Annotated in this window: 62 protein-coding genes, 1 tRNA gene and 2 pseudogenes (2 of these 65 cut by a window edge); 22 read left to right on the forward strand and 43 right to left on the reverse strand. The window is 31.4% G+C overall.

Features of this window, described 5'->3' with window-relative positions; translation table 11 throughout:
• A protein-coding gene (hcp, locus tag KTC94_RS05770) for a hydroxylamine reductase (RefSeq protein WP_216303519.1) crosses the window boundary here: on the reverse strand, positions 1-928 show its 5' portion. 719 nt of this gene lie to the left of the window's left edge; only the first 928 of its 1647 coding nucleotides appear in the window; the start codon lies at positions 926-928; the stop codon falls past the left edge of the window.
• A gap of 344 nt (positions 929-1272) precedes the next feature.
• Here hcp (KTC94_RS05770) and KTC94_RS05775 point away from each other — a divergent pair, with 344 nt between their 5' ends.
• The 3 genes from KTC94_RS05775 (at position 1273) to hcp (KTC94_RS05785) (ending at position 4678) form a co-directional block, all read left to right on the forward strand.
• Positions 1273-1983, forward strand: coding sequence for a Crp/Fnr family transcriptional regulator (locus KTC94_RS05775; protein ID WP_220320246.1), 711 nt, complete (start codon positions 1273-1275; stop codon positions 1981-1983).
• 225 nt (positions 1984-2208) lie between these two features.
• Positions 2209-2766: a hemerythrin domain-containing protein gene (locus KTC94_RS05780; RefSeq protein WP_220286612.1), complete on the forward strand. Its 558-nt coding sequence runs from the start codon at positions 2209-2211 to the stop codon at positions 2764-2766.
• A 193-nt stretch (positions 2767-2959) separates the two neighbouring features.
• Complete coding sequence (gene hcp, locus KTC94_RS05785; RefSeq protein ID WP_220320247.1) at positions 2960-4678, forward strand: hydroxylamine reductase; 1719 nt, start codon at positions 2960-2962, stop codon at positions 4676-4678.
• A 106-nt stretch (positions 4679-4784) separates the two neighbouring features.
• Here the strand turns inward: hcp (KTC94_RS05785) and KTC94_RS05790 are convergent, their stop codons facing one another.
• Positions 4785-5636 (reverse strand): polysaccharide deacetylase family protein, encoded by an 852-nt coding sequence (locus KTC94_RS05790; protein ID WP_220320248.1) that lies wholly within the window; start codon positions 5634-5636, stop codon positions 4785-4787.
• Positions 5637-5950: 314 nt separating this feature from the next.
• On the opposite strand from KTC94_RS05790, the gene KTC94_RS05795 reads away from it, so the two are divergent.
• The 3 genes from KTC94_RS05795 (at position 5951) to KTC94_RS05805 (ending at position 9224) form a co-directional block, all read left to right on the forward strand.
• Positions 5951-7135, forward strand: coding sequence for a MalY/PatB family protein (locus KTC94_RS05795; protein ID WP_220320249.1), 1185 nt, complete (start codon positions 5951-5953; stop codon positions 7133-7135).
• Positions 7136-7157: 22 nt separating this feature from the next.
• The gene (locus KTC94_RS05800) at positions 7158-8414 is read left to right on the forward strand and encodes a dicarboxylate/amino acid:cation symporter (RefSeq protein WP_216303525.1); all 1257 of its coding nucleotides are present in this window, start codon (positions 7158-7160) and stop codon (positions 8412-8414) included.
• Between the two features lie 135 nt (positions 8415-8549).
• A complete protein-coding gene (locus KTC94_RS05805; RefSeq protein ID WP_216303526.1) occupies positions 8550-9224 on the forward strand; it encodes a transcriptional regulator in 675 nt (224 codons plus the stop codon).
• Positions 9225-9535: 311 nt separating this feature from the next.
• Here KTC94_RS05805 and KTC94_RS05815 read toward each other — a convergent pair whose 3' ends face one another.
• The 5 genes from KTC94_RS05815 to KTC94_RS05835 form a co-directional block, all read right to left on the reverse strand.
• A complete protein-coding gene (locus tag KTC94_RS05815; protein ID WP_304518701.1) occupies positions 9536-10444 on the reverse strand; it encodes a polysaccharide deacetylase family protein in 909 nt (302 codons plus the stop codon).
• Positions 10445-10495: 51 nt separating this feature from the next.
• Positions 10496-11224: an N-acetylmuramoyl-L-alanine amidase gene (locus KTC94_RS05820; RefSeq protein ID WP_304518702.1), complete on the reverse strand. Its 729-nt coding sequence runs from the start codon at positions 11222-11224 to the stop codon at positions 10496-10498.
• A 294-nt stretch (positions 11225-11518) separates the two neighbouring features.
• Entirely contained in the window at positions 11519-12274 is a 756-nt protein-coding gene (locus KTC94_RS05825) for a hypothetical protein (RefSeq protein WP_220286606.1), read from the reverse strand.
• Complete coding sequence (locus tag KTC94_RS05830; RefSeq protein WP_216303530.1) at positions 12264-13712, reverse strand: HAMP domain-containing sensor histidine kinase; 1449 nt, start codon at positions 13710-13712, stop codon at positions 12264-12266. The genes KTC94_RS05825 and KTC94_RS05830 overlap by 11 nt, the downstream gene beginning before the upstream one ends.
• Positions 13713-13715: 3 nt before the next feature.
• Positions 13716-14372, reverse strand: a complete 657-nt coding sequence (locus KTC94_RS05835; RefSeq protein ID WP_220286605.1) for a response regulator transcription factor — start codon at positions 14370-14372, stop codon at positions 13716-13718.
• Positions 14373-14646: 274 nt separating this feature from the next.
• On the opposite strand from KTC94_RS05835, the gene KTC94_RS05840 reads away from it, so the two are divergent.
• Positions 14647-14952, forward strand: coding sequence for a helix-turn-helix domain-containing protein (locus tag KTC94_RS05840; protein WP_216303532.1), 306 nt, complete (start codon positions 14647-14649; stop codon positions 14950-14952).
• A gap of 539 nt (positions 14953-15491) precedes the next feature.
• Here the strand turns inward: KTC94_RS05840 and KTC94_RS05845 are convergent.
• The 12 genes and pseudogenes from KTC94_RS05845 to KTC94_RS05900 form a co-directional block, all read right to left on the reverse strand.
• Positions 15492-15695: pseudogene (locus tag KTC94_RS05845) on the reverse strand (cell wall hydrolase); the annotation flags it as partial.
• Positions 15696-15723: 28 nt separating this feature from the next.
• Positions 15724-16632 (reverse strand): polysaccharide deacetylase family protein, encoded by a 909-nt coding sequence (locus KTC94_RS05850; protein WP_304518703.1) that lies wholly within the window; start codon positions 16630-16632, stop codon positions 15724-15726.
• Between the two features lie 51 nt (positions 16633-16683).
• Positions 16684-17388 (reverse strand): N-acetylmuramoyl-L-alanine amidase, encoded by a 705-nt coding sequence (locus KTC94_RS05855; RefSeq protein ID WP_216303534.1) that lies wholly within the window; start codon positions 17386-17388, stop codon positions 16684-16686.
• Between the two features lie 149 nt (positions 17389-17537).
• Positions 17538-17825, reverse strand: a complete 288-nt coding sequence (locus tag KTC94_RS05860; protein ID WP_216303535.1) for a DHHW family protein — start codon at positions 17823-17825, stop codon at positions 17538-17540.
• A 14-nt stretch (positions 17826-17839) separates the two neighbouring features.
• Complete coding sequence (locus tag KTC94_RS05865) at positions 17840-19246, reverse strand: MBOAT family protein (protein ID WP_216303536.1); 1407 nt, start codon at positions 19244-19246, stop codon at positions 17840-17842.
• A 12-nt stretch (positions 19247-19258) separates the two neighbouring features.
• Positions 19259-19864, reverse strand: coding sequence for a GDSL-type esterase/lipase family protein (locus KTC94_RS05870; RefSeq protein WP_220320563.1), 606 nt, complete (start codon positions 19862-19864; stop codon positions 19259-19261).
• A 222-nt stretch (positions 19865-20086) separates the two neighbouring features.
• On the reverse strand, positions 20087-20275 hold the full coding sequence (locus KTC94_RS05875) for a sensor histidine kinase KdpD (protein WP_304518719.1): 189 nt from the start codon (positions 20273-20275) through the stop codon (positions 20087-20089).
• Positions 20276-20290: 15 nt separating this feature from the next.
• On the reverse strand, positions 20291-20890 hold the full coding sequence (locus KTC94_RS05880) for a HAMP domain-containing sensor histidine kinase (RefSeq protein WP_258876477.1): 600 nt from the start codon (positions 20888-20890) through the stop codon (positions 20291-20293).
• A gap of 5 nt (positions 20891-20895) precedes the next feature.
• Positions 20896-21210 carry a response regulator transcription factor gene (locus KTC94_RS05885; protein ID WP_258876476.1) on the reverse strand — a complete coding sequence of 105 codons (315 nt, stop codon included), beginning with the start codon at positions 21208-21210 and terminating at the stop codon, positions 20896-20898.
• A 325-nt stretch (positions 21211-21535) separates the two neighbouring features.
• Positions 21536-21847 carry a hypothetical protein gene (locus KTC94_RS05890; RefSeq protein WP_220320562.1) on the reverse strand — a complete coding sequence of 104 codons (312 nt, stop codon included), beginning with the start codon at positions 21845-21847 and terminating at the stop codon, positions 21536-21538.
• A 153-nt stretch (positions 21848-22000) separates the two neighbouring features.
• A complete protein-coding gene (locus KTC94_RS05895; protein ID WP_220320561.1) occupies positions 22001-22261 on the reverse strand; it encodes a phospholipase A2 family protein in 261 nt (86 codons plus the stop codon).
• A gap of 8 nt (positions 22262-22269) precedes the next feature.
• Complete coding sequence (locus tag KTC94_RS05900) at positions 22270-22866, reverse strand: hypothetical protein (protein WP_220320560.1); 597 nt, start codon at positions 22864-22866, stop codon at positions 22270-22272.
• Between the two features lie 212 nt (positions 22867-23078).
• Here KTC94_RS05900 and KTC94_RS05905 point away from each other — a divergent pair, with 212 nt between their 5' ends.
• The 3 genes and pseudogenes from KTC94_RS05905 (at position 23079) to KTC94_RS05915 (ending at position 24078) form a co-directional block, all read left to right on the forward strand.
• Positions 23079-23375 (forward strand): transcriptional regulator, encoded by a 297-nt coding sequence (locus KTC94_RS05905; RefSeq protein WP_220320559.1) that lies wholly within the window; start codon positions 23079-23081, stop codon positions 23373-23375.
• Between the two features lie 52 nt (positions 23376-23427).
• Positions 23428-23631, forward strand: a pseudogene (locus tag KTC94_RS05910) (VOC family protein); the annotation flags it as partial.
• 264 nt (positions 23632-23895) lie between these two features.
• Positions 23896-24078 (forward strand): hypothetical protein, encoded by a 183-nt coding sequence (locus KTC94_RS05915; protein ID WP_216304601.1) that lies wholly within the window; start codon positions 23896-23898, stop codon positions 24076-24078.
• A gap of 318 nt (positions 24079-24396) precedes the next feature.
• Here the strand turns inward: KTC94_RS05915 and KTC94_RS05920 are convergent, their stop codons facing one another.
• Positions 24397-24972 carry a recombinase family protein gene (locus KTC94_RS05920; protein WP_216304602.1) on the reverse strand — a complete coding sequence of 192 codons (576 nt, stop codon included), beginning with the start codon at positions 24970-24972 and terminating at the stop codon, positions 24397-24399.
• 491 nt (positions 24973-25463) lie between these two features.
• Between KTC94_RS05920 and KTC94_RS05925 the strand changes: the two genes are divergently transcribed.
• A complete protein-coding gene (locus KTC94_RS05925) occupies positions 25464-25598 on the forward strand; it encodes a hypothetical protein (protein WP_258280728.1) in 135 nt (44 codons plus the stop codon).
• Between the two features lie 187 nt (positions 25599-25785).
• On the forward strand, positions 25786-27246 hold the full coding sequence (locus tag KTC94_RS05930) for an IS1182 family transposase (RefSeq protein ID WP_220287894.1): 1461 nt from the start codon (positions 25786-25788) through the stop codon (positions 27244-27246).
• A 383-nt stretch (positions 27247-27629) separates the two neighbouring features.
• Here KTC94_RS05930 and KTC94_RS05935 read toward each other — a convergent pair whose 3' ends face one another.
• The 3 genes from KTC94_RS05935 to KTC94_RS05945 all read right to left on the reverse strand — a co-directional run bounded on the left by KTC94_RS05935 (position 27630) and on the right by KTC94_RS05945 (position 28940).
• A complete protein-coding gene (locus KTC94_RS05935) occupies positions 27630-28067 on the reverse strand; it encodes a hypothetical protein (protein ID WP_216304633.1) in 438 nt (145 codons plus the stop codon).
• Positions 28048-28269, reverse strand: a complete 222-nt coding sequence (locus tag KTC94_RS05940; protein ID WP_216304634.1) for a helix-turn-helix transcriptional regulator — start codon at positions 28267-28269, stop codon at positions 28048-28050. The genes KTC94_RS05935 and KTC94_RS05940 overlap by 20 nt, the downstream gene beginning before the upstream one ends.
• A 230-nt stretch (positions 28270-28499) precedes the next feature.
• Positions 28500-28940 (reverse strand): hypothetical protein, encoded by a 441-nt coding sequence (locus tag KTC94_RS05945; RefSeq protein ID WP_220320575.1) that lies wholly within the window; start codon positions 28938-28940, stop codon positions 28500-28502.
• A gap of 12 nt (positions 28941-28952) precedes the next feature.
• Here KTC94_RS05945 and KTC94_RS05950 point away from each other — a divergent pair, with 12 nt between their 5' ends.
• Entirely contained in the window at positions 28953-29291 is a 339-nt protein-coding gene (locus KTC94_RS05950; protein WP_304518720.1) for an HNH endonuclease, read from the forward strand.
• A 359-nt stretch (positions 29292-29650) separates the two neighbouring features.
• On the opposite strand, the gene KTC94_RS05955 is transcribed toward KTC94_RS05950, so the two are convergent.
• From KTC94_RS05955 to KTC94_RS05965, 3 genes are all read right to left on the reverse strand, one after another.
• A complete protein-coding gene (locus tag KTC94_RS05955) occupies positions 29651-30778 on the reverse strand; it encodes an IS256 family transposase (RefSeq protein WP_258280770.1) in 1128 nt (375 codons plus the stop codon).
• 241 nt (positions 30779-31019) lie between these two features.
• The gene (locus tag KTC94_RS05960; protein ID WP_220287645.1) at positions 31020-32102 is read right to left on the reverse strand and encodes an XdhC/CoxI family protein; all 1083 of its coding nucleotides are present in this window, start codon (positions 32100-32102) and stop codon (positions 31020-31022) included.
• Between the two features lie 268 nt (positions 32103-32370).
• Positions 32371-33516 carry a DnaD domain-containing protein gene (locus KTC94_RS05965; protein WP_304518704.1) on the reverse strand — a complete coding sequence of 382 codons (1146 nt, stop codon included), beginning with the start codon at positions 33514-33516 and terminating at the stop codon, positions 32371-32373.
• Positions 33517-33821: 305 nt separating this feature from the next.
• Here KTC94_RS05965 and KTC94_RS05970 point away from each other — a divergent pair.
• The 3 genes from KTC94_RS05970 (at position 33822) to KTC94_RS05980 (ending at position 34940) form a co-directional block, all read left to right on the forward strand.
• Positions 33822-33906 (forward strand) — tRNA-Leu (locus KTC94_RS05970).
• A gap of 16 nt (positions 33907-33922) precedes the next feature.
• Entirely contained in the window at positions 33923-34216 is a 294-nt protein-coding gene (locus KTC94_RS05975; protein WP_220287649.1) for a hypothetical protein, read from the forward strand.
• Between the two features lie 112 nt (positions 34217-34328).
• On the forward strand, positions 34329-34940 hold the full coding sequence (locus KTC94_RS05980) for a hypothetical protein (RefSeq protein ID WP_220287652.1): 612 nt from the start codon (positions 34329-34331) through the stop codon (positions 34938-34940).
• 92 nt (positions 34941-35032) lie between these two features.
• Here KTC94_RS05980 and KTC94_RS05985 read toward each other — a convergent pair whose 3' ends face one another.
• Together KTC94_RS05985 and KTC94_RS05990 are read right to left on the reverse strand one after the other, a co-directional pair.
• Complete coding sequence (locus KTC94_RS05985; protein WP_216304646.1) at positions 35033-35986, reverse strand: IS3 family transposase; 954 nt, start codon at positions 35984-35986, stop codon at positions 35033-35035.
• A complete protein-coding gene (locus KTC94_RS05990) occupies positions 35926-36609 on the reverse strand; it encodes a helix-turn-helix domain-containing protein (RefSeq protein WP_258280733.1) in 684 nt (227 codons plus the stop codon). The genes KTC94_RS05985 and KTC94_RS05990 overlap by 61 nt, the downstream gene beginning before the upstream one ends.
• Before the next feature lie 356 nt (positions 36610-36965).
• On the opposite strand from KTC94_RS05990, the gene KTC94_RS05995 reads away from it, so the two are divergent.
• Positions 36966-37463: a GNAT family N-acetyltransferase gene (locus KTC94_RS05995; protein ID WP_220320581.1), complete on the forward strand. Its 498-nt coding sequence runs from the start codon at positions 36966-36968 to the stop codon at positions 37461-37463.
• A gap of 225 nt (positions 37464-37688) precedes the next feature.
• Here KTC94_RS05995 and KTC94_RS06000 read toward each other — a convergent pair whose 3' ends face one another.
• From KTC94_RS06000 to KTC94_RS06020, 5 genes are all read right to left on the reverse strand, one after another.
• A complete protein-coding gene (locus tag KTC94_RS06000) occupies positions 37689-38423 on the reverse strand; it encodes a MerR family transcriptional regulator (protein WP_220287623.1) in 735 nt (244 codons plus the stop codon).
• Complete coding sequence (locus tag KTC94_RS06005; RefSeq protein WP_220320582.1) at positions 38420-39328, reverse strand: DUF2268 domain-containing protein; 909 nt, start codon at positions 39326-39328, stop codon at positions 38420-38422. Before KTC94_RS06005 ends, KTC94_RS06000 begins: the two co-directional genes overlap by 4 nt.
• Before the next feature lie 388 nt (positions 39329-39716).
• Positions 39717-41177 (reverse strand): IS1182 family transposase, encoded by a 1461-nt coding sequence (locus tag KTC94_RS06010; RefSeq protein WP_220287894.1) that lies wholly within the window; start codon positions 41175-41177, stop codon positions 39717-39719.
• Positions 41178-41361: 184 nt separating this feature from the next.
• Entirely contained in the window at positions 41362-42105 is a 744-nt protein-coding gene (locus KTC94_RS06015; RefSeq protein WP_220287621.1) for an acetoacetate decarboxylase, read from the reverse strand.
• Positions 42106-42304: 199 nt separating this feature from the next.
• Complete coding sequence (locus KTC94_RS06020) at positions 42305-43735, reverse strand: aldehyde dehydrogenase family protein (protein WP_220287620.1); 1431 nt, start codon at positions 43733-43735, stop codon at positions 42305-42307.
• A 463-nt stretch (positions 43736-44198) separates the two neighbouring features.
• Here KTC94_RS06020 and KTC94_RS06025 point away from each other — a divergent pair, with 463 nt between their 5' ends.
• Complete coding sequence (locus KTC94_RS06025) at positions 44199-44402, forward strand: recombinase family protein (protein WP_216304650.1); 204 nt, start codon at positions 44199-44201, stop codon at positions 44400-44402.
• A gap of 432 nt (positions 44403-44834) precedes the next feature.
• Here KTC94_RS06025 and KTC94_RS06030 read toward each other — a convergent pair whose 3' ends face one another.
• Genes KTC94_RS06030 through KTC94_RS06045 form a run of 4 tightly spaced genes read right to left on the reverse strand, consistent with a single transcriptional unit; the run spans position 44835 to position 47867 of the window.
• A complete protein-coding gene (locus tag KTC94_RS06030; RefSeq protein ID WP_220320530.1) occupies positions 44835-45590 on the reverse strand; it encodes an ABC transporter permease in 756 nt (251 codons plus the stop codon).
• Positions 45581-46537, reverse strand: coding sequence for an ABC transporter ATP-binding protein (locus KTC94_RS06035; RefSeq protein WP_220320531.1), 957 nt, complete (start codon positions 46535-46537; stop codon positions 45581-45583). Before KTC94_RS06035 ends, KTC94_RS06030 begins: the two co-directional genes overlap by 10 nt.
• Before the next feature lies 1 nt (position 46538).
• Positions 46539-46997, reverse strand: coding sequence for a GyrI-like domain-containing protein (locus KTC94_RS06040; protein WP_220320532.1), 459 nt, complete (start codon positions 46995-46997; stop codon positions 46539-46541).
• A complete protein-coding gene (locus tag KTC94_RS06045) occupies positions 46998-47867 on the reverse strand; it encodes an AraC family transcriptional regulator (protein ID WP_220320533.1) in 870 nt (289 codons plus the stop codon).
• A gap of 530 nt (positions 47868-48397) precedes the next feature.
• Between KTC94_RS06045 and KTC94_RS06050 the strand changes: the two genes are divergently transcribed.
• The gene (locus KTC94_RS06050; protein WP_220320534.1) at positions 48398-50635 is read left to right on the forward strand and encodes an excinuclease ABC subunit UvrA; all 2238 of its coding nucleotides are present in this window, start codon (positions 48398-48400) and stop codon (positions 50633-50635) included.
• A 289-nt stretch (positions 50636-50924) separates the two neighbouring features.
• Here KTC94_RS06050 and KTC94_RS06055 read toward each other — a convergent pair whose 3' ends face one another.
• The 3 genes from KTC94_RS06055 to KTC94_RS06065 all read right to left on the reverse strand — a co-directional run bounded on the left by KTC94_RS06055 (position 50925) and on the right by KTC94_RS06065 (position 53461).
• The gene (locus KTC94_RS06055; RefSeq protein WP_165414767.1) at positions 50925-51917 is read right to left on the reverse strand and encodes an alpha/beta fold hydrolase; all 993 of its coding nucleotides are present in this window, start codon (positions 51915-51917) and stop codon (positions 50925-50927) included.
• Positions 51918-52130: 213 nt separating this feature from the next.
• Positions 52131-52712: a flavin reductase gene (locus KTC94_RS06060; RefSeq protein WP_220287611.1), complete on the reverse strand. Its 582-nt coding sequence runs from the start codon at positions 52710-52712 to the stop codon at positions 52131-52133.
• Between the two features lie 263 nt (positions 52713-52975).
• Positions 52976-53461: a MarR family transcriptional regulator gene (locus KTC94_RS06065; protein WP_220287609.1), complete on the reverse strand. Its 486-nt coding sequence runs from the start codon at positions 53459-53461 to the stop codon at positions 52976-52978.
• A 152-nt stretch (positions 53462-53613) separates the two neighbouring features.
• Between KTC94_RS06065 and KTC94_RS06070 the strand changes: the two genes are divergently transcribed.
• Together KTC94_RS06070 and KTC94_RS06075 are read left to right on the forward strand one after the other, a co-directional pair.
• Positions 53614-53802 (forward strand): hypothetical protein, encoded by a 189-nt coding sequence (locus tag KTC94_RS06070; protein WP_220287608.1) that lies wholly within the window; start codon positions 53614-53616, stop codon positions 53800-53802.
• A gap of 248 nt (positions 53803-54050) precedes the next feature.
• Positions 54051-54290 carry a hypothetical protein gene (locus KTC94_RS06075; RefSeq protein WP_220320535.1) on the forward strand — a complete coding sequence of 80 codons (240 nt, stop codon included), beginning with the start codon at positions 54051-54053 and terminating at the stop codon, positions 54288-54290.
• Between the two features lie 178 nt (positions 54291-54468).
• On the opposite strand, the gene KTC94_RS06080 is transcribed toward KTC94_RS06075, so the two are convergent.
• Together KTC94_RS06080 and KTC94_RS06085 are read right to left on the reverse strand one after the other, a co-directional pair.
• Positions 54469-54627 (reverse strand): hypothetical protein, encoded by a 159-nt coding sequence (locus tag KTC94_RS06080; protein ID WP_220320536.1) that lies wholly within the window; start codon positions 54625-54627, stop codon positions 54469-54471.
• 158 nt (positions 54628-54785) lie between these two features.
• Positions 54786-55946 (reverse strand): MerR family transcriptional regulator, encoded by a 1161-nt coding sequence (locus KTC94_RS06085; protein WP_220320537.1) that lies wholly within the window; start codon positions 55944-55946, stop codon positions 54786-54788.
• Between the two features lie 380 nt (positions 55947-56326).
• On the opposite strand from KTC94_RS06085, the gene KTC94_RS06090 reads away from it, so the two are divergent.
• A complete protein-coding gene (locus KTC94_RS06090; RefSeq protein WP_216304528.1) occupies positions 56327-56467 on the forward strand; it encodes a hypothetical protein in 141 nt (46 codons plus the stop codon).
• A gap of 322 nt (positions 56468-56789) precedes the next feature.
• Here the strand turns inward: KTC94_RS06090 and KTC94_RS06095 are convergent, their stop codons facing one another.
• Positions 56790-57671, reverse strand: the 3' portion of a protein-coding gene (locus KTC94_RS06095) for a sugar porter family MFS transporter (protein WP_220320538.1). It continues 528 nt past the right edge of the window; the window shows 882 of its 1410 coding nt (coding positions 529-1410); its start codon lies beyond the right edge, outside the window; it ends in the stop codon at positions 56790-56792.

The raw sequence follows: 57671 nt of genomic DNA on the forward strand, positions 1-57671 counted from the left end.
TTGTCATTAAAATACAACCAGGTATACCATCAAATTCTTTTTGTTGATCTTGCCATGCTCCTCCAAAATTACCTACTAAATGTTTGTATTTATTGAGCTTTGGGTATCCATGCGATGGTAACATTTCACCATGTGTATAAATATTTATTCCCTTGCCTTCTGTTTGCTCAAGTAACATTTCAAGATCCCTTAAATCATGACCAGAAACCACAATGAATGGACCCTTTTTAATGTTTACATTAACCTTTGTAGGTGTTGGAGAATTGTATTTCTCATTATTGGCTTTATCTAATACCTCCATAACCTTAACACACATATCTCCAGTTTTAACTAAATACTTGATAAGATCTTGTAGATTTAAACTATCATCAGTCATTACTGCTAAACCTATAAAATAAAAATCATCTACTTCATCGCTATTATATTTAATACATCTAGCTTGGTGTGCATAAGCTGCAATTCCTTTTAATCCATATTTTATAGTTTCGCGAACTGAACGGATATCAGCATCTAAGTCTTCATTATACATAACGCCAGCTTTTTTAGCATCTTCAAGTATCTGCTGCTTAGTATCACTTAAATTATATAAAGCTTCCTCAGAATTTACTTCTTCCCCTGCTGCTTTTTTCCTGGCATCCTCTTTTATTACTTGAGATCTTTTAAGCATATCCATATGAGATTCAGGATCAAAATTTACATTAGTTAATGTCATAAACAATGAATTTTCAATAAATGAAACCCATGACTTATCAATTTTTTCGCCTTTGGCTAAAAGTTTAGTAGCATAACAGCTTATTCCTTTTAACTGATAAATGAGCAAATCCTGCATTGCTGCAATTTCAGGCGTTTTTCCACAGACTCCTACTTTGGTACAACCTTTTCCGCCGAAAGTTTGTTCACATTGAAAACAAAACATTTTTCCTTGCATATGTAACCCTCCTAATTTTTAAAACTTCTATATAATATTTTGCACATTACTGGCATGATTATACACGATATTAATGAGAATATTCATATACCTCTTCCGAAGCATTGAAATCTCTGGTTATCTTCTCTAATTCTTTAATTATATTTCCAGCAGCATCATGCTCATCCTCTGTATCCTTTATAACCTGATGTATTTTTGATAAGACACTATCATCCTTTGTTATTTCAAAGTTTCAATAAGGGGAAACAGAAAATCAAAATCTTTAAGTACTAAAAAAGTATATTGATTATTATTTGACTGGGCTAAATTAAAGATGTTATTATACTAAATGGTAGGTGATATATATGAAAGAGTGTAGTTGTGGAAATTGTAATCATAGCCTATGTGCTAAGAAGGTACCTATATTTTCATTCCTCTCTGACGATGAACTTATAAAAATTGTTGATATGACAGGGCATAAATTCTATAAAAAAGGAGATATGCTGTGTAGCCAAGGACAAAAATCAGATACATTATTTATTATTAATGAAGGTCAAGTAAAAATATCTAAGTTAACAAAAGAGGGTAAAGAGCAAATAGTTCATATCTTCACTAGTGGAGATTTCTTTGGAGAACTAAGCCTGTTCAGTAGTGATGAAATATATAATTTTAATGTTTACGCCATATCAGATGTTAAAATATGTACATTAACCAAACAAGATATGGATAAAATTATCATGAGCAACCCAGGAATATCAATAAAGCTATTACAAGTTATTTCAAAGCGTCTAACTCAGACTGAAAATCTTGCCCAAAATCTGGCTACTAATGATGCAGAAATAAGAGTTGCGTTTATGCTTTTAGAGTTTGGTGAAAAGTATGGAGTTGCTACAAATCAGGGTTTGCAAATCAACTTACCTATAAATAGGGAAGAGATGGCAAATTATGTTGGGGTAACGAGAGAAACCATAAGCAGGAAGCTCAGTATATTTGAAGAGTCGGGTATTATCATCCTTAAGGGTAATAAAGTGCTAATTATAAAACAATTAGATATATTAAAATCATATGTAGAATAGTAATTTTCAAGCAACCTAAGGCCTATTACATAAGCCTTAGGTTGTTTTTTTATAATTTTGATTTAAATCATATTTTTTCAAATTAAAGTTAAGTAGAATTATAACATAGGAGTATGAAATCTACTGTTCTACACTATAAGAACTAGTATTATATTATTAAACAAGTTAATAATATAATTATAACTTGAAATAAGTATTGAATTGAAAAAATTAGGAGGATTAATTATGGATGCAATAGATTTAATGATGGACGAACATAAATATATTTTACGTGGATTAAAATTATTTAAGATATTAAGCGTAGAAATATTAAATAGTAATACTGTTGATTTTGTATCTTTTGAAAAGATGATTCTATTTGTTAGAAACTATGGTGATAAGCATCATCACAATAAGGAAGAGGTTGTCCTTTTTAAGAAGATGGAAACTCAACTAGGTCAAAATATGGTAAAAGGACCCTTATCTGGAATGTATATAGAACACGATTTAGGAAGGCAACATATAACGCTTTTAGAAGAAGCTCTTTTAAGAGTTAAAAATGGTGACTTAGATTCACGAGTGGATATAATCGCAAATTCTGTATGCTATGCTGATCTGTTAACAAGACATATTGATAAAGAAGATAAATTGATATATACCTTTGCTAGAAGAGCATTAAGCCAAGTGGACATGGAGGGCGTAAATGTAAGTTGTGAAAATATTGAATTAGAGGCAACTAAAAATCAATTACAAAAAGAATATATAAGTGTTTTAGAAGAATTAGAGAAGAAGTATTTAGATTGATTTTAAACATACATAAAAGAGGCAAGTGTTGTACACAGAAAATTAGAAGAAACAAAAATACACTAGACATCGTATAGTAATAAAATAAGTTAGTAACATATGTTACCGACAACATGATTATATATCAGTATAATAATCACATAGAACAGGCACAACCAGTGCTTACAAAAGAGAAAAATGGAGGTTTATTAATATGGCTATGTTTTGTTATCAATGTCAAGAAGCAGCTAATTGCAAAGGTTGTACGGTAAAGGGAGTTTGTGGTAAGACTGAAAGTCTCGCAAAAGCTCAGGACCTGCTAATTTATATAACTAAAGGAATATCTATATACAGTGTACGTGCTAGAGAGAATGGTATCGTTAATAAAGAAGTAGATGATTTTATAATGGAAAGTTTATTTGCAACTATAACTAATGCAAATTTTGATAGAAATGTATTTATTAAAAGAATAAGAGAAGGTTTAAGATTAAGGGAAGAAGTAAAAGGTCAGATTCTTAAAGCTGGAATTAAGTTAAGTGATAAAGGCGAAAATGCTAGTTGGCTTACAAGGATATTTAATACGTTTGGATTTGGCAAAGAGGAGGAATTAAACTTACCCGATGCAGCAGTTTGGTTTTCTAATGACTTAAAAGCATTTGATGAAAAAGCAGGAAAAGTTGGAGTACTCTCAACAGAGAATGAGGATGTAAGATCTTTAAGAGAATTGCTTATTTACGGACTGAAGGGAATGGCTGCGTATGCTAAGCATGCGAGTAGTCTTGGATACAACGATGATGGGCTTCATGCATTCACTCAAAAGGGGTTAGCATCAACGCTTAACGATAATTTAAGCGTTGATGAACTTGTGGCCTTAGTACTTGAATGTGGTAAGTATGGTGTTGATGCAATGGCTTTACTTGATAAGGCGAACACTACGAGTTACGGGAATCCTGAAATAACAAAAGTTAATATAGGAGTTAAAAATAATCCCGCTATATTAATTAGTGGACATGACTTAAAAGATATGGAAGAGTTATTAAAACAAACGGAGGGCACGGGAGTAGATATATATACTCACAGTGAAATGCTTCCAGCTAACTATTATCCTTCATTTAAAAAGTACAAGCACTTAGTTGGAAATTATGGCAATGCATGGTGGAAACAGAACCAGGAATTTGAAAGCTTCAATGGACCAATACTTATGACTACAAACTGTATTGTAACTCCAAAAGCATCTTATAAAGATAGAATATACACTACAGGATTAACAGGTTTTGAAGGCGTTAAGCATATAGCAGATGGAATAAATGGAAATTCAAAAGATTTTTCTAAAATAATTAAACAGGCTAAAAAATGTGCGGCACCTAAAGAAATTGAAAAAGGTGAAATAGTAGGAGGATTTGCTCATAATCAAGTGATAGCTCTTGCGGACAAAATTGTGGACGCTGTTAAATCTGGAGCAATAAAGAGATTCTTTGTAATGGCAGGCTGCGATGGACGAATGAAAAGCCGTGATTACTACACAGAATTTGCTGAAAAGCTACCAAAGGATGCAGTTATACTTACAGCCGGTTGCGCAAAATATAAATATAACAAGTTAAATTTAGGTGATATTGGTGGAATTCCAAGAGTATTGGATGCAGGACAATGTAATGATTCATACTCATTAGTAGTAATTGCACTTAAACTAAAAGAAGTATTTGAATTAGATGATATAAATGAACTTCCGATTTCTTATAATATTGCATGGTACGAGCAAAAGGCAGTTATAGTATTACTTGCATTACTGCATTTAGGAGTTAAAAATATTCATTTAGGACCAACACTACCAGCATTCCTATCACCAAACGTAGTAAAGGTATTGGTTGACAGCTTTGGTATTGGTGGAATAAGTAATGTAGATGATGATATAAAAATGTTTATGGGAGCATAATTTTAGAATTACCTTTGTTCTTAATATCAGTAATAAAAAGCACTCATTTATGGGTGCTTTTTTTATTAAATTTATAATTTTCGTATTTTCCTACAATTAGGCAACACTATTTTATAATTTTAAATTCATATCCATTTATTTTTAGATAGTCTATAATTTCAGGTAATGCTTTTGCAGTTTCTTCCTTACCATAGGTATCGTGCATTAATACTACTACTTTTTCTTGTGTACTTACAGATTTTTTAAATGCCTCTACTAATTCGGGTGCAGTTTTCTTTTTACCCTCAGCATCGAAAATGTATGCATTCCAATCTATACTATACAGATCTTTTTCTTTTAACTTAGCGTTCAATTCAATCAACTTAGGATCTTTATAGTACACTCTAGACATATAACCACCTGGCATCCTTATTGCTCGCTCATTAAAATCCTGTCCTAAAATATCTTTTAAGATATTGTTAGTTTTCTCAATTTCAGCCATATAAGTACTTACATCAAGTCTGTTATGGGGATATAAGGTTTTCAATGAGTGACTATAACTATGATTTCCTATAGCATGTCCCTCTTTGAAAATTCTTTTTATAATCTCTTTACTCGAATTATTAGATTCTATAAATTTTCCAACTGTAAAGAAGGTCGCTTTTATGTTATTATTTTTTAATACATCTAGTACTTGAGGTGTTACCGTAGTAGACGGCCCATCATCAAAAGTAAGAAATGCCATTTTTTTGCCATCCTTCTCCCCTTTGCAGCTAGCTATGGCCGATATTTTTTGTATATCATAATCAGCTGCAACATTTGCAGCATTAGTGGCATTAGTGGCATTAGCGGCATTAGCGGCTTTCGCCCCTTTAGAAAACCATGTATAGCTTGTATAAAATAAACTGCATAATACAATAAAAAACACTATATTTACAGTGCTACTTGTTGTATTAAAATCATTACTTTTTCTTCTCATAATTCTTTTCTCCCCCTGTTATATCTAACCATTAATTCTAGTACAAAAACTAAATAATCTTCAGCCAATATTTCATCTTTCACATAACCATATGCTTCGAATCCATAAATTATTCTAAAATAAATTATCTTAATTTTAATAAAAATTTATCAAGATTAAGATAATTTATTATGTTGACGTTTTTTTACAGCTATGATAATATATTGTTATAATAAATTAATGGCTATTTAGTTTATATAATATTGTAAACGTATAAAAAGTATTAGTCGAAGTTTACGCAATAGCTAATTTATAAAAAAAAAGGAGCTTTCATAATGAATATCAAAGAATTTTGTGAAAAGTATTCAATAGATAGGTTAGGGACAAACTCCTTAAAATGGGATGCACTAGATAAGCGTTATGGTGATAAAGATTTAATTGCTATGTGGGTTGCAGACATGGAATTTAAAACTCCTGAAGTTGTAGTTGATGCACTGAAGAAAAGAATTGAACACGGAATATTTGGATATTCTTATGTACCTGAATCCTATTATGATGCCTTCATTAAGTGGGAAAAGAATGAACATAATTATGAGATAAATAAAGAATGGATGCGTTTTTCAACTGGTGTTGTTCTTGCCTTATACTGGTTTGTTAATGCTTTTACAAAACCCAATGACTCAGTAATGATTATTACTCCAGTTTATTATCCCTTCCACAATGCGGTAAACGATAATGGAAGAAAATTGATTACATCGGAATTAATTAATACTAACGGAGTATATACTATTGATTTCGAGAATTTTGAAAAGAATATTGTTGAAAACGACGTCAAATTATTTATCCAATGCTCTCCTCATAATCCAGTTGGTAGAGTTTGGACAGAAGAAGAATTGGATAAAGTTTTGTCTATATGTAAAAAACACAATGTACTTGTTGTTTCAGATGAGATTCATCAGGATATTATAGTTGGAAAAAATGTTCAAATTCCAGCAGCGATTGTAAGTTGCGGAAAGTATGCAGATAATCTAATAACAGTTACAGCACCGTCAAAAACTTTCAATCTAGCTGGGTTATTAAATTCCCATATAATCATATCCAATGAAGAAATAAGAGCTAAATATGACGCTTATGCAAAAACTGTTAATCAAACAGAAGTAAATATCATGGGACTCACTGCAGCAGAAGCTGCTTATAGTCATGGAAAAGAGTGGTTAGATTCTTTGCTAGATGTAATACGATATAATTATAACTATGTTAAAACCAGACTAAATGAAAAAGCACCAAAAATAATTATTACGCCATTAGAAGGAACCTATCTTGCTTGGTTAGATTTACGAGAATATATAGATCCTAAGGACACAAAAACCTTTATACAGGACAAATGTAGACTTGCTGTTGATTTAGGTGAATTGTTTAGTAAAGATTGCAAAGGTTTTGTTAGACTCAATATGGCTACTGATCCCAAATATGTTGAAATGGCTGTAGACAACATCATAAAGAATATCAATTCTTTGTAAAAATAGAAGGCGAGGAACACTAATGAAGTTTTTAAAGAATTATAAATTTTCTTTTATCCTCCTTGGGGGAATGTTAGTAGGGTCCATTGTAGGATGGATACTTGGACCAAAAGCTGTACTTCTTACTCCTATAGCAGATGTTTTTCTAAATTTATTATATTGTTGTGTAGTCCCTATGATTTTCGTATCTTTAGTATCTTCCATTGCTAATATGGAGAATTTGCACAAACTTGGTAAAGTGTTATCTATCATGATGGTATTGTTTATTGTAACAGAAATCATAGCCAGCGTTTATATGGCTGTCATCTGTGGAGTGTTTGATCCAGCTCATGGAGCAAATATCGTTATGAATGAAACAGTAAAGGATATGACGAGCAGTAGTAATTTTTTATCGATGTTTACAGTAAATGACTTTTCACTGTTATGGTCAAGAAAAAATTTGATGGCTTTAATTGTTTTTTCTATGTTTTTTGGAGTATCTACTGTTGCTATAGGAGAAAAAGGAAAACCTGTAATGCAATTATTTGACTCACTATCTAGTGTTATTATGAAAATGGTTGGATATGTCATGCTTTTAGCCCCAATAGGACTAGGTGCATTCTTCGCTACTTTGATTGGGCAGTATGGTGATGAAATTGCAGGACCACTATCAAGAGCATTAATAATATATTTTATAGCGGCTCTAATATATTTCTTTTTAGCAAATACTATTTTCGCTTTCATTGGTGATGGGAATAGAGGAATTAGAAATTTTTGGAAACACATTGTTCCGCCAGCTTTAACATCTTTAGGTACGTGCTCTAGTGCTGCAAGTATTCCGAGTAATCTTATTGCCTCAAAAAACATTGGCATTCCAGAAGATATTAAGAATATTACTATTCCTATGGGTTGTAATCTTCATAAAGATGGAGCGTGTTTAATTTCAATTTTAAAAATTGCATTTATGTGTTCTATTTTTAACATTAACTTTCTGGATCCTAAAAACTTATTGACTGCTATTGTAGTATCTGTAGTAGCCTCATCAGTAATGGGTGCAATACCGGCAGGTGGCTATGTTGGAGAAATATTTATTGTAGCTGCTTTTGGATTTCCGGCTGTTTCAATTCCAATTATGGTTTTAATTGGAACAATAACAGACGCACCAGCAACAGCAATTAACGCTACTGGTGATACTGGGGTTGCAATGATTATTTCTCGCATTATTGAAGGTAAAAACTGGGCTGATAAAAAAATTGCCACTAATAAAATATCTCATATAGAAACAGAATCATTTATGTAAGTTAGGAGATAGTACTATAATTCCAGTGAAAATATAACACTTACTGGAATTATATCTCTTCAGTTAAAATTCTATAAAGACAACACTTTGCAATATGCACAAGGCTAAATATAAAGATATTTATGAGGTGAAAAAATGTCATCTAAACTTATACAGAATAAATTAAATAAATATATTCCGTTGGTAGATTTTATTGCTGCGATTTTGGGTAAAAATAGTGAAGTGGCTTTACACGACTTAACAGATTTAGACCATTCTATTATTAGTATAAAAAATAACTATATTTCCAAAAGAGAAGTTGGTGCTCCTGCAACAGATTTAATTTTAAAAATACTAAAAGAAAATTCAAATGAAAAAAATGATTTTATTACTAATTATAACGGAGATAATAAAATAAATAACTCCCTACGTTCATCAACTTTTTTTATAAGAGATGATGATATGAATTTAATTGGTCTTATATCTGTGAACACTGATGAAACAGCACTTAATACTTTGATGGAAACTGTTTCAAAGGTATATTCTCTTTATAAAAAAGAACCTGAATTAGAACGTAAAGATGATAGTGAATCAGAAAATCTCTCTTCAATCATTGAAGAATTAGCTCAATGTTCAATTAATAAAATAACCTCTTCTAAAGGTATTACTATTGAATATTTAAAACAAGAAGATAAGATTCATATAGTCGAGGAACTTCATCAAAAAGGAATCTTTCTATTAAAAGGTGCCGTTAAACAACTTGCTAAAACATTAGGCTCATCAGAAGCCACCATTTATAGATATGTTCAGAAAATAAAAAACCAAGAATAAGATTAAGACTTATAGCTTTTGTAATTATTTTAATTGTAACCTTTAGATATGGACAAGTATATTTTATTTAACTAAAAATAAATGCAACCGTACTCGTGATGTTTAAAAAGACTCTATTATTACCTCCATGATTCCTCCACATACCATCCCTTCATCTTCAGCGATGGCGCCTGTCATATCTACGCTTTGAATTTAATACCCACCATTTCCGAGTAAGTTACGGGCATCATTAATTATCGCGCCTTCGCTACACTAATTAGGCAACACTTATAAGTTGTTTTATACCATTATATTACAAATACTGCCTTAAGTTATTTTATAATCTTAAATTCATATCCATTTATTTTTAGATAGTCTATAATTTCAGGTAATGCCTTTGCAGTTTCTTCCTTACCATAGGTATCATGCATTAATACTACTATTTTTTCTTGTGTACCTACATCCTTTTTAAAGGCCTCTACTAATTCGGGTGCAGTTTTGTTTTTACCCTCAGCATCGAAAATATATGCATTCCAATCTATACTATACATATCTTTTTCCTTTAACTTGGCATTCAATTCAGTCAAATTAGGATCATCGTAGTACACTCTAGACATATATCCACCTGGCATTCTCATTGCTCGTGCATTAAAATCTTGTCCTAAAATATCTTTTAAGATATTGTTAGTTTTCTCAAGTTCAGCCATATAAATACTTACATCAAGTCTGTTATGAGGATATAATGTTTTCATTGAATGACTATAGCTATGATTTCCTATAGAATGTCCTTCTTTGGAAATTCTTTTTATAAGCTCTTTACTTGAATTATTAGATTCTATAAGGTTTCCAACAGTAAAGAAGGTTGCTTTTATTTTATTATCTTTTAATACATCTAGTACTTGTGGTGTTACAGTAGTAGATGGGCCATCATCAAAAGTAAGAAATGCCATTTTTTTGCCATCTTTCACGCCTCTACCGCTAGATATATCTGATACTTTTTGTATATCATAATCAGCTGCAGCATTGGCGGCTTTAGTATTTAAATCTTTAGCTTTCTTATCCGCTTCGTCTTTTTCCTTTATTTCCTGTGCCTTAGCCTGTAATACCTGATTTCCCTTGGCTTGAACATTCACTTCTGAAACCCATGTATACCCTGTATAAAATAAAGCACATAATATAATAGAAAATACTATAATTACAGTGTTTCTTATTGTCTTAAATTTATTGCTTTTTATTCTCATAATTTTTTTCTCCTTTGTTATATCTAAACATTAATTTTAGTGTAAAACTAATTACTTTTTAACTGATGACTTATAATTTAAAATTCCTTTTGCTATACTATTAGCACATACTTCTTGTCCACTTTCAGATGTTATAAAATTAGCATCTGAAGAATTACTTAAAAAACCTATTTCAATTAATGCGGAAACAGAATTATTAAGCTTTAATACAGCCAATGAGTATCCATTAGATTCATATTTTAAACCTCTATCGGCGGAGTACTTACTATTACCAAGTTCCTTTTGGATGCTTTTAGCAAGTTTTTCACCATCAGTATTAGGAAACCTACACCAGGTTTCTACTCCATGATAACTAGAGTCAGTAGCAGCATTGCAATGTATAGATACAAATGCATCTGCTTTAGCCTCATTTGATACTTTAACTCTTGCTCTAAGATCTAGCTTATTATCAGAGGGCCAGGACACTTTATCAGTAGTCCTTGTATATAACACCTTAATACCATCTTTTTCTAAGAGATCGCCTACTTTAAGAGCAATTGCTAATGTTACATCCTTTTCAAAAATATTCGATGAGTTTGTAGCACCAACATCATATCCGCCATGGCCTGCATCAATACATACTGTAAAATTAGAAGTATTACTCTTTTGCTCGTGGTTATTAATAATCTGTGGATTAGCATTCGCTCCTTTTTTTACTGGATTACTAATAAATAGCAATCCCAAGATTAATAAGAATGCAAAGAGTGCTTTTATACTTATTTTCGACAACTTTTTTTTCATAGATTTCCCTTCTTTCTACATTGTTTTTGCTTTTTATCGTTTATCTGATATATTTAATTATAATAGGAGAATATATCAGAAGTTTTTAATAGTTGTAAAGCATATGTAAAGAAAAGAATTATCTAGTTCTAAAAAAATACTCACTTTTAACAAAATAAGATTTTGTTAAAAGTGAGTATTTTGTAAAGAGACATATATAAGAAAAAGCATTCCGAATATGGGATGCCTTTTCTTATTTATGTCACTTACACTAAAGTAGTAAGTTTTATGATTTTATTCCATTTGTTTATTTTCTTACCAACTAGTATTAGATTGAATTATCGCCATTACTCCTATTGAGAAACTGTATATTTTTTTAGTGCTCTCATCAATAGAAATTATTACCTTATTACTAGCTACGTCAGCATCCTCGTATACTAAACTGCATCCAACTGGCTCCTTTACGCTTTTCGGATTTTGATTAACTAACTTTATATTTTTAATATTAGCAATATTATTTTTTAGTATAAATTCTTTTGCTATTTTTTTTGCTTCGGTTATATCAATACTACTGTTTGAAGAAGGTATAATCTCACTATCATAACTGTTAAAATATATACATTCTCCTGTTTTTGAATCTATTTTCATAACATAGCCTGTGTAATTTGTATTTTGTGTTTTCTTTTCTACTCTTGTAAAAAATTCTACATTATATAAACCGTTTTCTAACACAGATTTACTATATTCCAATTGCGTTTTTGAATAATTACTTGGCTTTATCAGCTCTAAATCTTTTTTTAACATTGATGAACTAAAGAACTGAACATTACTTCCAACCTCTGTCAGGTAAAGTTTCACATTAAAATATTTTTCTAAAATTTCTAGAGCTTTTAATTTTGCTCCTTCCTCTGTTAAGATTTTTTTTCCATTCACTATATCTGAAGTAGATATAGTATTTTTATCAAGCTTTATAACTACCAGTTGATTTTTTTTTATGTTACTAAAATCACTACAGGAAGTTAAAAAAATACTAGAAATCAATAATACGAGAAGTATTATTTTATGTTTCATGAAAGGAGTCACCACCTTTACAAGTATTAAATATTAATTTAATTGAAGTTCCCTTATCTATTTCACTTTCAACTACAAAGCATCCACTATGAATATCCAATATCTTTTTACATATTGATAAACCTAATCCGGCACCATTACTTGCCCTAGTTCTTGCTTTATCAACCATATAGAAGGGTTCAAAGATCTTATCTATATGTTCCTTAGCAATCCCTATGCCATGATCTTTTATTTCAACTTCATATTTATATTTGTTAATACCAATGTGAATTTCTGATTTAACCTTAGAAGCTTTTATAGCATTGTCTATAAGATTAGTTAGTAGTACCTTCATTAAATCACGTTGCATCATCATTTCAAAATCATTGTCCTCTATTACTAAGCTTATGTTTTTTTCAATAAGTTTTGGAAGCAATGACCCTTTTACTTCAAGAACAATGTTTTTTATGCTTTCATTTTGCAGCTTAAACTCTTCTTTTCTTAATAGTATTAAGTCCATTAGCCTAAAAGATAATTCCTCTAACCGCTTTCCTTCTCCATATATATAGCCAAGACCGTCTATAAAAATTTCCTCATTATATTTGGTGGTACGAAGTAAATTTGCATACCCTATTATAGAAGTTAATGGTGTTTTTAATTCATGGGCCAAGTTATCGATGAACCTCTGCTTTTCATTATTATTTCTTTCTAATTCATTTATTTTTTCTTCAACAACCTCAGCCATTGTATTGAAATTTTCTGCCAGCACGCCAAATTCATCTTTAGATTTTATTTCTACCTTTTCTGAAAAGTTTCCTTTAACTATTCTTTTAGTAGCCCCTATAAGATTCTGGATTGGTTTTGTTATATATTTACTTGCAAAATACATAAACGCCATGAAAACTAAAGATACTACTACGTCTAGTTTAAAAAAGAAAACATACTGATTTCCTCTTTCTTTATAAATTCCTGAAATATTTCGCGCATAAGTAAATTTATAGGATTTATTATTTATATTTATCAAGTTTGATATAAATATATATGATTTATTACCTATATCCTTAATTATATATTGTCTTTTATCTGGTTGAAGTGAATTGATTTCTTCTCTTTTATCAGGCATTTTAAAATTCATATTACTAAACACACTTTTATTATTTGTATCTAAAATCTCTACATAAACATTTTTATCATTGTATTTTTTGTAATAATCATTGATGGCATTAGATAAAATTTCATCATCCGAGCTGGTATTACGGGAATACCTTCTTAAAGTGTCATACACCGGAATACTTAAATTCACTCCTGAATAAATACTCAAATGTTCACTTAAACATCTATCTACTTCTCTTTTTAATGTTTCATTATGAATCTTTTCTATTATTAAAATTCCTGCAAAGCTAAAGGTTAAAATAAATAAAGTCAAAAATAAAATGTATATTCTTTGCCAAAATTTCATCTATTAGTCCTCCAACCTGTAGCCAATTTTATAAACCGTCTTAATATTATCATTTAGGTCTAATTTTTTTCTAATTGAACCTATATGCATATCAACAGTTCTAGTTCCTCCAAAATAATCATATTTCCATACTCTTTCTAATAGTATATCTCTAGTTAATGCTATATTTTTATTTTGCACCAATATACATAATAATTCAAATTCCTTAAGAGTTAAATCTACTATTTTGCCACTTTTTTTTACTATTCTTTCTTTTAAATATATTTTAATATCTTTAAATTCCAAAGCATCATTAGCTTTTCCATATCTTCTAAGAACAGTTTCAATTCTTGCTAACAGTTCTAGAGCCTCAAAGGGCTTTACAATATAATCTTCTGCTCCTAATTTTAATCCAGTTACTTTATCAATAACTGAGTTTTTAGCAGTAAGAAATATAACAGGAATATCTAAATATCTTATTTTATCCATTATAGTAAAACCATCAGCATTTGGAAGCATAACATCCAGTAGTATTAAATCAAAAGGTTCATTTTCAATTATATTAATTGCTTCTAAGCCATCATAAACTTCTTTAGTTTCATAATTTGCTATATTTAAATTTAATCTGATTAAGTTTGATATTGCTAAATCATCTTCTACTATTAGAATCTTTTGTTTCAAACAAATCACCTCCAATAATATTATTGTTTTATTTATTCAAATTTATTAATATAAATAATTAGCAAGTAAAATTATAAACTATTTATATATGAGAAGATTATCCTATATGTAAAGTTGTTGTAAAGTTTTAGATACTTATCTAATAAATTATTATATTTTAATCCTATTGTCTGATATCTACTTTAACTTTTTTCCTTGTATAGGTAAATCTTAAAAGTTTTAATAATATTTATCATCGTTAAAATTAATTGTTGTTTTGACGTTTTTTACAGCTATGATAATTAGTAAAGATGATAGTGAATCAGAAAATCTCTCTTCAATTATTGAAGAATTAGCTCAATGTTCAATTAATAAAATAACCTCTGCTAAAGGTATTACTATTGAATATTTAAAACAAGAAGATAAGATTCATATAGTCGAGGAACTTCATCAAAAAGGGATTTTTCTATTAAAAGGTGCCGTTAAACAGCTTGCTAACACATTAGGGTCATCTGAAGCCACCATTTATAGATATGTTCAGAAAATAAAAAGAGGGTGTAAATTATTTTGTGTATTCTCTTCCTTTAAGCAAAATAATTGAATTATTTAATTATGAAAAAATGTTAGTATAGTTGATAAATGTTGTTACTTATTATAGATACAAAATCCTTTCTTTTAAGACTTTTAACTAATTGGGTTATGTTGAAATATTGCAAAAATATATAGGCTTGATGCAACAGCTATTATATAATGTATACAGGGGTAGTGCTCGCAAAGCGTAAATTTACAACGCTAAGCCAGTTATTTACAATTCAACACTATTATTTTAATATTCCGACTTAGAATTAATATGTAATAGTTCTAACTCGAAAAAGTATATACCATCAGTGTAAAGCACTGATATATCTAGGGTTTAATCACTAAATGATAAAGCTCTTATTTTTTTGATCAAAACAAGTTAGTTAAAATACAATTATAGTATTGATAATACTAACTAAGCGAGAGATAAAAATGGCAAATGATAAACTGAAAAAAGGAAGCAAAACACCGATATATTCAACAAATTTTTTGAATATATCGGTGTTTTAGTAATATATGTCTTAACGTATAAAATCCGCGTTTTGCGATTATTACCCCCTAATGTATTTGTTCTAGTGGACTTGCCCAAATGGTTTTAGGGTTAGCAATGCCACCAAGTTCGGAGGCTACACGATCAAATTGTCCTGTCTGGAATATAACTTTTCTTAAATCACCTTGACCTATCCTAAGATATTCGTCATAAGCTTCATTAATTCCGTTCATGACCACAGAAGCAACAGCTTTCATCCCATTTTCACCTCCTCCAAAATTACTTTACAGTGCCCTCCGAAAGTTATTTTATAATCTTAAATTCATATCCATTTGTTTTTAGATAGTCTATAATTCCAGGTAATGCCTTTGCAGTTTCTTCCTTACCATAGGTATCATGCATTAATACTACTATTTTTTCTTGTGTACCTACAGATTCTTTAAATGCCTCTACTAATTCGGGTGCAGTTTTGTTTTTACCCTCAGCATCGAAAATATATGCATTCCAATCTATACTATACATATCTTTTTCCTTTAACTTGGCATTCAATTCAGTCAAATTAGGATCATCGTAGTACACTCTAGACATATATCCACCTGGCATTCTCATTGCTCGTGCATTAAAATCTTGTCCTAAAATATCTTTTAAGATATTGTTAGTTTTCTCAAGTTCAGCCATATAAATACTTACATCAAGTCTGTTATGAGGATATAATGTTTTCATTGAATGACTATAGCTATGATTTCCTATAGAATGTCCTTCTTTGGAAATTCTTTTTATAAGCTCTTTACTTGAATTATTAGATTCTATAAGGTTTCCAACAGTAAAGAAGGTTGCTTTTATTTTATTATCTTTTAATACATCTAGTACTTGTGGTGTTACAGTAGTAGATGGGCCATCATCAAAAGTAAGAAATGCCATTTTTTTGCCATCTTTCACGCCTCTACCGCTAGATATATCTGATACTTTTTGTATATCATAATCAGCTGCAGCATTGGCGGCTTTAGTATTTAAATCTTTAGCTTTCTTATCCGCTTCGTCTTTTTCCTTTATTTCCTGTGCCTTAGCCTGTAATACCTGATTTCCCTTGGCTTGAACATTCACTTCTGAAACCCATGTATACCCTGTATAAAATAAAGCACATAATATAATAGAAAATACTATAATTACAGTGTTTCTTATTGTCTTAAATTTATTGCTTTTTATTCTCATAATTTTTTTCTCCTTTGTTATATCTAAACATTAATTTTAGTTAAAAACTAATTACTTTTTAACTGATGACTTATATTTTAAAATTCCTTTTGCTATACTATTAGCACATACATCTTGTCCACTTTCAGATGTTACAAAATTAGCATCTGAAGAATTACTTAAAAAACCTATTTCAATTAATGCGGAAACAGAATTATTAAGCCGTAATACAGCCAATGAGTGTCCATTAGATTCATATTTTAAACCTCTATCGGCGGAGTACTTACTATTACCAAGTTCCTTTTGGATGCTTTTAGCAAGTTTTTCACCATCAGTATTACGAAACCTACACCAGGTTTCTACTCCATGATAACTAGAGTCAGTAGCAGCATTGCAATGTATAGATACAAATGCATCTGCTTTAGCCTCATTTGATACTTTAACTCTTGCTCTAAGATCTAGCTTATTATCAGAGGGCCAGGACACTTTATCAGTAGTCCTTGTATATAACACCTTAATACCATCTTTTTCTAAGAGATCGCCTACTTTAAGAGCAATTGCTAATGTTACATCCTTTTCAAAAATATTCGATGAGTTTGTAGCACCAACATCATATCCGCCATGGCCTGCATCAATACATACTGTAAAATTAGAAGTAATACTCTGTGAATTAGCATTCTCTCCTTTTTTCACCATATTACTAATAAATAGCAATCCCAGGATTAATAAGAATACAAAGAGTGCTTTTATATTTATTTTCAACAACTTTTTTTTCATGGATTTTTACCCTCTTTCTACATTGTCTTGAACTTCATCGTTTATCTGACATATTTGATATGTATCAGAAGGATCTTGTAGTTGTAGCATTTTTCTCTCATATTGATCAATCGTTGCTAATGTTACTATCCACAGCAATGTAATAAAAATTACCTTTTAAATAAAATTTGATTGGAGCCTTTCTGAATATGAACCCAAAAATTTCGAGAAGGGAACTGATCAGAAAAATATGATTCAACCTTAGTCTCATAACTGCCATCTAATACTTTTTCAATACGAAAAACAGGCCATTGTGCTAAGTAACGCCTCTCCTCTCTTGAATAGGTTTTAGCCGGTAGAGCAAGATTCAATATAAACATAGCAAGTATAAATAAAAGCGGCAACATACACACGATATTCTGTATAACGGCAAGTTTTTTTTTGTTACTTATTCTCATATCAATCCTCCTGGTCAAAATCGGAAATATATAAATGGGTTGTAGGTTGAACTAACCATGTATGCCGTTGAAAAAAACATTAGTACACAATAATACACGGTTACTGCTAATTTATAAATATTGTAATGACTTCTTTCAAATACTAACGCCAGTTCCTTAGGCCAAGGTGAAGCCGCAATGATACAAACAATATATAAGATGGCATAAGCTTTTAGCTTCACAATTGCTTGGTTATTAATAAGCGCATTACCTCCTACTCCAGACATGATCCGCAGAAAACCGAGCATATCCGTCAGGTTGGTAAATTCAAAAAGCACCCAGCCTATAACAACAAACAGCAATAAGTATATATGACGGACAACCTTTGGCCATCTTGTCATGCTTTTCTGCAAAAACAATTTTTCTATTAATATTAAAGCTCCAAAATAAAGCCCCCATAAAACAAAATTCCAACTTGCACCATGCCAGAGCCCGGTGAGAAACCATACAATGAACATGTTCCGTATCAGTTTCCACTTACCGACACGGTTTCCACCAAGAGAAATATATACATATTCCTTAAACCATGATCCTAGGGAGATATGCCACCTGCGCCAAAATTCCGAAATACTTTGCGAAATATATGGATACTGGAAGTTTTCCTTGAAACGAAATCCAAACATTTTTCCCAATCCGATAGCCATATCTGAATACCCGCTAAAATCGAAATAAATCTGTAATGTAAAGGCAATAATCCCGGCCCATGCCATGAGCATTGAAACTTCTGTACCTGGCATGGCTTTTACTTCAGACCATAGTAGTCCTATATTATTTGCAAGAAGCATCTTTTTCGCAAGACCACACAGAAAGCGCTGCATCCCGGAGTTGAATTTTTTGAAGTTCATGCTCCTGTAAGCTAACTGTGATTCAATGTCTGCATAGTTCACAATAGGCCCTGCCACCAACTGCGGGAACATAGTAATATAAAGGGCAAATAGAATCAGGCTTTTCTGCTGCTTTATTTTTCCCCTATATACATCAATCACATAAGATAGTGTCTGAAAGGTATAAAACGAAATTCCTATGGGAAGCGTTGGTGTTCCAGCATTCAAATTCCAACTGCCAATTGATGCTATTGTACTTATGATCATGCCGATGTATTTAAAATAAGCGAGACAGCCTAAATTGAGCACCAGGCTTATTATTAAAAAAAGCTTCCTTTTTCGGCTACTGGTATCAGATCTACCTAAGAGAGTGCCTAGACAGTAATTAACCGTTATGGAACCGCACATCAATAACACATAGATAGGTTCTCCCCATGCATAAAAAAACAGGCTTGCAGTCAGCAGGACAATATTCCTAAAGTGCTTTCCTAAGGAATAATATAGAATTACTGTGATAGGCAAAAAAGCAAATGTAAAAAACAGACTACTGAATATCATATGGTCCCTCCACTATAATAATTTAGAAAGTTTCTTCAACCACAGCTGATAAAATTCTTTCTTGAAGTGAACACCATCTTCCGCAAATAAATCAGGGTTTTCCTTTGCCAATGCTCCTATGTCTATATAATTAACTGATAACTTGCCCGCCAACTCCTTTAAAAGCTCATTGTATTCATCTACATTTTTATAGCGGGGTTCTAGTTTTAATGCCTCCTGTGTTACAGGTGTTATGGACTGGAGATATATCTTACAATTGGGATGTTCTTCCTTTATCTTGTTAATCAGTTTTGTTAAATCATTTCTGAATAATTCTTTAGGATCCTTCACAGGCATGAACAGGTCATCCGATCCCAACATGATAAAGACGTTGTCCGGTTTCTTTTTAGTCAAGCCATCAATTTTATCATACGTAAACCCGGCTGTGGCTCCTGCCGCAGCTATTACACTTTCTTTAGGAAGAATTTCATTGATGACAAAACCTTCGGTAATGGAATCTCCGATAAACACATTGTTCTTAGACTTAGCTGTAACATCCTTTGCAGCATTTGTATTCCCGCAGGCAGTCATACCTATCAAAAGAATACCCATAAGGAAACTAATAATTAATTTTTTCATAAAAATACCTCTTTTCTTTATTTGATAAACTTATATTACAATAGTAAAATGCAGAACAGGTGCAGATAAGATAGAGTTCGGATATTATTTCTTTCTAATTTTTTGCAGAACAAAAGCCATGAAGTACCCTTCATAGCTTTTTCGTCAGTAAAATATTAATTTTTTTGAATAAAAGTATCTTAAAGAAGGCATATATCTTCCTCTGAAGATATAATCAATGATTTATGGTTGGACCGGTAGAGAAAAGAAAAAACGGACGCCATCTTTCGTATTTTCCACACCATAAATTGCATGATGAAGCTCCAATATCCCCTTGGATATGGAAAGTCCAAGACCCGTACCTGCTTTGGATGTCCGTGCCTCCACACGGTAGAATTGGTCCCATATCTTTTTCCTGTCTTCCTCTAATATTGGCTTCCCCTGATTTTATATGCTGATTTCTGCTGTCTCTCCATTGCAGCTTATAGCAATTACGATTGCATATCCATTCTCCGTATTCCGGATTGCATTACTGAGAAAATTAGTAATAACGCGACTGATTAGCCATTTATGCCCCACTACAATTTTAGGGCAAAGTCTTAATATAAGAGAGATATTTTTCTCCTGTATTTGCTCAGCCAGGGACTTGCATACTTCGGTAATTGCTTTATCCATTTCAAAAGGAGCTAATTCAGGCTTATAGGTACCAGATTCAAATTTAGCTAGATCCAACATGTTTACAACCAGCAAGTCCATCCGTTGTATTTCATCTTCCATCGCCTGTAAGTAATGTTCCCTTTTTTCAGCTGCAATTCCGTCTTTATAAATAGACAGACAACTTTTCATAACCGCAAGAGGCGTTTTCAGCTCATGAGATACACCTGCAATAAATTCCTTTCGTATAGTTTCTAATTTTCTCTCTTTATCAAGATCCTGTTTAAGCTGACCAATATATACTTCCATCTGGTTCGACAGATAATTAATATTTTGGGATAACTGACCAATTTCATCGGCGGAACGCACCGGCAGTTTTTCCGTAAAATCCATGTTTGCTATTTTCTATGGCTGTTCATTGTCTTTTCATCACCATAAAAATCATAACCCCATATTTTAGCTATTAATTGTTCTCTGGTAATTACAATCCCTCTATTTTGCATTAAGTAAGCTAGAATCTCAAATTCTGTATGAGTCAAATTAATAGTATTACAATCAATAGAAACAAGTCTTGACCCCATATTTATAACAATACCGCCGGCTGACGTCAACATTCCATCCATAGTACCTGGGTATTTTTCAAGAAATCGTTTCACTTTTGCCATTAGAACCAGAGGACTATATGGTTTGATCAGATAATCATCCGCTCCCAACTCATATCCCAGAAGAGAATCATCCTCATCTGAACGTGATTGCCGTACCCCTAGGATGGGAACATATAAATTTTATTGGACAGTATAATTTTGATGATAATTGTGATTATGATTTAGTAAATAATATGAGACCATTAAAATCAATCTAATAAAAAACAGTCACCTATTTCAATTAACTTGAATTTATGGTAACTGTTTTTCCTTAATGGGACTTTTGCACAAATTGCGAGCACTATCCCTTTAAGATAATCTTCTAGGAGTTTCGTTTCTGCTTCGGTAACAATCAAACCTTCAATTGCCAATGAAACTTTTGCATTATTATGATTTAACAAAATAGCAATGATGCAGTGGTGCCAAGACTACCCATAATTAACATTACCAATATTAACGATACAATATTCGTAATTATGCCTAATTTTGCCAATATGTTAGAGTGTATTTTTAGTGATATAGAAGCTAAAACACCACCTATTATACTTATAATAGGTGTCATGAACACTATTAATCCCCCTGAATTTTGACACGGTATTATTTGAAAAAGTCCGTTTAACATAAGCATAATCATAGTTAATGATATACTTATAGAAGTTATAGCAAATACTTTACTAATACCTTTCATATAGTGTTTATTTTTCATTAAATTGTCTCCTTTATCACAAATATTTACTCAATTACTTTTGAATGTTTCAAAAAACTCAGCATCTTTAATTTTTAGAATATGTTCTCACTCAGGTAATAATATAACTAAAATGATTTTTATATAAAAAAATCTATCTAACTACCATTTTACTTAATTATCATGTGAATATAGCGACATAAAGTATGTTTCCATTGCAATTATAGCTGCTCTTTGCTTGGCTGTTAGTTTGGGATATTTACCTACATTTGTTAAACAGGATACTAGTTGCATGTCACAGTTTTTTTTATTTCCACCTCCACCGTAACAATTATCATGTGTTTTACAGCAATTATCTATATTATCAATGGGGGTACCTGGTCCACTATATCCCGGGCCACACCATTTACCATAAAATGGGAACTTAAGAGACATAAGAGTACTTAGTCCTTTTTTAGATGTGGGTATACTAATAACGTTGATAATTTTTGTGAATTTTGATCATATTTAATATGATCAATTAAGTTTAACTTATTATCTTGTAAATCGTATAATTTAAAAACTCCATTATTTTCTATCTTTTCTTGTATCATAGCATATGAAGAATAGCCATCATCTGTACTAATAAATATAATAGAATCTTTATCTATCGAAAAACTAATAATGGATATTTGATAATCTTCGCCGGATATTTTACTAGATTTATTAACAATATAGTCCTTAGATTTTATTGTTCCATTATTATACAATTCATCAATTAATGTTTTAAACACAGTATCATTATCAGCTTTATTTTTTAATTCGGTTAATTCAGTTTGTGTTAGAGTACTAAGAGAGTTTAAATCTATTTGTTTTGAATTTGCAACTTCTAACATCATTTCTTCATAAGAAGAAGTTTTTTTATCATTCCCATTTTCATAAGAATTACAACTAGGGTTATTTAAATCCAGTGCTAATACTGTTGTGCTTAAATTATTTACTATTAATCCTCCCGATAAAACTAACGAGGTAAGAAATATTTTTAATTTTTTTGAACACATATAAATCCATTCTTTCAAAAATATTTTTGTTGACATTACAAGTATATACTATCAGTATTTTACAATTAATACAACTTAATGTTTTTATGTGAAATATATCTTCGAACATATTAAAAAGCCTTATTTAGCATTGAGTTTTACATTAACTTGAATTTATGGTAACTGTTTTTCCTTAATGGGACTTTTGCACAAATTGCGAGCACTACCCCATAATGGATCAATTAGAAGGATTGGAAGATATAAAATCTATACCTATGATGGGTGGTTACTTGTTTTATTATAAAGGTAGAATATTTGGTGGAATCTACGGAACAGGCTTTATGAAAAAAATTACTAAAGCAAGTAAACATTATATGCCTGATAGCATTTCAGAAAGTCCATACGATGGAGCAAAGCCAATGTTGCATGTAGATATTGCCGATAATAGTGAGATATTAAAACAAATGGTAGTAACTATGTATGAGGAATTACCCGAACCAAAACCAAAAAAGAAAAAGATAAAAAAATAAAAGATGAGAATTCCAGAAATGAGTAGTTTTAGTTATTGTGGTACTGAATGCAGTTGCATATACTGCTAAAAGCAAGGAAGAAGTATGTGAGGTCATTGAACTGGCAAGAAGGTCAGGAGCGAAAATCGAAAAAGAGCCACAGGATGTATTTTGGGGAGGATATCATGCCTATTTTTCTGATCCTGACGGATACCATTGGGAAGTTGCATGGGGACCTAATTTTACATTTGATAAAAATGATATGTTGGAGTTTTAGTAATACATATTTTTCAAATATTTCGTCTCAACTAACCCCATATCTAATGATATGGGGTTAATTTATTAAGTGTATATTGATATTCTGAAAGTAACACAATACCAATTGAGTTACTTTCACATTGAGGCTTACTACTGATTTTTTAAATTGTAAATATATTTAATTTATGGTAATTATGTTATAGTTAAATATATATTTTATGATGAACTTGTAGATTATTGCGTTTTAGATAATAAAATAATAATTAATCGTATTGGAGGTACAATGGGAAAAGTGAGAGGTAGTTGGAGTAAAACACAAACAGATGTATTTGTGCCATTGGTGGGTGTGTCAATGTTAATTCAAGTCATTCAGAATTGGAAGAAAAATAAAGAGGTTGCTAAAGTTAGTTTATTTGCTGCGATACTTGCTTTTGGGGTTTCAATTTTTAAATTTGTAATAAGATAAAATCAAATTTGTAAAATGGATTGGATTAGCGAAAGTAACACAAATGTAATTGTGTTACTTTCACATTGAGCCTATAGGCTAGATGTGCATAAACAACAAATGCCGTGAAATTTTATTATTTCACGGCATTTGTTGTTTACTTATTATGTTGAGTGTTTTTAATTTTGTTTATATCCAATTTAAGGTATAATATGATTTTGCCTTGACCTTTGTATACTCGGGGGTTGTGTAGTAACGGAACAGAAAACCGGTATAAGAACCGAAAATAATGATATCCATATTTTTCGAATTTAAAATCTCCAATATTACACAATGTACTTATTTAACCTTTCTTTTCCTAACTTCTCGAATTAGTGTTGACTTACTTATTCTAGTTATCGCTGCAACTTCTGTATATGAATTGTTTTTTAGCATCTCAATCGCATTATTTATTTGTTTTGATGTATATATCTTAGGTCTACCTTCTTTAAATCCTTCTTTAGTTTTTGCAATTGCTTTGCCTGTTTGGGTACGTTCAATAATTGTGTAACGCTCCATCTCGGCAACTGCTAATAGTGTAGTTAAAAAAAATTTACCCATACTTGTATTCTCTAGCAGTCCAATATTAATTACATGGACAGATATTCCTTTATTAAATAGATCTTGAACTATGCTAATGCCTTCTACAGTATTTCTAGCCAATCTGTCTAGTTTAGTAACTACTAAGGTATCCCCCTGTTTTAAATCCTCTATCAATTTATTGAATATAGGTCTATCAGTTGTAGTACCTGTGTACTGTTCTACTCTTATTTCCGCACCATTATATCTATCTAGTATATCCCTCGTCTGGACCTCTATGGAATGACCTTCTTTTAATTGTTTTTTTGTACTTACCCTTACATAACCTAGTATCACAATTCATAACTCCTTTATATCATATCGTTTTGACTGTAAGTTTTGACACCGTCCAATCCTTTGATTATACGTAAGCGTTTTATAGGTGTCAATACTGTTAAGTTATGACATTAAGATTTTATACATTTTCTTATATCGCTAAGCGTAAATTTACCACGTTAAGACACATATTACCAAAATGGCGATAAATTCAGAGAGAATATTAAATATACTCGTGTTAATTTAATGTTTTTCTTACTGTTTTAGTTAGCATTATCAATACTATAACTGAACTTTAACTAACTTGTTTTGAGTAAAAAAAATAAGAGCTTATCATTTAGTGATTAAACCCTAGATATATCAATAATCTACACTGATGTTATATATTTTTTCGAGTTAGAACTATTAGGTATTAATTCTAACTCAGAATGTTTTGATAAAAGTTTTTTTGGTAATAACTGTCTTAACGTATAAAATCCGCGTTTTGCGAGCACTACCCCATATTGGAGAAAATGGATATATCAGAAACAGCGATAAAAAATGTTTCGAGTGATGTAAAACAGGTTAAAGAAATTGTTGAGGTACTTGAAGAAGTTACTGGGAAACATGAAATTAAAATAAAAGTATTAGAACGTAGACCAGTATAATAATACATTCATTGCAGATTACCAAAAAAGCCACAGTATTTTTAGAGGCCACTGAAAAACTATATGAAAAATCGTCATCTAATTAAAGATGGCGATTTTTTTATATAAAAGACTAAAAAACAAAAAGGAATTTTAAAAGATATGTCGAATTAGTATAGTAGAATAAAATAAAAGGGGCTAAACTATTATGCTAAAAGGACAATTGGAAATAAAAATAAATACATACCATAGCTTATATTCGTTAATTATTCCGAAAGATAACATTTTAAAGCAAATTAATGACCTTGTTGACTTTTCATTTGTTTATGACGAATTGATGATTAACTATAGTTCATCTATGGGTAGAGGTGCTATTAACCCCATAATGCTATTTAAATATTTACTTTTGAAAGTAATATATGAATTGTCTGATGAAGATGTTGTTGAAAGAACTCTTTATGACATGTCCTTTAAATATTTTCTAAATTTAGCCCCAGAAGAAACAAATTTAATAAACTCAAGTACACTAACTAAATTTAGAAAGCTTCGCCTTAAAGACATGAATTTATTGGATTTATTAATAAACAAGACTGTAGAACTTGCTATAAAAGAGGGGGTTTTAAAAAGTAAAGCAATAATAGTTGATGCTACGCATACCAAGTCACGTTATAACCAAAAGTCAGCAAGCGAGGAATTATTGAAACGTGCAAAAAACTTAAGAAAAACATTGTACGGAGTACATCCTGGTATTAAAGAAGAGTTACCTAATAAAGTTACAACTGGAGTACTTGAAGATATTCTTGAGTACTGCAAATTATTAATTGATACCATAAACGAGAAGCCAGAAACTGCAGCAAATCCAGCTGTGAAAACTAAATTAAACTACTTAATGGAAGCTATTAATGATGACTTAGAAAATCTAAAAATATCAAAAGATGAGGATGCAAAAGTGGGGCATAAAACTGAGGATAGTTCTTTTTTTGGATATAAATCACACCTTGCTATGAGTGAAGAACGTTTAATTACAGCAGCTGTTATTACAACTGGCGAAAAAAGTGATGGAAAGGAGCTCATAACCTTAATAGAAAAAAGCCGTGAGGCTGGTATAGATGTAAATGAAGTAATTGGAGATACAGCTTATTCTGAAAAGAAAAACCTAGAATATACAAAAGAAAATAAAATTGCATTAATTTCAAGACTAAATCCTGTAATTTCACAAGGAATGCGAAAAAAAGAAGATGAATTTGAGTTTAATAAAGATGCTGGTTTATTTGTATGTCCGGCAGGTCATATGGCTATTAAAAAAGCAAAACAGGGAAAGAAGAATGTTGGTAAAAATCAAGTGCTAACCTACTATTTTAATGTAGAAAAGTGTAAAAATTGTGTTCATAAAGATGGGTGTTATAAAGAAGGCGCTAAATCTAAAACTTATTCAGTTTCAATAAAGTCAAATACTCACAAAGATCAAATAGAGTTCGAAAAAAGTGAATATTTTAAAAAACGAGCTAGGGAACGTTATATGATAGAGGCTAAAAACAGTGAACTTAAGCACCAACATAGCTATGATGTAGCAATATCGTCAGGCTTAATTAGCATGCAAATGCAAGGTGCATTATCAATCTTCACTGTGAATCTAAAGAGAATAATTAAGTTGAAAAGCATGAAATAGGGCTTTTAAAACTTAATTATAAAATAAAAAGCATGAGATATCCCAAATATGGATATCTCATGCTTTTTCTATTCAAGCTTGAAAACTCTACTAAATAAAGAGTGCTTTTTTCAGCGGCCTCTATTTTTACTGTGGCTTTTTTGGTTCAATATAACATCTTGGGAGTTTTTGCCTATCCTCCGGAAACGGTATGTTAGTATGAGGCAGTAACGGCATCTAGGTGTACTTAAAAGTAATATATTACATAACAATATCAAATATTAGTATTAAGTAACATTCAAAATTAAGTTATTCATAATTTAAAATGCTATCGTATAACTGAATGTGCCAAACCCTGACAACTAATAAATTAGTTGTATTTTCATTGGTATATTTATTATGATTTAATTGCGTTTATTATGATAATAATTAGCAAACATATAAGAAATAATCATAATAGTTGGCATAATTGCTACTCCTACAAAAACACCTGATAAATCATTATTTTTAGTAACTCCTATGGCAACTGCTAATAATAAAGTTAAGACAATACTAATATTAAATGTAATTTTATAAGTGCTACTTTCAGTTTTGAGTATAACCAGTTTTTTTCTTTCATCATCGTCCTGATGATCATCTTTTGCACACTTACTATCTATTCCTCTATATATTTGCACAATACCAATTAACGCACAAATAATAGTGAATAAAATACTTTTACCATTTCTTATTGAATTCATATTATCCCAATTATTTATCAAGATTATAATATAGCCAACTGCTAATAAAATAAAAGAAACACCACTCCAAAAACCTTTTTTATTATATATCTTTTTTTTCATTTTTTAAATTCCCCTCCAAATCATATAATTTTTCTATGGTAGTATTAAAAACAAGTGCAATTTTATATGCCAACATAATAGATGGATTATACTGCTCTTTTTCAAGAGATATAATAGTTCTATTTGAAACGAAAACCAAGTCAGCCAATTGTTGCTGTGTCATATTTTTTTTTATTCGTAATTCTTTAATTTTATTTTTCAACAATCCACCTTCTTTCCACAATATGAAGCTTACTTGACGTGAAGTTAGCTTCATGATAATATAAACATATTGTATTGTCAACACAAAAAATATAAAAGAGCAAAACCTAAATCAATAAGTTTTACTCTTTTATATTTTTTTAATATGATATGAACTACAAGCAGTTCATATCATATTAAAAACTCGACACTATTAAGCTTGTCCAAATATGAGATTCTAGTGTGATTTTATTAAAATGGTAAAAGTAACTCGAGTAAAGCTACAATTCCAGGTATTGAAATTTCTGCCCATTCAGGTAACATCTTGTCAACAACACTCGTTAAGAAATTATGAATTGAATCGGAATAATTGGTATAAGCATCAATAGCTTTAGTTAATGCATCAAAAGTAACATACTTTTTTAATGGAGCAGGGATAGCTTTAATAACTTTAGCCTTATTAGCTTTCATCCATTTTGCAGCTGCTTTAACAGCCTTTTTAGCAGCTGCTGATGGGACACTCCTTGTATTCCTGACAGAGCCATTATTAATTATATCTTTAGCATTTCCTTTATTAGCAAGTGCCTTATTAGCAATTGTCTCATTAATTTTCATTTGAGTTTTAATTGCCTCATTTTGTGTTGCAGTAGTAGATTTAGTTACAGTAGTGGCATTTATTGAAGATACATTCACTGTATAATTACTATTTGTCGCTGCAAAAACAGTAGCGCTACTCCCAATAATCTTACAATAAAAGAATTATTGATAGCAAGTCATTGTAAACCTTGGAAGGACAGTAATAACATAGAACGATTAGATGTTAATAATGGTATGTTATTATGCGCAGGGCATGATTCATTATTTGATAAAGGTTTAATAACGTTTAACATTGATGGTAATATTATAATATCTAAAAGAATAGAGACATCTCAATTTAAATTATTGAATATTAATGAAAGTATAAATTTAAAGTTAAGAGTAGAACAAATTCCGTATATTAAGTGGCATAAGGAGAAAGTGTTTAATAAAATATCCAAAGTTTAATTAACTTTTTAAATTTTAGATATAAATAAACAATCAAGAACATACAACATAATGAAAATCATATTGGAGGGTGTAAATTATTTTGTGTATTCTCTTCCTTTAAGCAAAATAATTTAATTATGAAAAAATGTTAGTAGTTGATAAATGTTGCTACTTTGTAATTACTTTTCAGTATATTATTTCCATTTTTAGTTATCAATATACACTCTAGATATTAGGTTAGGGTAGTATTGAGAGTGATTTGAGTCGTTATTGATGAATCATACATGAACGGATTGCCTCTGGGTAGTCCGTTTTGCTTGTTTAACGGGAAAATTTAAGCTATAACTCTTAGGGGTTTGGGGGACGGAGTCCCAAAGCTACGCTCCTTCATTTAGGATCTCACTAAATAATATATTGAGCTGGCTGATAACAAGGTCCCAATTTGCATATACTCTAGTCCATTTCTTACTTACCTTTTCAGTTGCCAAATACAGCATCTTCATAAGACTATCATCGTTCGGGAATATAAGCTTTGTCTTCGTAACTTTTCTAAATTGACTGTTAAGACTCTCTATAGCATTTGTGGTATATATAATTCTACGAATATAATCTGGAAATACAAAGAAAGTTATGATATTATCCCAATTATCTTCCCAACTTTTTATTGCATTTGGATATTTACTACCCCATTTTTCTTTAGCAAAATTTGAATTTTCTAGTGCAAAATCTTTATTTACTGAGCCATAAACGGCTTTCAAATCTTTAGCAAATGCCTTATTGTCTTTATGTGGTATATATTTCATACTTGCTCTTAATTGATGAATTAGGCATCGTTGTATCTTTGCAAAAGGATATACCGCGCCTATTGCTTCCTTGAAGCCACTTAAGCCATCGACACAGAACACCAAAACGTTCTTAAGGCCTCTGTTTCTAAGGTCATTAAGCACTGAAAGCCAGAACTTACTGCTTTCATTTGCTCCTATCCAAATACCAAGCACCTCTTTTTCGCCATCCATATTTACACCTAAAACAACGTAGGCTGCCTTGATTATGATATGCTTGTCGTCACGTACTTTGTAGTGAATTGCATCCATAAAAATAAAAGAGTACGTTTTTTCAAGTGGCCTATTTTGCCACTCTGTAACTACAGGCATAATTCTGTTTGTTATATTCGAAACCATTTCAGCAGATATCTCAACCTCATATAGATTTTTCACTTGCTCTGATATGTCCCTTGTAGTCATTCCAGCTGCATAGAGCGCCATTATTTTATCTTCGATACCAGTTATATTTCTTTGATACTTAGGCAATATTTTAGGCTCAAATTCACCATTTCTACTGTTTGGAGTTTGTTTTTCGGATATATCATATTTATCATATCTAAGTTGCGAATCCATTTCTGCTTCTAATGTCTCCTGAAGAACGTCTCTAAACATACTTTTCATAGCAGTTAAAACCTCATTTGGACTTGTAAACTTTTGCTCGTTGATATAATCCCTTAAAATATCTTTCTAAATGTTTGACATAAAAATACTCCTCCTTGCAATCTTTGATAATTAGCTTATCTCAATTATTGCCAAGAAAAAGTGCTTTTTATCCTGTTTACACAAAATTATTTGCAGGCCTAATAAAAAACCAAGAAGAGGATTAAGACTTATAGCTTTTGTAATTATTTTAATTGTAACTTTAGATATGGACAAGTATATTTTATTTAACTAAAAATAAATGCGATCGTTATCGTGATGTTTAAAAAGCCTCTATTATTACCTCCATGATTCCTCCACATACCATCCCTTCGTCTTCAGCGATGGCGCCTGTCATATCTATGTTTTGAATTTGATACCCACCATTTCCGAGTAAGTTACGGGCGTCATTAATTATCGTGCCTTCGCTACACCCTCCGCCGATACTCCCTAAAATCTTACCATAAGGCCATACAAGCATTTTAGCTCCTGCATTTCTTGGAACGGAACCTTTCGTAGAAATGATTGTAATGATTGCCTTTGGAGAATTTTCTTCTTTGCACAATTCCATCAACACTTCATTGTCAAATTCCGGCCAATTACTTTTCGTATGCCTATTAATACTATTGGTTATATCACCGAGTCGTCTATAACTGATGACCTGAGATATAATAGAAAACGCTATCTCTTCTGGTGTTACTGCTCCTATCTCAAGACCTATAGGGGCATTGACTTTGTTTAACTTCTCTTGAGTATATCCTTCATTTACCATTTGCTCCATGACGCTTTTAACTCGCCGTTTTGAACCAATCATTCCAACATATGCAGTATCATGTTTTAAAACTTGTCTGAGACAATCCATATCATGCCTATGACCTCTAGTTACAATAACAACATAGGCAGAATTGTTTAAACTAATTAAGTCGAAACAGTTCTCGAAACTCTCACAAATCACTTTTTTAGCAGTAGGAAATCGTTCACTATTAGCAAATGATGGTCTGTCATCGATAACTGTAACTGAAAAACCTACTTTTGAACCAAATTCAGCTAAGGGCTTAGCTATATGTCCACCACCTAAAACTATCAAGCGTGGTTCTGGAAAATATGGTTCAATTAAATAAGCTTCACTTTCACTAATTTTAACAAGCTGAAGAATTCCAGTTTCTATTGCATAGTTTGCCTTTTGGTAAAGTAATTCATCTAAATCAGATATTCGATTATGGGAATTCAGACTTTCCTTTGTAAAAAGTGTTTTGTTCTGAGATGGTTTATTTCCACAATTTTTGTTATCCAACATTGTAATAATAACAGCATTATTTCCTGAGCCCACTTTATCCAGTAAATTTTTATAGGTATCTACATTCATGATTTCATTCCTCCAAGTTTATTATCATTTGAAATTCACCTTTGATAAGTTATTTATGTCTATAAACAAGCGAATTAACCAACAAACTATTACTTTATTATAACAATATATCCTAAAATTTCAATAACATTGCTGGATATATTGTTAACAACAAAAACTGAAAATTCATTTCCAATAAACCTTTCATCATATAATTAATACTATTTCTTTGAACCCATATCTCTGGAATATAAAATTCGTTATTAAGGGAATATCCAAAGATAACTAATCAGTATACTTGTCCTAATAGCTGTTTTTCTAGAAGATCGAAATCATATGTTCTTTGATCATAGTCGCAGAAGCCACCATTTTTCACATTAGGGCTTGAGCTGCCACTCTTTTTACTAGCCCACTGTTTTTGATAGGATTTTACCTGCTCAGCAGTTTTTATGCCTTTACTTATCCAGCTATTGAGTACTTTAGTGATGTACTTTATAGTTTTAGCATTATATTCTACAGCCTCATCAATAGCCATAATGATAACTTTGCTACTTACCTGCTTTGCAAAATCTAATATTTTTTCATACACCAAAGGCGTGATAGCATGTACATTTTCTTCAAATACCTTAAGTACACTTTTTAAGCCCTCAGCAGCAGCAGAATTATTTCTATATTTTATGACTATTGCTTCTTCTTTAGTTAATGCTTCTTCTTTATTTATTAATTCTTGTTCTTTATTTATTAATTCTTCTTTATTACTTCTTATTCTATTACTTGGTAGCCCCTTATAAGGGCCTTGTAAGCCCCTACTAATATCCTTGTTAATTATGAATTCACGTGGCTCCTGAATTTCTTCCTTTTTCAGAAAATCATTATTATCTTGGTCTTCTATATTTTCCATGGGAATTACATCAGAGCTTCTTTCTAAAGTAAGATTTATGGGATAATTGTCCACTTTTTCTAAGTAGCAATTTACAGAAGTTCTATCATCAGTAAAATTAATATCAAAAGATTCCTCTATAATGAGGTTCTCGAAAATTTTCGCTACATCTAATTGAGCTACATCACATTTTTTAAATAAAATTTTAAGAAATTCTTTATTTTTAACCCTGGATAACTCGTGATGAACACATTTAATAGCGTTTATATTGTTAGGTACGTTGTATTTCATCCAATTTAACAGCATAATCTCTTTCGTATCATCACAGTATAGTATTTTGTTATACTCACAGAATCTTTTAATTAGCTTATCTACAGTATCTCTGTTGTACCCAGTTTCTGTAGCTATAAATTTTTTTGATATTTCATAAATACCACACTGCGTTGTTTTGGTATTTGAAATAAGATATAAATAAAAGTATTTTTCCTCTGGTGTAAGTTCAAACACAAAGCTATCACTCCAAAATTCTGTATAAATCTGTCTGTATTTAGCCATTAGTTAATCCTCCTTAATATTAATTAAATCATCACCTGCAAATCTACACTATTAACACCTTTTAATTAAGCCCTATATATAATAGCCACGAGAATTGCAAATCCGAGTCCCCTAATACTAAATATTTTTAAGTTTTTTATAAATCTTTTTAAATTTACGTCCAGATTATGTTACATAATAATCCTGAATTAGATAAAACGTTTATAATATACTTATTATACTAATTTAACTTTGGGTTTTCTTTATTTAGTTTAAGCAAAACAAAACATTGTAGAAATTTGATTGCCATAAGGCTCACCATTTATGCAGATGTGGTGGAATTGGCAGACGCACTAGAATCAGGGTCTAGCGCTTTACGGCATGCAGGTTCGATTCCTGTAATCTGCACCAAAAAAACACTCATTTTATGAATGCTTTTTATTTTTTAATTAAATTAACAACTCGTAATTTAAGGCGAGTTAAAATAGGCTTAGGGGGTAGTTTTGTAGGTTCAATTTACGCAGAAAATTTCATCATCAACATTAAGAAAGATATTAAAAAGTGGATATTATATTCTAAATGTATGATAAATGGTTGGTTAAGCGTGGTAATCATAGAGAATGATGCTGAAAAGACTAAACATCTTTTAGTTCAGTCACACACATCTCATTCTGATACAAAGTTAAAGGATTTTAAAATCAGAGAAGCAATTTATATATAAAGATGTTATGATATTTGCTCATTTATAGTACTATATTGTATAATTGAATGAGGATACAATAATAGAATTAAGCATAAATTTCTGTATATACCCAAATTAGAAGGGTGGCGTAATGGTGGGATTAGTATTTTTCTTAATAATGGTTGTTGTATTTTTTTTAGCATTGTTCTTTATAATGCTAAACGTAATATTTATAATTATATGGAGAGTAAAAAAGCGGAAAGGCAAGACTACTAAAAAACGATATATTGTTATTCCAATAATTTTTTTAATCATAAGTCTTTTAATAGAGCTGATTCCTATTGGTTGGATTGGTGCAGTGAGGTCAGGAAACAAAAGTAGCTCAAAAGATGTTATCATAGCAGAATCGGGCAAAATTGTATACTGGGGATATGATGGTGATAGAATTGAGAATTTTAAAATGGATGGTACTACCTACGTTGCTATAGTAGTATATTCAGGCTCATCGGATACATGGGAGCTTGGGAAACCAGTTGCTAATATCAGGTATAAGTCAGCCGATGAAACATTAGACAAAATTATGAGTTCACTATCTGCTCGTGACGATACTTCAACATTATATCCAGTCATTAATGAAAAGGGATTTAAGTTATATACTATAGAAAGTACTATCGCTATAGGAAGTACTATTACTATTTACTGCCCTGAAAATCAGAAGGATTTGCTTTTAGCGTACTATAAAGAGCTTTCTCATGTAAATTAAGGGAATCCATTTTGAACTGCCCCATGTCAAGTAGACAGTGGAAATAATTAAAGATTTTATGTAAGGCGTCTATCATTTGGTAGGCGCTTTATTTATGCTGCATTACCTAATAGATATCGCTGATATTCCATTGGTGTCATGCACTTTAAACGTTTTTGATAACGTCTATTATTATAATATTCTATATAGTCTTCAATCGATTTCTTTAAGCTTTCATAGTCTTCAAATTTATGAAGATAATACATTTCTGTTTTTAAGATTCCCCAAAATCCTTCCATTGGACCATTATCAATACAATGCCCAACCCTCGACATGCTCTGTATCATTCCAGCTTTTTTTAGTTTTTCTTTAAATATTTTTGAAGTATACTGGAAACCTCGGTCACTATGAAATATTGGTTTAGCATCAGGGTATACTTTAACAGCAAGATTAAAGGTTTGATAAACCAATTGGTTATTATTAGAATGACCAATGACATATGAAACAATACTTCTATCACCTAAATCAAATATTGCACTTAGATAAGCCTTTTGTCCACTTCTCCCATATTTAAACTCGGTTACATCTGTAAGCCATTTTTTATTGACTTGTTCTGCTTTAAAATTTCTATCCAAAATATTTTCTGCAGTAACTTCAGGAGTTGACTTAATATAATTATATCTTTTTTTTCTGCATACGGATTTTAATCCTAATATCTGCATCAGACGATAAATTCGTTTATAATTAACTTTTTTATTATATTCTCTACGGATTTTAATCGTCATCTGGCGATAGCCTAAGATACCGTCTTTTTCCTCATATAACTCACAAATAAGCTTTAATAATTCTTCGTTTTTCAATACTCGGTTACTTTTTTCTCTGTGTAGCCATTTATAATATGCAGAATGGCTAACGCCGCCTATAATGCACAACTCAGTTATAGGAAATTTATCTTTGTTAGATAATTCTTGGATTGCAAGATAAGTATCTTCGTATCTAGCTTCGCTTAATATCGCCTTCTTTCTATCTCTTGGATTTTTTTTAGAAGAGCATTCTCCATCCGTAATCTTCTATTTTGTGCTTCTAAAAGCTTGTATTGAGCTTTTAGCTTTTCATCTTCTGTCATTAACTCTTCAGCCTTTGGCTTTCCACGTCGGTCCAAAAGCCCTTCAATACCAAACTGATTATACTTCTTCATCCAGGTATAAATCTGAGGATAAGATACCTTATATTTTTCAACAGTTTTATTATAACTGTTATTGTTTTCAATACAGTACTTTATGATTTCAATGCGTTCAATATAAGAAGTTTTGCGTCCTTTGGTCATGATTATTTTTCCTCCTGTTCCAGAAGATTTTATGTTTTCATGACCATTATACTTCTTTATCCAATTGCATAAAACTGTATTTGACGAAATATGATACTTAATGCATAAATCATTCAGTGAGCCATGCCCATCAAGATATTCTTTTACAATGTTAATCTTGATTTTGGCAGTATAAGAAGTATTTTTGCTAGAATGTTTTAACCCAGCTTCACCTTCTGATTTATATCGTATTACCCATTTTTGAAAAGAACTCTTATGTACTTGAAGTTTGTTGCATAAACTTAACATACTAGCTTTTCCATTTAAATATGATGTTACAGCCTTAATTTTTTGTTGGTCTGATATAATTGATTTTCTTCCCATAAAAAAATAGCCCTCCTTATAGTAAACAGTTTTATTATTTTAACTGTCTACCATAAGGGGAGCATATCATTTTTGGTTTCCCTTAAAAATTGTCATATTATCAACATTGTTATTAAACATGGCCTAAATTAAAAGTTCCGGTTTTTATTTTAGAAAGTGAACTAAGGTATATTATAACCATTTTGTTGAGTATTTTAGGTCGATATATATACCCCCTTGCGACAGTTTCTATATACAGTCCGTGTTAGTAGATGCTATAGGTTTATAATATAAGTATATTATGGTATAATATTTCCAGACAAAAAGAGAAAATTGCAATTAAGTATGGGATAAATATTTTGTGGGGTGATTTTGAAATGAGAAAAGAGAAATATATTATTAGAGAAATAAAAGAGACTGAACTTGATATACTTGAAATGATGTTGTTTGGAGCAATATATCTACCAGTTGGAAGTGAGCCTTTGACAAGAGAGGTACTCAAAATACCTGAAATTAGTGTATACATCGATGATTTTCTTAAAAAGAAGGACGATCACTGCTTAGTGGCAGATGTTGATGGTATTATAATTGGTGCTGTATGGGTTAGGATTTTAGCAGGTGAAATAAAAGGCTATGGGAACATAGATGATAAAACCCCAGAGTTTTCTATTTCGCTGATAAAAGAATATCAAAATCAAGGGATAGGAACATCTTTGATGAAAAAGATGATAGAATACTTGAAGGAAAAAGGATACAGCCAAACATCATTGAGTGTATCCAAAGGTAATTATGCAGTGAGAATGTATAAGGCTGTAGGATTTGAAATTATAGCTGAAAAAAAAGATGACTATTTAATGCTACTAAAATTAATTTAGGTACAGATGGTTCTCGATGTTTTTATATTGTTTTAGGGGCCAGCCAATATTTCCTACAAAATACACATTAATACATATATCCCCAAAACAAATTTTATAAACGTATATATCCATTATTCTATAGTTCGCTACACCAACCTTAGTTTTTGAACTGGAAGAAATTCACCCTTTTAGTTTGCCTAAATCTTCCCCTTTGTGATTGCCGGTTACAACTAAAAGTTATACTTATTTTGTGCAGTAAATTGCAATTGCCTGTGAGAGGAATTCTGCTGTTCCCTCACCATTCTGGTCAATGTTTTTCTTAAAACGTTCATCTCCAACATACATAAGACCAAGGCACTGCAAAATTTCATTTGTACAGTTGTACCATCTTGCTGTGATAAAACTCTGCCACTCTTTAACAAGTGCTTGAACCTCTTCGCTGTCGGGAGCTTTATTATTCATATTGGTAGCGAAGGCTTTTAAAATATCTCTGAATTCCTCGTTTATTTCCTGCCACTGATTTTTACTATAATTGTTACATTTTTTCTCACTTTCGATATAGGCATCAGATTTCCCCCAACGTTCTTTAACCTCTTTTGCATATTTATTTTTGGCACTTTCAATTTCTGTCATATCAAATTCTTTAAAACTCATGTTATTTTCTCCTTTTATTGTATTGTCTACAAGAGTTATCAGATTATCAATTCGTTCACGCTTTTTAATAAGTAACTCTTTGTGATTTTTTAGTGCTTCTGTTTTATTGAATGTAGGATTTGTAATAATATCCTTAATTTCACTAAGCGAAAATTCCAACTCTTTGAAAAATAATATCTGTTGCAATTCAGCAAGGGCATTTTCATCATATAAGCGATAACATGCTTCAGTAATTTGGCTCGGTTTAAGTAATCCTATTTCATCATAATAATGCAGTGTTCTTACTGTAACTCCAGTTAATTTTGCAATTTCATTAATCTTCAATTCCAAAAATCCTCTGTTTCCTTTAAAATATCAATAGTTGGTGTAATTGTAGCTTCAAATATTGTTTTACCCGTCTTTTTAAGATAATGCTTGATTAGATAATAGCCACAAGCATATCCTGCGCAATAAGGCATACCAACTGGCTTTACACCACGCATGGCCATAATTTCATCGCCATAGAGAAATGCTGAAAGTTTATTGAAGTCATTATTGTTCAAATTCTCCTTAATTGCAGGTTTAATAACAGTTGCAAGCGTTTCTGCTGTTGTGTTTTTAACCCACATACCGATTTTATCCTCTCCGAACATGAAGGCGGCAAAGTTTTCTGCTAACCCTTCGCTAACAATCATATCCCCCAGTGTAATTTTATTACTCCACTGCATAAACTGCCATCTTACATTATGATTGGTTTCGTGGTCAAGTGCGACAGGTAGCATTTTAATCGATTGCTCATTGGGGATAATTGTTCCGATGATATAACCAGGAATTCCCCCATCCCCACAATAATCACCAGTCATTTTTGACATTGGGTTTAGTGGATCATTCAGTAAAACAGTAAAAATATAATCTTTTGTAGGAAGTGAAATACCATTATCCTCAAACTCATTAAGCGTTTTTGTAATACTCTCCCCACAATCACTCCAAAATCTTTCATCACTGATTTTTTTCACATCATTAATTCGTTCACTGTTAATTTGGCTTGGTGAAAATCCACCACCCATACTGCTTGCCATAACAACATCGTAACCACCTGACTGATCCGCTTTAATTGGAATACCAATACATGACCACTTAAATTCAAATGGTTTCATCAGTTCATATCGATAGATGTCATCTCGCTGCTCAAGCTTTGAGGAAATCATTTTTTTATAGATTTCATCGGATCTAATTGCTGTAACTTTCACTTTTTTTACCTCTTTTCTTTTTAGTATAGTTATACAATAAACTATTACGTTACGTTAGAGTCAATAACAAAATTAAATCTAGTGATGCTTTTAAAACTATTAAAGAAGTTATTGAATATATATCTTTAAAAATATAACCAGATGCTTATGTGAATTATCAGGAGTGTCTAGCTCTTGCCTTGTTAGTACCTTTTTTTTAGAATATCCTTAATTTATTCCACAAATCTATTATTTAAAAATGCAAAAAAAATACCACCTGTCAGTTGGGAGGCCGCTGAAAAAAGCACTCTTTATTTAGTAGAGTTTTCAAGCTTGAATAGAAAAAGCATGAGATGTCCATATTTTGGATATCTCATGCTTTTTATTTTATAATTAAGTTTTAAAAGCCCTATTTCATGCTTTTCAACTTAATTATTCTCTTTAGATTCACAGTGAAGATTGATAATGCACCTTGCATTTGCATGCTAATTAAGCCTGACGATATTGCTACATCATAGCTATGTTGGTGCTTAAGTTCACTGTTTTTAGCCTCTATCATATAACGTTCCCTAGCTCGTTTTTTAAAATATTCACTTTTTTCGAACTCTATTTGATCTTTGTGAGTATTTGACTTTATTGAAACTGAATAAGTTTTAGATTTAGCGCCTTCTTTATAACACCCATCTTTATGAACACAATTTTTACACTTTTCTACATTAAAATAGTAGGTTAGCACTTGATTTTTACCAACATTCTTCTTTCCCTGTTTTGCTTTTTTAATAGCCATATGACCTGCCGGACATACAAATAAACCAGCATCTTTATTAAACTCAAATTCATCTTCTTTTTTTCGCATTCCTTGTGAAATTACAGGATTTAGTCTTGAAATTAATGCAATTTTATTTTCTTTTGTATATTCTAGGTTTTTCTTTTCAGAATAAGCTGTATCTCCAATTACTTCATTTACATCTATACCAGCCTCACGGCTTTTTTCTATTAAGGTTATGAGCTCCTTTCCATCACTTTTTTCGCCAGTTGTAATAACAGCTGCTGTAATTAAACGTTCTTCACTCATAGCAAGGTGTGATTTATATCCAAAAAAAGAACTATCCTCAGTTTTATGCCCCACTTTTGCATCCTCATCTTTTGATATTTTTAGATTTTCTAAGTCATCATTAATAGCTTCCATTAAGTAGTTTAATTTAGTTTTCACAGCTGGATTTGCTGCAGTTTCTGGCTTCTCGTTTATGGTATCAATTAATAATTTGCAGTACTCAAGAATATCTTCAAGTACTCCAGTTGTAACTTTATTAGGTAACTCTTCTTTAATACCAGGATGTACTCCGTACAATGTTTTTCTTAAGTTTTTTGCACGTTTCAATAATTCCTCGCTTGCTGACTTTTGGTTATAACGTGACTTGGTATGCGTAGCATCAACTATTATTGCTTTACTTTTTAAAACCCCCTCTTTTATAGCAAGTTCTACAGTCTTGTTTATTAATAAATCCAATAAATTCATGTCTTTAAGGCGAAGCTTTCTAAATTTAGTTAGTGTACTTGAGTTTATTAAATTTGTTTCTTCTGGGGCTAAATTTAGAAAATATTTAAAGGACATGTCATAAAGAGTTCTTTCAACAACATCTTCATCAGACAATTCATATATTACTTTCAAAAGTAAATATTTAAATAGCATTATGGGGTTAATAGCACCTCTACCCATAGATGAACTATAGTTAATCATCAATTCGTCATAAACAAATGAAAAGTCAACAAGGTCATTAATTTGCTTTAAAATGTTATCTTTCGGAATAATTAACGAATATAAGCTATGGTATGTATTTATTTTTATTTCCAATTGTCCTTTTAGCATAATAGTTTAGCCCCTTTTATTTTATTCTACTATACTAATTCGACATATCTTTTAAAATTCCTTTTTGTTTTTTAGTCTTTTATATAAAAAAATCGCCATCTTTAATTAGATGACGATTTTTTTTTATAGTTTTTCAGTGGCCTCGTCAGTTGGTGATATTTTTTTATGCAGTGATATATTATAACTATTTTTTTAGATAATCATATACAACTTTAGGCGTAGGAAGGGTTAAGTTCGTAAGAATATGAGAACAGGATACTATTTCTTTTACAGGTAGGTCATTAAATGGTGCCATAGCATGATCGAATAATTGTAATCTTGCAGGACCAGTCCATGCCTCATTTATAGTAATCTCCGTAATTTGTGTAGATATGAGCTCGCAAATTCTTTGAGTCCCATCATAATTAGGTATAATTTTCAGCATAAAATTAGGTCGGCAAATTTCATTGCGTGCCTCATTTATATCTAAAGATTGGTGTTTATATCCCATCGTAGCAGTTAATACTCTTAATTTTCCGTAATCTAATGTACCAACTAATGTATCTGAATCAACAAATAGTTTTGGATAACCAAGTTTTTTAGGGTAGGCACTAAGTTCTCTACCAACGGCAATAGCCGGATAATTATCTAAATACATCATATGCAAATAGTCACCTTTTATACCATTAAAACTTACAGGAATAACCTGGCCACATTCTGTATAAGCACCTAATCCACTTACATCCGGCATATACATCATTTCAACTCTAACTAAAGGTTCATCTAAATCTAAAGATAAAGGTTCCGGTACAACTTTTAGTAAGGCATCAGCACTTGTACGGTATACTATATTAAGATATTCACGGTTATGAAATCTATAGGGTCCTCTAGGAAATGATGGAGCAGTAAGTGGTGTTGTAATGTGGTTAGATATTTCACTTTCTAACATAAAATGATCACTCTCTTTTCTTATTTATTACTATCAACACATTTTTTTACAAGTACTATATTTTGAAATGCAAATTTTTATACATCCATAATCTTTATATCATTTGGAATAATTAAATTTGCTTCTGTCACGAAATTAATTTCATCAATGGTTGTATCTCCCTGCCATGGTTTGTAAATGCACCGGCTTCATTAAAAAGTTAGTTTGCAAGCACACATCTCCTTTGTTTTGTAAAATTTCTTGCAGAGGTTATTCCTTCACCAGTAGGTCCAGCAATAGTGAATGTTGTAAATCCTTCTGCACCAAAACCTACTCCAGCAAAGGATTTAGCATTCTTTACAAAAATAGTTGTATCTATTTCTTTTTCAAATCTATTTAAATTATCAATATTTTTTGAATATATATATGCACTATGTCGTTTATTTTGTTCCGCTATTTTTGCACACTCTATAGCTTCATCAATATCTTTAACTCTTACAATTGGAAGTATTGGCATCATAAGCTCTGTCATTACAAAAGGATGATTTGTATCTACCTCGCATATTATACATTTTACGTTAGTAGGGACTTCTACATCTATTTGATCTAAAAATAATTTTGCATCTTTTCCTACCCATTTTTTATTTATATCATATTCTAGTTTTTTGTTGCAATTATAACTTTTCTCATCTTTCTTTATTAGTATTAAATCTAATAACCTTGATACTTGCTCTTTGTTTAGAAGTACAGAATTGTTTTGAATCATATTATTTATTAAATCATTTGCTACATTTTCAAAAACAAACACTTCTTTTTCTGCAATACAAGGTAAATTGTTATCAAAAGAACAACCTTCTATGATGCTTTTTGCGGCTTTCTCTATATCTGCAGTATCATCTACTATAACAGGAGGATTTCCGGAACCTGCACCTATAGCTTTTTTACCTGAATTCAAAAGTGTTTTTATTAATCCTGGTCCTCCAGTCCCACATAAAAGTTTTATATATGGGTGTTTCATAATTACACCTAAGGATTCCATAGTTGGGTTTTCTACAGTAGTTACTAAATTTTCTGGACCACCAGAAGAGATGATGGCTCTATTTATCATATCTACAGCAAATGCAACACATTTTTTTGCCCCTGGATGTCCATTAAACACGACAGAATTTCCGGCAGCTATCATACCTATACTATTGCAAATAACAGTTTCCGTTGGATTTGTGGAGGGTGTTATCGCACCTATGACCCCATATGGAGACATCTCTACTACGGTAAGCCCGTGGTCTCCAGACCAAGCTGTAGTAGTTAGATCTTCTGTACCCGGAGTATATTTAGCTGCCAATTCATGTTTTAATATTTTATCTTCATATCGTCCCATTTTTGTTTCTTCTAAAATCATTCTTGAGAGTATCTCTTTATTTTCCAATGTAGCCTTTCTTATACTTCTTATAAGTCGTTCTCTATCTTCTTTATTATAAGAAATAGTCAACGCCTTTTGTGCATATATTGCTTTGGCAATAGCAATTTTAACGTCTTCGAACACTCCTAAATATAAACCCTCATTGTTAGCTTGCTTAAATTCAGTACCTTCAACATTTGTTATTACATTTAAATCTTTTGTTTGTGGTGATACTAATACATCTTTCATCATAGTTTTCCTCCTCGAATAATTAATTTTGCATTTAGTTTTTAATGAATTTCTAGTATTTCAACTAACTACAAAATGATAAAGATAACTGGAAATTATAATAATAGTATAGAATTATTTCTAACCATCGATATTCAATAAAAAATTGGCGTAGTGCTATTCATTTTATAACAAACATGTTTTAGTGAATAAGATGTTTTATTTCTGTACAAATAGGATATTACCACTAATTAAGCCAAAAATAGTATATAAATGTAATAAATGTAATGACAGGCATTTTAAACGATACCAAACTACACTAAGGTGAGATATTTTTATCATATGATCTGTAAAGAATGATTCTTCCTAAAAATTCATAGTTTTTAGGCAACTAGATTTTTAATGATTTAAACAAATGTGGTTTGATATGTTTTATGGTACCCATTACAATAAAATCATGGTAAATAATTCGTGGGAGTTGTAAAGGATGAAAAATATATATACTTATATAAGAGTTAGCACCAAGGAACAAAACACAGACAGGCAACATGAAGCCCTAGAACAATATGCTGTATCTAATAACATTGAATATAAAGTTACATTCGAGGATAGAGCAAGTGGTAAGGACTTTGAAAGAAAACAGTATAAAGTATTAACAAGGAAAGGAAAAAAATACATGGTAGAGTTATAGAGGTACTAAAGAATGCTAATGAGAAGGGAATTAAGTTGGGTAGACCTAATTTAAAATTGTCAACTCAATAGAACTAAAATAAAGTGATAAATTAATTACATATTGATATATCTTTCAATATGTAATGTAAGATTTAAGCTATAACAGAACAACAAAATTTATAAGAAGAATCATACTGAATAATTATGGAATAAGAGATGTTATTGCTAATTAGGGTACAGCCAATGAATTCGAAAATGTTGATGCTACACCTATGCTCATATCTACTCTATAGCCTCAATGTGAAATTAACTCAATTGGTAGTGTGTTACTTTTAGAATATCACTATACAATAAAGCCAAGTAATCCCATAGCATTAGATATAGGATTACTTGCGACGAAATATATGAAATTTGTAAAACAAGTGATTAACTCTAACGTAAATCACTTTAATTAATTAACAGTTTCTTTTTTCAGTCTCCAAAATGCCAATACAAAACTGATTGAGCAAAGACAGATAAATATCACTGTCACAAGTAATAAGTTTTGCCAATCAATAGAAGTTCCCAAAATCAAACTCCGCAGGCAGTTTATAATATGAGTGAAAGGATTTATCATTACCGCAATTTTTAAGCCTCCAGATATACTTTCCATGGGAAATAATGCTGTGCTTGTAAAGAAGATGGAAAGTACAATCAGATTCATGATGGTTTCATAAATTGTTTCATTGGGCAAACACATACTAATAGCATAAGATAACCCCGACATAAAAAATGCCGTAAGAAAAATAAGAGGTATCATCAGAAACAATCCAATAAATCCAGATGCAATACGTACTGACAAAAATATAGATAGAACAAGCATGATGGCTATTTCAATGAATGAAACTAAAACTGCTTCCAGTATTTGTCCCAGAACAATGGAGCTTCGTTTTACAGGCGCTATCAATATCCTGTAGAAGCTACCATTGGATTTCATAATAAAATTGATATAACCGCCGCTACTACAGCATGCGAGTGTAACAAGCACCATGATACCAGGTAGCATAAACGAAGTATAGTTGCCGCCTGATATATTCTTCATGGACTGTTCCGCGATTGAACTATATAATACTAACCAAATAAGAGGCTGTATAATTGTAAGTAGTATTGAAATAGGGTTCTGAAATCGCCACTTTATATTGCGCCATAATATATTTATTATCTCCATTTACTCACCTCTTCGCCATACCCAGTTAACTTCAAGAACACATCTTCAAGGCTGGGCTGTACTATTTCTATCGCCTCAAAAGAGACCCTCTTTTCCAGAAGCCACTTGTTAATATCTTCAAAAGTTTTTCGATCATCTCCAGCATCCGCAAAAATCGAGTATTTACGGATGTTTATTGACGGAAGTATATGTGCTTTAGCAAGTATCTCCGCACATTCTTCCGCTTTTTTCTTCTCATAAAAACCAATGCGGAGTATATTTTGTCTTATATATTGCTTCAGATTTCCAGGAGTTTCCTGTATCAATCCGTGGCCTTCTTTCATAATACAAATTGTATCGCTAAGTTGATCAGCTTCATCAAGATAATGGGTGGTCAAAAAAATCGTTGTTTTAAAATCATCCCGGATTTTTTGAACGATTTCCCACATGGCCTTTCTGGAAGCGACATCCATACCAACCGTTGGTTCGTCTAAAAAAAGTATTTTAGGCATTGATACCATATTCATTGCAATATCCAATCGACGCTTTACTCCGCCGGAATAGGAAGCAACCGGGTATTTCAAATACTTCGACAGTCCGAAACTGTCAATAAGGATGTTTATCCTTTTTTTTGCTGTAACATTGTCCACCTTGTAGAGCCTGCTTTGAAATATCATATTTTCCATAAGAGATAGGTGATCATCAATAGAAACGCGCTGTGAAACACAGGCAATCTGTGTACGAATCCAAGCGGGTTCCTTGCATAAATCTTTACCTAACATGGTTACAGTTCCAGATGTAGGCTTGTAAAGTGTTGTTAGTATGTTGATAAGCGAAGACTTTCCTGCACCATTTGGTCCAAGCAAAGAAAAAATTTCTCCGCAGTTTACTTCCAAACTTAAATCGTCTAAGCCCTTGACGCCGTTCTTATACTGTTTAACCAATTTATCAATTACAATTGCAGACATACTATTCCTCCTCTTTAATCGGGAATAGTATTTCTGTAATATACTTTTGGGGATTGCCTTTCAAAAACATTCCCGGACCCTTGATATAGACTTCCCTAAACGGAGGCTGTAATGTTAGGTTATTTTCCCGTGCATAACGGTCAATTGCTTCATATTCGTAATTCATAGTTTCATAAGAACCGATATGAGTAGCACAAACAGCTTTTATCCGCGGAAGTTCTTTTACTGTAATACCATTCCCGTTTGGTGTTTCAGCAGTAGGAACACATAATTCCATTTCACCCATTTTTGATTTCTGATCCACCACATAGTAGCAGAAAAATGGTGCACCATTTGATTTGCCCTGAATAGACTTAAACACATTGGGAAATACTTTACTTGCTTCAGTGACAACTCCTTTATATTTCATAAAAGCCACTCTAATAGTTTCGATATCTCTAATTTCAATTTGATAATCCATTTATTCTTCACTTCTCTCTTTCTTAATTGCAATCCAGACTTCTGCATGACCGCCTTTTGAGCCTTTATTGCTAACCGGATAAACTTCTATATCAGGAAGTTCAGCGTATTCGTATCCTGAAACTGGAAGCCATTCTGTAAGAAATCGTTTGAATATAGTTTGAACGGATTCCTTAAAATGACCATTACATTCAAAGACCACCCATGTGGCAGCTGGTATCTCAAACTCAAACATTCCATCAGGTACAGGTTTATCCGTAGGAGTAGCAATATAGTAATAGATATTTTGTGGATTTGTATAGGCTGTGACACCAAAAATACCATGTGGATCTTTGTCTATAAGTCCACAAATTTCAGAAAATAACGTACTTTCAAGCATTCTATTCCAAAATACGGGAACATTTTTTTGGTTTTGGTCCATATCCTCTTGTAATGCTGTCCTAACCCCAACAATTCTAATTGTTTCTTTTGTTTCAATTCTATAGTTCATATTCTCACCTCCTATAACTGAAATTGATAGACTGATAGGTGAATAAGCGGTTAATAAGGTTCCCTTTGTACGTGCAACAGTTGGAGCGACACCATGAACACTTTGAAATGCTCGATTAAAGGATGTTGGGGATTCATATCCGTATTTTAAACCGATATCCATCACTTTCATATCACTTGTTTGCAATTCAAGCGCTGCTGCCGTCATACGTCTACGGCGTATATACTCAGACAAGGGAATGTCTGCAACGTAAGAAAATATTCTTTGAAAATAATAAGTGGAGCAGCAAGCAATTTTTGCAATTTCATCATAGGAAATAACACCAGTTAAATTGCTTTCTATATAATCAATTACTTCGCTTAATTGTTTCATCCATTTCACTTTTACCACCCCTTCTTCTTATATAAAAGTTTAGCACAATGTAAATTATAAAGCCTCTCTTTTGATGTCCAGATTTGTAAACTAATTTTTTAATACTTAATACACAATTGAATTTATAATAAACTTTTTATTTAAATTTACATGTAAATTTCAGATAACTCTTATTTAGGACGGCTTTACTTGAAATTACTCATTATTAAATCATTTACTTAATTATACTATAAAAGCTATTTTATATTTTTAACTTATCGCTATTCGGCAATTCATCTTGGGTAACACTTGTATTTAAATGTTTACCTCGCAGTTCATTTATTAATCCATCTTACCCCAAACGATCATAGATTTTTCTCCAGCAAGTTTATAGGTTGCATTAATGTTATATAATTAAATTATGGTATGATGTCTATATTTAAAATGCTTTATCAAATAAAAGTTGGCAACTAGGATTATTTAAAAGAAGTTATAGAAACACTAGATATAAATGTAGATATAGTAAGAGCAACAGAAGAATGATCGATGGAGGAGATAAGATGAAGGAAGAGTTTATAATCTTAAAAGGATGTAGAGAAAATAATTTAAAAAATGTTTCATTAAATATACCTAAAAGAAAAATCACTATATTTACTGGGGTATCTGGTTCAGGAAAGTCCTCTATTGTTTTTGATACAATAGGAAAGGAAGCAAAACGTCAGTTAAATGAGACGTTTAGTGCCTTTATTAGAAACTTTTTACCAAAGTATGGCGAAGTGAAAGCTGAATATATAGGAAATTTATCTACACCGATAATTATTGATCAAAAAAGAATTGGTGCGAGTTCAAGGTCAACCCTTGGAACGATTACAGATATTAACCCATTCATTAGAATGCTCTTTTCTAGAATAGCTATTCCTCATATAGCTCAACGAAATAAGTTTTCTTTTAATGATATAAGTGGTATGTGCCCAGAGTGTGAGGGCCTTGGCATGAAACTAACTGTAGATATGGATCAAATTCTAGATAAAAATAAATCAATTAATGAAGGTGCTATATTGCTCTCTGGGTTTGGTATTGGTTCTTGGCCATGGAAAATATTTGCTGAATCTGGCTTTTTCGATAATGATAAGAAGCTATGTGATTATACAGATGAGGAACTAGAGAAATTTTTATATGGCCCCCCTGAAAAGATAAAAGTAAATGTTATTGGAACAATGAATATAACTTATGAAGGGTTAATTCTAAAGTTTAATAGATCATATTTAAATAGTGATAAGGAAATGTCTGAGGCTTCAAAGAAAAAGCTTAGTAAATTAACGATGTCAGCAGAATGCCCTCTGTGCCACGGTAAAAGACTAAATCAAGAAGCATTAAGTTCTTTAATTAATGGTTATAACATTTCAGATTTTATGTCAATGCAAATTGATGAACTTACTAATGTTATAGACGAAATTAATTTTAAAGAAGTCTCCACGGTAATTGATAGTATAAAAGAAAAACTCAATAATATTATTGATATAGGCCTGGGATATTTAACCCTTGATAGGGAGACTTCAACACTATCAGGTGGTGAATCTCAGCGCATAAAGATGGTTAAGCATTTAAATAGTAATCTTATAGATTTATTGTATATATTTGATGAGCCAAGTATTGGGCTTCATCCAAGAGATGTTCATAAATTAAATGATCTATTACAAAAGCTCAGAGATAAAGGAAATACAGTTATTGTAGTTGAACATGATCCAGATGTCATAAAAATCGCTGATTATGTTGTTGATGTTGGTCCATATGCAGGTACCAAAGGCGGTAATATAGTATTTGAAGGAAGCTATGATGAATTACTCACATCTGGCACACTTACAGGAAATGCCTTAAAGAGTAGTCTTTCAATTAAAAAAGTTACAAGAAAGCCTAATGGATATCTAGAAGTTAATAATTGCAATACAAATAATCTAAAAAACATATCAGTTAAGGTCCCCAAGGGGGTATTAACGGTTATAACAGGTGTTGCAGGCTCTGGGAAAAGTACACTTATGAAACAGGAATTTCCAAATCAAAATAAAGATGTTATATTAATTGACCAGAGTGCGGTTTCCGCAAATTCTAGATCAAGCCTAGCCACTTATGGTGGAATAATGGATAACATAAGAAAGGGCTTTGCAAAAGATAATAACGTCAATGCATCACTATTTAGTTATAATTCAAAAGGTGCCTGTGAAAATTGTAATGGCACTGGAATAATTGAAACAAACCTTGCTTTTATGGAGAATACTAAAAACACTTGTGAAGAATGCGCTGGTAAAAGGTTCAAAAAAGAAGTTTTAGAATATACTATCCAAGATCAAACAATAATAGATGTTCTAGATATGACTGTTTCGGAAGCTTTAGTATTTTTTAATAATAAACAAATTAAGACAAAGTTACAGTCAATAGAAGAAATGGGAATTGGATATTTAACTTTAGGTCAAACACTTGATACATTATCCGGTGGAGAATGCCAAAGGTTGAAACTTGCTAACGAATTACATAAAAATGGTTCAATATATGTTATGGATGAACCATCAACTGGACTTCACATGTCTGATATAGAAAAATTCATAGGCATAGTTGAAAATATTGTTGATAATGGAAATACTGTTATTATAATAGAACACAATATGGATATTATTAGGAGCGCAGATTGGATAATAGATCTTGGACCAGAGGGTGGTATAAGAGGCGGAAATGTAATTTTTGAGGGGATACCTTTAGAGTTAACTAAATGTAAAGAATCTCTTACTGCTAAATATATATAGTTTAGAGATAAAGTGCATTTTACTAAATATTGTTATTATAACATACAGTACAAATTCTAGTGTTACATTCAGACATCAATATAATCTAAATATATTAAACCCCATATCATTAGATATGGGGTTACTTGTGATGAAATATAAATATAGTTTTTTATTAGTCTCCTTTTTCAACAATAACTATTGTATAAATATTTAATAAAAAAAAGATAACTCCTGTTCACAATACAGAAATCATCCTCTTAATCTAGCGAAAACTTTACTTGAATTGACCTTAACAAAGTACCGATTATTATTTCATAATCTTTTGATTATCATCCTTGTGTGGTGAATTTTTATTTTCTATAGTATTAATCATGTCTTTAATTGCATTTACTACGTACTGAGGTTGGTCTATATATATATAGTGTCCAGAATTTGGAACTGGTATTCTTTTAGAATAATTAGAGCAGCTAAGCCAATCTTCTTGTTCTGCGTTTACAACTGCTTGATATATGGGTCCCATACCTTCATCATCTGCTGATAGGTAAGTTAATGGTACATTTCTAAGTACATCTCCTGCTTGGTACACCTGCTGCTCACTTTGTAATACTTCATCTATTGTGCCATCCGCTTTAGTAAACTGACCTAAGAGAGATTCTTTCAGTTCTGGCATATTTGAATTAATGAAATTCATCGCATCCCCCATAACATTCTTTCCTGAACCATCTACCATAATTATGCCTGCAACCTCTTTTCGATACAATTTTGTAAATTCAACAGCATCTAAACTAGCTATTGAATGAGCTACTAAAAGATAAGGTGCTTTAACACCTTTTGCTCTTAAAAGGGCATGTAAGTTACGAGCTTTATCAATGGCTGTTTTGCCATTACCTTTTTCAAATATTGAGCTATCATATGATACTGAGCAAAAATTATTATTCATCAATAGTTGCCTATCTTTATCATTTAATGGTTCTCTATTGGCAGTGTCATCACTTTTTCCAAGCCCTGCTCTATCATATGTTACTGTTCTTGCATATTTAGATATTTCCTGTTGAATTTCTCCCCAACCTTTTTGGGGATCACTTTCAGTATTTATACCATCATTATAACCTGAATCAAACACTACAGAAACCTTGCCCTCTCCCGCTATTTTAGTATATAGCCCGAAATCGCCTATGCTTACCTTACCTTCAAATTGATTATTATCTTCCTTAGCATATGCATTTATTGAGAATGACCCCAACATTAGTGTAGCCGCTACTACAGTAGATATAAGCTTTTTTGATACATTTCCTCTCATTTTAACGCCCCCTTATATTTTTAAAAATAAGATAGTTAAATATACCTTACATATAAGAATATACCATATTTTATATTTTAATTCCATAAAATTGTATATTTTGCAATTTTATGGAAAATTAAAAAAGAGTTGTTAAAAAACAACCCTATTTTTAACCCCTACGACTTAAGCAGAGAATGACTTATTATTCTCTGCGTTAATTCTGGTTTCTTCTTATTTCTTTACCCAAACATGGGTGATTTCCCCAAATGCAAATTTGCGATAATGGTTTGCTTCTTTGTAAGCTTCGTTTATATAGTCTTTAGTTTCTTGTGTGTAAAAATCATTGGGATTGGGGGTAGTAAGTTGCGTTAATTTACATTCAATAATTAGTCTGGCTTCTTTGAAAGACATATCACCGGAAGGAGTTTGAACCCTTGTCAATTCAACTTCTTTCATTTTTTCACTATCTCTTCCTGATTTACTTCCCAAAAGGAGCACTTGTTCCTTATATTCATTCGCGAAGTAAGACAGCGTATATGTTTGCTCTTTTTGAATTATTTCAAGCGTATAACGGTCTGCTCGAAGAATACACCAAGTGGTGGGCTTTTTGAAAAGAGTTCCCAAACCACCCCCACTGCCTATCATGGAATTATAATGATCTTCCTTGCCCGCAGTAATAACCGTAAATTCTTTTCCTACCAACGGACCTACCAACGTAAGTACATTGTCGCATATCTCTTCCGTAGAAATTTGTTTAAATAATTGATCAAAATTCATCTCTTTGACATTTACATGATTTATTTTTTCTTTCATTTTTTCTCCTTTTATGTCTGGTCTATTTATAGTATTATTATATATATTATATAACGGTTTGTTCTGTAGATTGTGTATTGATTTACTTAAATTTACACATTTAAAATTCTCACCTCTCGAAAAAGAATAGTTATGTTTCCTTGGCAACATAACCATTCTATCACTTTATTGTTTCCTTGTCAATAATAAAGGGGGCTGTATCATACGCTGATGTTTCAGCGTTTTGATACAGCCCCTTTAGGCTACTTTTTTATACAACCCCATTATTCAGAATCATTTGGATTTTTTATATCTACACCTTGCTTCTTTATTTCTGCATCCAAATGCCTACTATACTTTTCCACGAAGCTAAGCATGATATCAAATTGTTCCTCGGTTACCTGTTCAAATACGGCTTTATCCCGCTCTTGAAACTCTTTGTGCAACTGCTCATGGACTTTGTTAATTACTTTCCCTTGCTCAGTAAGCCTAAAATAGATTTCTTTCTTATTATCCGGTTTCTGGTAGCTTTCGATAATGCCTTTTTTTATGAGCTTTTTAGTCATTTTACTTATGGCACCCCTAGTCATATAAAAGGACTCCGCAAGTTTTGTCACGTTTGAATCTACATTTCTTCCAATGTATTCGATGCAATGTACTTCAGAAGACTTATAGCCCTTAAGACTGTCTTTCATCTTAACCTTATTAAGCGAAACTATCTTGTTTAATAAGTCCCTGAAACCCATTATGACCTGTTCTTCTTTGTTCATGGCCTGGCCTCCCACCCGTTAGTGTATTAACAATATTATATTATACTTTTGTTTCTATTTCAACAATGTTAAAGTAATTATTCTAAGCATTTAGCTACATCTGAAAAAATAGAGACAAAGTCGTATAACCATTCATCATTCGTGTTATTTCTATGATATTAGCAGATTATATAGAAAAAAGACATTACTGCCTTTTTAAGTTGATGACCAATCTGGCCCACAAGGACGGAAAAGCGATACTGGAGCTCAAGGACCTTCCGGTCCACAAGGACCGAAAGGCGATACTGGAGCTCAAGGACCTGCCGGGCCAAGTAGTTGTGAATGCTGTTTACCAAGTTTAAGAGTAGTTTTAGGTTATCTATTTAGCGTTAGTGCAACTAACATAAGGGTTGAAACAGTAGCACCACAACCACCTGTAACTAATGACAGCATAGATAGATTTTATCCTGATGCAAATGATGCATCCACAGCGGTATTAGTTCAATTTAAAGATGGAACAATTGTATCTCTTTGTGAAATTGAGTTAATACAAGCTTCCGCTTTAGTAGATAGTTCTTCCGATAAAGTACCAGATGCATTGAAAGTTGCTTTGGATAAAACTATTAAAGATATGTCAGATGCTTGTAAGCAATGTTGCTCTGAACAGCTAAGATTATTGTTTGAAGATAATATTAGTAAAAGTGTTGCTAATATAGATTCAAATAGAGACAATATAATATCAGGCAACAACACTGTTTTAGCAACTGGTGCAAATTTAGCATTAATTGACATTCCTGGAACCGATGGAGCTGCAGTTAATTTATGTGTTGTGTCTTCAGTAAAATTCTAGTATAAAATATTTTGTATTTACTTAGTAATAGATCATTAATACCTTTAAAATATCTATTTGGGTAGATTCAAATAGGGTTCAATGGACATAATTGTAAAACTGGTCACATGCTGGAACTAATATTCAGCATGTGCCTAAACACTTCTCAAATTTATTAGATCAAAAGATCTTATATCGTTCATGTAAACATAAGTACGAAGGAATGTTGATTTTTCTTACATATTTCCGAAAACCATCTAATAAGTTCAAAAGAACCTTCTTCATAGTAATTGATCCCCAATTTCTCATAATACTCGATCTCATCATAGGAAAATATATGTTCCACTTCTTGAAACAAATCATATCCTCCAGAAAAATAAATATCTCTATCAATTCTTTTGTCATGGAAAAACTCATTAGCATCTCTTGTCATAGAAAACGGATAGAAAATCCAGATGTAAAGCCTTCATTAAAAATGAAACATCTCAAGAAATTGAGAGTGCTTGGAATAATTCATTACTTATTATTTTCAGAATAAAATTTTAAAGCTTCTCCAATAAATTTAGATGCACCAGTGCCATATTCCTTATCGATTACTTTTATATACGTAGGATTTGATAAATAATGATCAGCTGTATAACCCCAATAGTTATCTCCAACATCCACTTTTAAAGATTCAAGACTCTTTTTAGTTATAGCTGCAATTTTATCAACAATTTGTTGAATCTCTTTTGAAGAAGAATCTTTACTTAAGTCAGATGTAAGCTTTTCATATAATGTATTTATTTTAGGCAGCTTATCTGCCAAATAATTTTTTAGGGCTTCTCCGATAAATTTAGATGCACCATTTCCATATTTCTTATCAACTTCTTCTATCCACTTAGGATATACTAAATAAATTTTTACCATAGAGTACCAATAATCATCCCCATTATCCATTTTGAAAATTTCATAATCTTTTTTAGCTATATTTGTTATTTCTTCAGCAATCTGTTGAATTCCCTTTGAAAAAGGATCTTTACTTAAGTCAGATACAAGCTTTTTATATAGTTCTTTTAATTTAGGATGCTTATCTTCCAAGCAATCTTTTTTAAACTTATCATATTGTTCTTCTTTAATAAACATATCACTATTAAAATTTTTCTTCATAGCTTTAACATATTTTTTAATACTTCCATATTGCTTTATAGCCATTTTAGCAATCTCAGCTTCCTTAGATTTACACATTCCAATAAATTTATCATATTTATCCATACTACCATAAGATTTAATTATAATATTTTTGTGTTCAGTTTTAAATTCTTCTAGTGCATTATAATATTCACTCATATCAAATTCTTCAAAACTCATTGTGGTTTCTCCTTTTAATGTTTTATTTACAAGTTCTATTAAACCATTCAATCTGTTGCGTTTTAGTATAAGCAATTTTTCATGACTTTTTAGTGCTTGCATTTTATCAAAGTGGGCACTAGCCATGATTTCTTTAACTTCTTTTAGTGGTATATCAAGTTCCTTAAAAAATAAAATCTGTTGCAAGGTTTCAAGAGCTTCATCGTCATAAAGTCTGTAACCTGCGTCTGTAAAATTGCTTGGTTTTAACAATCCGATTTTATCGTAGTAATGTAGCATGCGCACACTTATTCCTGTCAAATCCGAAACTTGTTTTATTGTTTTCATTGCTGCACCTCCAACTTTGACTTTAGAGCTATCAATACTGTTTAATACTCGCCGTCTATGAGTTTTGCCAATGTCGTTAAACTCTATTTTTATATTACACTATGACATAGTGTTAGGGTCAACACTTTTTTACTTTTTTTTAAGAGCATAGAGCATCTAATTTAGTTAGACAAAGTAGCAAAACAAATTATATCCATGATTTATTAATATCCCCCAGGGAGTTTTTCTAAGGAGCTTGCGACTGCGGTTGCCATTAACGCTGTGAAAGTCACTGTGGTACTATTTATGATTTTAAGTGTTATTTCTATGATAAATACGTACAATATGATAATAGGGCAAATTACCATATTAGAATAAAAGAAAATCAAAAGGGGGATATTATGAAGGCAATTGTTAAGGGTAAGGTAGCTGTTAACAAGTCAGTGGAGAAAGCTAAGAGCGTCAAGGCAAAGTCCAAGATAAAACCTACAGAAAGTATTGGTAGACAAGGAAATCTTAAAAAGAAAAAGAAAGGGAAATAATTTCTTGATGTAAGTAATAAATATGGTAAAGAACAAAATTTAGAGGAAGAATAAACAAATACATGGAAGAACATGCTATTTGGGAAACGCATATAATAAATATTACATTTAAAAAACCATATGTTGCTTCTTTGATTTATAAAGGTTAATGTTGCAATAACCCCTATTAAGATCATTGTCATCTCAAGTAACCCCCTATCATAGATATGGGGTTACTTAAGATGACATATAAGAATAATCTTTATTATTATTGACTAGAAATCACACTAATTAAGAACCTATTTTTTTAAATGTACCTTTGTCTATATGTAATTCCTACTATTTATTTTTCTATAGTTATCCCTGTATTTTTTGTTTTATAATTCTTAAAAGTTTTCTCTAATTCTTCAAGAGATATACCAAGTGTTTCTGGTACACATTTATATACAAATATCATACCCATAGCGCCTAACACTACAAATACCATAAATGAACCAGAAAAACCTAACCCTTTTAATATTGTAGGGAAAAGAAGGCCAATAAAAAAGTTAGTGGTCCATAGGAAAAATACTGCAATACCCATTCCTAATCCTCTTATTCTTATCGGGAAAATTTCGGCTAGTAATAACCAGACTATTGGTCCAAGACACCCTTGGAAGAAAGCTAAGAAAATCACAGTAAATATAAGTACAACGTATGGAAGCATACTTGAACCCGCTAACGTATTTGTAAGAATAGACATTGCAAGCATAGTTAAGGTAGTTCCAGAAAGTCCTATTAATAATAAGGGTCTACGACCAAATCTATTTGCAAAAAATTTCATATAGATAACTGCCGCAATAACAGACATTAATCCATTTGCTATATTAGCTATTAATGCCATTCGAGTTCCAAAACCGGCTTTTTCCAAAATTGTTGTTCCATAATACATCATTATATTAATTCCTGGGATTTGTTGTGTAACGGCTATTCCGATTCCAATTAATACAATGTGGCGAATCCATGGAGTATTTAAATCTTTAAAAGTAGCACACTCTAAATTTTTTTCAGCTTGAATAACTTGTTCTATTTCCTTAATTTCCTCCTCTGCATCTTCTTCATTACGAATTTTTCTTAAAATCTCCAATGCTTGATAAAATTTTCCGTTAGCGGCTAACCATCTTGGGGTTTCAGGAACTGTTAATATTCCAACCCATAAGATAATTGCTGGGATAGTAGCAATGAC

This window comes from Clostridium sp. CM028 (assembly GCF_030585565.1).
In the GTDB taxonomy this organism is placed as follows: domain Bacteria; phylum Bacillota; class Clostridia; order Clostridiales; family Clostridiaceae; genus Clostridium_AD; species Clostridium_AD estertheticum_B.

Coding starts and splice junctions, on each gene's coding strand:
- KTC94_RS05825 (WP_220286606.1), bottom strand. CDS start 12,274: ATGAAACATAAAATAATACTTCTCGTATTATTGATTTCTAGTATTTTT.
- KTC94_RS05995 (WP_220320581.1), top strand. CDS start 36,966: ATGAGAAAAGAGAAATATATTATTAGAGAAATAAAAGAGACTGAACTT.
- KTC94_RS05805 (WP_216303526.1), top strand. CDS start 8,550: ATGTCATCTAAACTTATACAGAATAAATTAAATAAATATATTCCGTTG.
- KTC94_RS05890 (WP_220320562.1), bottom strand. CDS start 21,847: ATGAAAAATAAACACTATATGAAAGGTATTAGTAAAGTATTTGCTATA.
- KTC94_RS06055 (WP_165414767.1), bottom strand. CDS start 51,917: ATGAGAGGAAATGTATCAAAAAAGCTTATATCTACTGTAGTAGCGGCT.
- KTC94_RS05935 (WP_216304633.1), bottom strand. CDS start 28,067: ATGAAAAAAAAGATATATAATAAAAAAGGTTTTTGGAGTGGTGTTTCT.
- KTC94_RS05925 (WP_258280728.1), top strand. CDS start 25,464: ATGGATATATCAGAAACAGCGATAAAAAATGTTTCGAGTGATGTAAAA.
- KTC94_RS05915 (WP_216304601.1), top strand. CDS start 23,896: ATGGGAAAAGTGAGAGGTAGTTGGAGTAAAACACAAACAGATGTATTT.
- hcp (WP_220320247.1), top strand. CDS start 2,960: ATGGCTATGTTTTGTTATCAATGTCAAGAAGCAGCTAATTGCAAAGGT.
- KTC94_RS05870 (WP_220320563.1), bottom strand. CDS start 19,864: ATGAAAAAATTAATTATTAGTTTCCTTATGGGTATTCTTTTGATAGGT.
- KTC94_RS05865 (WP_216303536.1), bottom strand. CDS start 19,246: ATGATATTCAGTAGTCTGTTTTTTACATTTGCTTTTTTGCCTATCACA.
- KTC94_RS06025 (WP_216304650.1), top strand. CDS start 44,199: ATGAAAAATATATATACTTATATAAGAGTTAGCACCAAGGAACAAAAC.
- KTC94_RS06060 (WP_220287611.1), bottom strand. CDS start 52,712: ATGAAAGAAAAAATAAATCATGTAAATGTCAAAGAGATGAATTTTGAT.
- KTC94_RS05990 (WP_258280733.1), bottom strand. CDS start 36,609: ATGGGAAGAAAATCAATTATATCAGACCAACAAAAAATTAAGGCTGTA.
- KTC94_RS05855 (WP_216303534.1), bottom strand. CDS start 17,388: ATGAAAAAAAAGTTGTTGAAAATAAATATAAAAGCACTCTTTGTATTC.
- KTC94_RS06050 (WP_220320534.1), top strand. CDS start 48,398: ATGAAGGAAGAGTTTATAATCTTAAAAGGATGTAGAGAAAATAATTTA.
- KTC94_RS06085 (WP_220320537.1), bottom strand. CDS start 55,946: ATGAAAACAATAAAACAAGTTTCGGATTTGACAGGAATAAGTGTGCGC.
- KTC94_RS05860 (WP_216303535.1), bottom strand. CDS start 17,825: ATGAGAATAAGTAACAAAAAAAAACTTGCCGTTATACAGAATATCGTG.
- KTC94_RS05850 (WP_304518703.1), bottom strand. CDS start 16,632: ATGAGAATAAAAAGCAATAAATTTAAGACAATAAGAAACACTGTAATT.
- KTC94_RS06090 (WP_216304528.1), top strand. CDS start 56,327: ATGAAGGCAATTGTTAAGGGTAAGGTAGCTGTTAACAAGTCAGTGGAG.
- KTC94_RS06040 (WP_220320532.1), bottom strand. CDS start 46,997: ATGGATTATCAAATTGAAATTAGAGATATCGAAACTATTAGAGTGGCT.
- KTC94_RS06015 (WP_220287621.1), bottom strand. CDS start 42,105: ATGTTAGAAAGTGAAATATCTAACCACATTACAACACCACTTACTGCT.
- KTC94_RS05960 (WP_220287645.1), bottom strand. CDS start 32,102: ATGAATGTAGATACCTATAAAAATTTACTGGATAAAGTGGGCTCAGGA.
- KTC94_RS05820 (WP_304518702.1), bottom strand. CDS start 11,224: ATGAAAAAAAAGTTGTCGAAAATAAGTATAAAAGCACTCTTTGCATTC.
- KTC94_RS05880 (WP_258876477.1), bottom strand. CDS start 20,890: ATGGATTTTACGGAAAAACTGCCGGTGCGTTCCGCCGATGAAATTGGT.
- KTC94_RS06035 (WP_220320531.1), bottom strand. CDS start 46,537: ATGTCTGCAATTGTAATTGATAAATTGGTTAAACAGTATAAGAACGGC.
- KTC94_RS05975 (WP_220287649.1), top strand. CDS start 33,923: ATGAATGCTTTTTATTTTTTAATTAAATTAACAACTCGTAATTTAAGG.
- KTC94_RS05840 (WP_216303532.1), top strand. CDS start 14,647: ATGATAATTAGTAAAGATGATAGTGAATCAGAAAATCTCTCTTCAATT.
- KTC94_RS05930 (WP_220287894.1), top strand. CDS start 25,786: ATGCTAAAAGGACAATTGGAAATAAAAATAAATACATACCATAGCTTA.
- KTC94_RS05895 (WP_220320561.1), bottom strand. CDS start 22,261: ATGTCTCTTAAGTTCCCATTTTATGGTAAATGGTGTGGCCCGGGATAT.
- KTC94_RS06010 (WP_220287894.1), bottom strand. CDS start 41,177: ATGCTAAAAGGACAATTGGAAATAAAAATAAATACATACCATAGCTTA.
- KTC94_RS05795 (WP_220320249.1), top strand. CDS start 5,951: ATGAATATCAAAGAATTTTGTGAAAAGTATTCAATAGATAGGTTAGGG.
- KTC94_RS05980 (WP_220287652.1), top strand. CDS start 34,329: ATGGTGGGATTAGTATTTTTCTTAATAATGGTTGTTGTATTTTTTTTA.
- KTC94_RS05830 (WP_216303530.1), bottom strand. CDS start 13,712: ATGAAATTTTGGCAAAGAATATACATTTTATTTTTGACTTTATTTATT.
- KTC94_RS06065 (WP_220287609.1), bottom strand. CDS start 53,461: ATGAACAAAGAAGAACAGGTCATAATGGGTTTCAGGGACTTATTAAAC.
- KTC94_RS05905 (WP_220320559.1), top strand. CDS start 23,079: ATGGATCAATTAGAAGGATTGGAAGATATAAAATCTATACCTATGATG.
- KTC94_RS05965 (WP_304518704.1), bottom strand. CDS start 33,516: ATGGCTAAATACAGACAGATTTATACAGAATTTTGGAGTGATAGCTTT.
- KTC94_RS06070 (WP_220287608.1), top strand. CDS start 53,614: ATGATATTAGCAGATTATATAGAAAAAAGACATTACTGCCTTTTTAAG.
- KTC94_RS05790 (WP_220320248.1), bottom strand. CDS start 5,636: ATGAGAAGAAAAAGTAATGATTTTAATACAACAAGTAGCACTGTAAAT.
- KTC94_RS06020 (WP_220287620.1), bottom strand. CDS start 43,735: ATGATGAAAGATGTATTAGTATCACCACAAACAAAAGATTTAAATGTA.
- KTC94_RS05775 (WP_220320246.1), top strand. CDS start 1,273: ATGAAAGAGTGTAGTTGTGGAAATTGTAATCATAGCCTATGTGCTAAG.
- KTC94_RS06030 (WP_220320530.1), bottom strand. CDS start 45,590: ATGGAGATAATAAATATATTATGGCGCAATATAAAGTGGCGATTTCAG.
- KTC94_RS05800 (WP_216303525.1), top strand. CDS start 7,158: ATGAAGTTTTTAAAGAATTATAAATTTTCTTTTATCCTCCTTGGGGGA.
- KTC94_RS05815 (WP_304518701.1), bottom strand. CDS start 10,444: ATGAGAATAAAAAGCAATAAATTTAAGACAATAAGAAACACTGTAATT.
- KTC94_RS05900 (WP_220320560.1), bottom strand. CDS start 22,866: ATGTGTTCAAAAAAATTAAAAATATTTCTTACCTCGTTAGTTTTATCG.
- KTC94_RS05780 (WP_220286612.1), top strand. CDS start 2,209: ATGGATGCAATAGATTTAATGATGGACGAACATAAATATATTTTACGT.